This is a genomic window from Colwellia hornerae, from assembly GCF_007954355.1.
Classification (GTDB): Bacteria; Pseudomonadota; Gammaproteobacteria; order Enterobacterales; family Alteromonadaceae; genus Colwellia_A; species Colwellia_A hornerae.
On sequence record NZ_VOLR01000010.1, the window covers coordinates 1 to 57,671 of the forward strand.

A 57,671-nucleotide genomic window follows, 5' to 3' on the forward strand; every position below is an offset into this window, starting at 1 on the left:
GTGTTGTTCTTTATGATTATTATGGGATGGCAACTGCGTCAAACTTACAAAGTATACCGGCGAGATTAAAAGAATTAACGGACACGATTAAAGACTTTATTCTGCCAAAACAAAAACGGCCTAATTACCCTAGGGCAGTAAAAATGAGAATGGGCAAATTTCCAGTAAAACGTTCGCAAAAGCACAAAGAAAATCCTTAAGCGAACAGCATTGGAACTTGTTTCAGGATCTAGTCACTGAGATACTGAAATAAATTCAGCATGACGACCTTAGTGTCTGGTCACTGAGATACTGAAATAAATTCAGCATGACGACCTTAGGATCTGGTCACTGAGATACTGAAATAAATTCAGCATGACGAGCTTAATAGTCTAGTACTGCGTTTTGTAGATAACAAAAACTCCGTCATCCTGAACTCGTTTCAGGATCTGGTTACTGAGGTACTTAGATACTTAGATACTGAAACAAGTTCAGCATGACGACCTTGGGAACTGGTCACTTAGATGCTGTGATTCTGAGATACTGAGATACTGAAACAACAGGGCTTAACATAAAAAAACCCATTATTTTCATAATGGGCTTGGTCTCTTGTCACTGGGTTTAATCTAGTTACGTATTAAATATATTCGACTGAAACAATCTCATATTCAACAACGCCACCAGGTATGGTGATTTCAACTTCAGAATCAACTTCTTTACCAATTAAACCACGGGCAATCGGTGAGTTTAATGAAATACGGCCGGTTTTAAAGTCAGCTTCATCATCGCCAACAATTTTATAGGTTACTTCAACTTCAGTATCAATATTTAATAAGGTAACCGTTGTACCGAAAAGCACTTTGCCATGATTAGCTATTTTTGTGATATCAATAACTTGGGCGTTACATAGTCGACCTTCAATATCTTGAATTCGGCCTTCACAAAAGCCCTGTTCTTCTTTAGCCGCATGGTATTCTGCATTTTCTTTTAAATCACCATGTTCACGTGCAACAGCGATATCTTTAACAATACGTGGGCGTTTTTCTGTTTTTAAAACTCTAAGCTCTTCTTTCAGCTGTTCAGCACCAAGAAGTGTCATTGGATATTTAGTCATTTCTCTCTTCTTTTTAAATGATAAAGGTGGCTTACTTAAAAAGTATAACCACCTTTATATAACAATTTTTTATAAAGCATTTATTTAATAATAAATAAATGCCTTACATACTTCAATACTAATTACATTGCTTATGCAATTCTTGTATTGATGTTACCGTATTTCTATCATCAGCTGCATGAGATTGGCATGTTGCAAATGCGGCGTTCAAAGTAGTCGTGTATGCCACTTTATAGCGCAATGCTCCTCCGCGCAAGACTTTAGAATCTTCAATCGCTTTGCGACCTTCTGTGGTGTTAATAATATAGCTATATTCACCATTTTTGATTCTATCAAGAATATGCGGACGACCTTCTTGCACTTTATTAACTAGGCGACATGGAATATTAGCTTCACCTAAGATAATAGCTGTGCCATGAGTAGCATCAACGTCATATCCTAAAGCGACCAACTGTTTCGCTAAATCAACCACACGTACTTTGTCACTGTTACGAACAGAGATTAACGCACGACCTGATTTAGGCACAGAGACACCGGCACCTAAACAAGCTTTTGCGTATGCTTCTTCAAAGGTTTTGCCAACGCCCATTACTTCACCCGTAGAGCGCATTTCAGGACCAACTAAAGGATCACTACCATGAAACTTGTTAAACGGAATAACCACTTCTTTTACTGAAAAGTATGGAGGAATAATTTCTTTCGTTATCCCTTGTTCTCTTAGAGACTTGCCAGCCATAACACGTGCGCCAATTTTAGCTAGTGGCACAGATGTCGCTTTAGAAACAAACGGTATGGTACGTGCAGCACGAGGGTTTACTTCAATAATGTAAACTTCGTTATCTTTAACCGCCATTTGGGTATTCATTAGGCCAATAACACCTAATTCAAATGCTAAGTCGGTAACCTGCTTGCGCATAACATCTTGAACTTCTTGGCTTAAGCTATAAGCTGGCAATGAACATGCTGAGTCACCTGAGTGAACACCCGCTTGTTCGATATGTTGCATAATGCCGCCAACAACAACATCAGTACCATCACAAACAACGTCAATGTCAACTTCAATCGCATCATCAAGAAAATGGTCAAGCAAGACCGGTGAATCATTTGAAACACTAACCGCTTCGGTCATGTATCGACGCAAATCATCTAGGTCATAAACAATTTCCATCGCACGACCACCTAAAACATAAGATGGACGAACCACTAACGGGAAGCCAATACCTTCAGCTTTTGCCATAGCTTCTTCTAATGAAGTCACCGTAGCATTTTCTGGTTGTAATAAACCTAAGCGTTCAACCGCTTGTTGAAAACGCTCTCTGTCCTCTGCTCTATCGATTGCATCAGGAGAGGTACCAATAATGGGTACACCAGCGGCTTCTAAAGCACGTGCTAATTTAAGCGGTGTTTGACCACCATATTGCACAATAACGCCTTTAGGTTTTTCAATACGAACAATTTCAAGAACATCTTCAAAAGTGATGGATTCAAAATATAAACGGTCTGATGTGTCGTAATCAGTTGAAACAGTTTCAGGGTTACAATTGACCATGATAGTTTCATAACCGTCTTCACGTAATGCTAAGGCCGCATGTACACAACAGTAATCAAATTCAATACCTTGGCCAATACGGTTTGGACCGCCACCTAAGATCATAATTGATTCTTTATCGGTTGGGTTTGCTTCACACTCTTCATCATAGGTTGAATACATGTAAGCGGTATCTGAACTAAATTCAGCCGCACAAGTATCAACACGTTTGTATACTGGAAAAATATTAGCTTTATGACGCTTTTTACGCACTTCTGCTTCGGCGATACCAATTAAATCGGCAAGACGAGAATCAGCAAAACCTTTACGTTTGAGTTTACGTAAATAATCCGCTGTTAATATTTTTAAGCCGCCGGCAGCAACTTTAGCTTCTTCTAAAACGATATCTTCGATTTGGATAAGGAACCAACGGTCAACCATAGTTAAGCGATAAATATCATCAACCGACAAACCTAAACGAAACGCATCAGCAATATACCAAATACGATCGGCGCCAGCTTCTTGAAGCTCGTGCATAATTTTAGTTTTAGCACCTGGCTGAGTAACATCGACCATAGAGTCAAAACCATTGACGCCAACTTCTAAGCCGCGTAACGCTTTTTGTAATGATTCTTGTTGGTTACGGCCAATGGCCATTACTTCACCAACTGATTTCATTTGCGTGGTTAAACGGTCTTCACAGCCGGCAAATTTTTCAAAATTAAAACGTGGAATTTTAGTAACAACATAATCGATAGTCGGTTCAAATGACGCTGGCGTTGCGCCGCCCGTAATATCGTTAGTTAATTCGTCAAGCGTATAACCGACTGCTAATTTTGCAGCAATCTTTGCTATTGGGAAACCTGTTGCTTTTGAAGCAAGTGCTGATGAACGTGAAACACGTGGGTTCATCTCAATAATCACCATACGACCAGTTTCAGGACAAATACCAAACTGTACGTTTGACCCGCCTGTTTCTACGCCGATTTCACGTAAAACCGCAATAGAGGCATTACGCATGATCTGGTATTCTTTATCGGTTAACGTTTGCGCTGGAGCAACCGTAATAGAATCACCAGTATGAATGCCCATAGGGTCAAAGTTTTCAATCGAACAAATGATAATACAGTTATCATTTTTGTCGCGAACCACTTCCATTTCATATTCTTTCCAACCAATTAATGATTCATCAATCAATAATTCTGAGGTTGGCGAGAGATCTAATCCACGTGTACAAATTTCATGGAACTCTTCGCGGTTATAAGCGATACCGCCACCTGTACCACCCATGGTAAATGAAGGACGAATGATACAAGGAAAGCCTAAAATTTTACTGGCAGCATGCGCTTCTTCAATGGTATGTACAATTTCAGCATTTGGCGTATCTAAGCCAATCGCTTTCATGGCTTTATCGAAACGAGAGCGATCTTCAGCTTTATCAATCGCATCGGCTGTTGCGCCGATCATCTCAACATTAAATTCTTTTAATACGCCTTTTGCTTCAAGTTCTAAAGCACAGTTTAAAGCTGTTTGACCACCCATAGTCGGTAAAACCGCACAAGGACGTTCTTTTTCAATGATTTTACGCACAACTTCCCAATGAATAGGTTCAATGTAAGTTGCATCGGCCATTTCTGGGTCGGTCATGATAGTTGCTGGATTTGAGTTAACTAAAATAACTCGGTAGCCTTCTTCACGAAGTGCTTTACAGGCTTGTGCGCCTGAATAATCGAATTCACATGCTTGACCAATAACAATTGGGCCAGCGCCTAAGATCAAGATACTTTTTAAATCGGTACGTTTTGGCATTTTTCAGTTCTCTCTATATCTTGTTTAAGGGCTAAGCTTTGGCTTGGTTCATTAAGTCGATAAAATGATCAAATAGTGGTGCCGCATCTGCAGGACCAGGACTTGCTTCAGGATGACCTTGAAAACTAAATGCAGGTTTGTCGGTGCGATGCACGCCTTGAATTGATTGGTCAAATAACGACACATGCGTTACTTTCAAATTAGCGGGCATTTTGTTTTCATCAATAGCAAAACCATGGTTCTGCGCCGTTATCATCACCACATTACGTTCAAAGTCTTTCACGGGATGATTGCCACCATGATGGCCAAACTTCATTTTAATGGTTCCTGCGCCGCTGGCTAAACCAAGAAGCTGATGACCTAAACAAATACCAAAGATTGGCGTTTGTGTTTCTAAAAATGATTGAATGGCAGAAATCGCATAATCACAAGGTTCTGGATCGCCAGGGCCATTTGATAAGAATATACCGTCTGGATTCATCGCTAAAACATCAGCGGCTGGTGTTTGTGCTGGCACGACTGTTACCTTACAACCTCGGTCTACTAACATACGCAAAATATTGCGTTTGGCACCAAAATCGTAAGCAACCACATGAAACTTCGAGTTATCAGGCGTAATATGACCTTTTCCTAATTCCCAGCTGCCTTCTGTCCATTGATATTGTTCTTTGGTTGAAACAACTTTGGCTAAATCCATGCCTTTAAGACCTGGAAATGCTTTTGCTTGAGCTAAAGCGTCTGTTTCTGCAGCCTCAGACATTGTATCTAGGGTCATGATACAACCGTTTTGAGCGCCTTTTTCACGAAGAATACGTGTTAATTTACGCGTATCAATGTCGCTAATACCTAAAACATTACGTGCCTTTAGGTAGTCGCTTAAATTCTGTTCATTTCGAAAATTACTCGCTAATAGCGGTAAGTCACGAATAACTAAACCTTTTGCCCAAATAGTGTTTGATTCTTCATCTTCACTGTTGGTGCCTGTATTACCAATATGCGGGTAAGTTAGGGTGATAATTTGCTCTGCATATGATGGGTCGGTAAGAATTTCTTGGTAACCGGTCATTGAAGTATTGAACACTACTTCACCAACAGCCGCTCCGTCTGCACCAATAGCGGTGCCTTTAAATACAGTGCCGTCTTCAAGCACTAAAATGGCAGATTTAGTCAATTTAACCTCCGTAAAGAAGAAAGAAGCTTAACGATGCAACTAAAAAACATCATTAAGTACAAATTACGTGTCGGCTGTTTCCTATTGAAACACCCATAAAAAATGCCAAAAATTTCGTTATTACGAATAGAATCACTAAATTTTTGACAAAATCCACTTATTTTACGCTTGTATCACATATTCGTCTAGCGATAATTGTAAAAACTAAGCGTTTAATTGAATATTCAGTTAAAACAGCCAAAAGTAACTGTTTTCTTTAAAAATAAATTACTTTAAGCCTAAAACATCTTGCATATCATAAAAGCCATTATCCGCTTCGCTTAACCAGAATGCGGCTCTCATAGCACCTAATGCGAAAGTCATTCTTGAACTTGCGCGATGGGTGATTTCTAACCGTTCACCAATATCAGCAAAAAAAGCGGTGTGCTCTCCAACGATATCTCCTGCTCTTACTGTCGCAAAACCTATGGTTTCTTTATCACGTTCACCGGTGATACCTTCACGGCCATAAACCGCCACTTTATTCAAGTCTCTACCTAAAGTGTCTGCTATGACTTGCCCCATTTTTACAGCGGTACCCGATGGAGCATCTTTCTTAAATCTATGGTGCGCTTCAAATATTTCTATATCAGTATAGTCACCAATTGCTTTTGCGGTAACTTCTAGTAGTTTAAACATTAAATTAACACCGACACTGGTATTTGGCGCTAAAATCACCGGCATAAGTTCACCTGCTTTTTTGATAAGACTCACTTGCTCATCACTGAAGCCCGTGGTACCAATAACAAGTGCTTTATGATGTTGTTGACACCATTTTAGGTTCTCTAAAGTGGTTTCAATAGCGGTAAAATCAATAAAAACGTCAGCATTGAGTAAGTCGTTTAAGTTAGTTGCTGTTTTTTGGCCAATAGCGCCAATACCAGCGAGCTCGCCTAAGTCAAAATTAACAAACGATGAAGACGATCGAACCGTACCACCGACTAGTTCAATAGATTTATGCTCAACGGCTGCTTGAATTAAGTTACGCCCCATACGGCCGCTGCATCCTAAAATGGCTACTTTTACTTTCATTTTTAATCTCTATAAATTTATAGTTAGCTACTACATCACTTTAACGTGCTAGCGCTAACGGCAATGCTAATTCAATACTATTGGATAAATCGTGTGAAACCACGCTCATTATTTTGAACTGCTCGTCTATTTTAACCACATGAAAAAATGCGCTAAAGTCAGCAAAAACTTCATTTTTGTCATCAACAAAAGCCCAATCTACACATATATCGATAGAAGAATCATCTGCGTGATTATAACTTGCTGCAGTTGGTATTATTTTTTTGGTGTTTGCATGCGTTAAAACAGTAAAGATGTCTTTAAATTCTTGATTGAAACTTTCACTATTCGCTAAATAAGCAATTTTATCTGGGGTATGTAATGTACAAGGTAAATGATAACAAGCGCGTGCTGCCTTTAAATCACAATGTTCAAAGGCAATAATATAATTTTTAAATAATTTGATCAGTGCTTGCTCTAACATACATCCCTACTTACTTTGTTCTTTTCTTCGCCCATAAAAAAGCCCTCAACGGAGGGCTTTAAAACTCATTAGCTAACAATTGCTAATAATTCAACTTCAAACACTAACGTTGAATAAGGTGGTATAGCACCTTGTGAGCCTTGCTCACCGTATGCCAAATGGTAAGGAACGTATAAACGCCACTTAGAACCTTCGGTCATTAACTGTAATGCTTCAGTCCAACCTGGGATAACGCCACCAATTGGGAATTCAGCAGGTTGACCGCGATCTACAGAACTATCAAAAATGTCGCCATTGATGAAGGTACCATGATAATGCGTACGAACTGTGCTTGCTGCTGTTGGCTTCTCGCCATCACCTGTTGCTAATACTTCATATTGAAGACCAGATTCAGTAACAGTTACTTCATCACGCTTAGCATTGTCAGCTAAGAATTTTTCGCCTTCAGCTGACATTTCTTTAGCTGCGGCTTGTTCTAACTCTTGCATTTTTTTAGAAACAACAGAAAACGCGGCATTTAAATCTTCGTCTGATACTTGGCTTGCTGAATTAGCAATAGCATCAGCCAAACCTGCTTGTACAGCAGATACGTCGAATTCTTTAAAAGGGTTATTGCGTAATTGATCACCTAGTTGACGACCTACGCCGTAACTTACACGTTGCTCAATAGTTTCAAATGTATTCTCTGACATGATATTCCTTATGTTTTCGCCGACACAGTTATTGTGTAAAAATGGCAATTAGATAAAAATTCGCGATAGGATAACATAAACGGCTACTGGTCTGTAGCTTGAACTTAAGACATTTGGTTATTTTATATAATTTCCGGTTATGGCTATGCTTTCGTTATTATTTTGCTATCGATTTAGTTTACGATAGACTAGCGTTAACTTAATGTTAAAGATAAATTTTATGAATAAAGATGTAGTTATTTCTTCTCCGGAAAAACGTTTACTTAGCCTGTTACCTTTTGGGGTTTTTCTTGGTTTATTTCTTGGCACCGGTATTGTCCTTACCTTACAAGGCGTTGAGTTTGCTTTTTATCAACTACCCGCCAGCATAGCTATTATTCCTGCCATCTTAGTGGCTATATATTTAGGTAAAGACAGTATTAATGATCAAGTCAGCCAATTTATTTCTGGGGCTGGCCATGCAAACATTATTACTATGTGTGTTATTTATCTACTCGCAGGTGCTTTTGCAACAGTTGCCAAGACTACCGGAAGTGTTGATGCTAGCGTGCAGCTAGGTTTATCTTTTTTCCCTGATTACCTATTACTGCCAGGTTTATTTTTAGTTGCGGCTTTTATTGCTACCGCCATGGGCACTTCAATGGGCACCATTGCTGCAATTGCGCCGGTAGCATTAGGTTTTATAGAGTCTGCTGATTTAGATGCGTCGATTGTTGCCGGTTGTATTATTTCAGGTGCTATTTTTGGCGATAATTTATCAATAATATCGGACACCACCATAGCATCGACGCGTAGTCAGGGTGCTCAAATGAAAGATAAATTTAAAGTTAATTTTAAATTTGCTGTACCTGCGGCAATTTTATGTCTTATTATTTATGCTTCAATGGGAATTAGTATTCCGCATGAACAAGCCCAAGATATTAACGTACTTGGCTTATTACCCTATTTGGTCATACTAACGTTAGCGTTGATGGGGCTGAATGTCTTTGTGGTACTAATTGTCGGCATTATTCTCGCGGCTGCCATTGGTATGTACGATAACGGTTACCAATTATCGGCATGGGTTAGTGATATCAATGCCGGTTTTGCTAGTATGCAAGATATTTTCATTCTATCACTGTTTATTGGTGGTTTAAGCGAACTAATAAAACGCCAAGGGGGCTTAGCCGCGCTGACCCATGCCATTGAGCACTTTGCGCGTAAGCTCAATCCCAACAATAAAAAGCGTGCCGCCGGTTTAGGTATCGCTGCGTTAGCATTTACTTGTAATTTTTTTACCGCAAATAATACCGTATCAATTATTGTTACTGGTGAAACAGCGAAAAAATTAGCAGAAGATGGACAAGTCAGCCCAGCACACTCGGCAAGCTTATTAGATATTTACGCTTGCATTAACCAAGGATTATTGCCTTATGGCGCGCAAGCATTACTGCTAGGGGCAACCTTGAAAATATCACCTATTGAAGTGGTATCAAGTGCTTTTTATCCGATAATTTTACTCGTTGTCGCCAGCATTGCTTTTTGGCGCATCACTAAGTAGCTTACCGGTTTTTGGCTTTCGTTACTCTGCTCTCTATTGTTGCGAAAGTGACTCGTTTGCGCTATTAGTCTAAACAAGTACGAATAGCTTAAACAAGTACGAAATCACTTGTAGAAATTAAACTATAATCGGCTAAGGACATAAATTGAATGAAGGGATCAAAAATAATATTAGCTACTGCGCTAGTCTGCAGTTTGTTGACCGCAATAAAAACCACTGCCGTGCCAGCAAATATTCAATCATCGCTTCACGTTAAGCAAGTCACTGAAAAAATAGAGAGTATTATTGAAAAAGCGCATCAACTTATCGGCTTCAATGGCTCTGTGCTTATCGCTCAAGATGGCGAAGTCATTTATCAACAGGCTTTTGGCTATGCGGATCAAGACAAAAAAATCAAACTACGTGCAGATCATCTGTTAAGCACGGGATCTATTTCTAAAGAATTTACGACCATCGCGTTAATCATGCTCGAAGAACAAGGAAAAGTTCACTATCAAGATAAAATAAGCAAGTATCTAACTCACTTACCGGCATGGGGCAATCAAATCACCATTGAGCAATTGCTCTCCCATACCAGTGGCTTACCCAGAATCAATTGGCGCGACAACTTAAACACCCAAGATATTGAAGCACAGTTAATGGCAATAGACACTTTAGCGTTCACCCCAGGGTCTGACTATCTTTATGGAAATTTAAATGTCTTATTACGCGCTTTCATTATTGAAAAAATCACTCAACAAGCCTTTCCTGCTTATATAGAGCAGACGTTGTTCAAGCCAGCTAAAATGAAAAGCACTTTTAACAAAATTGAGCTTAACGATGTTCGCCCATCGGTAGTGGTTGGCGATTACCCAACAGCAATATTAGCTATCAGCTATTACACCACCCCTGCTGACCTATATCTTTGGGAAAAAGCCTTGCAGAGTCATCAGTTTATTAGCGCCACATCAATGAAAAAAGCGTTAACGCCTCATACCTTATCTGGTATGTCTTCACGCGCTTATTTTGATTTAGGAAACTTTATTAAAAATGATCAAGGCCAAATGACCTTATTATTGCACGATGGCAGTAATCCCGACCACCACGCAATTAAAGCAAATCATTTAGACAAAGCATTGATCATGATTTTAATGTCTAGCGATGGCCGTAAAGTGACACTGTTTGAGCTTAATGATTACATTGCCAATATCGAAAAATATAATAATAATGAAATGCCCGCCTCATGGTGGTTAACTAACGAAATTAACTCATCTAATTTTGATGATGCCTTTGAGAAATTCAAAACAGTCATTAAAAAGGGTCAATCGTTAATTGTCAGTGAAGATGCGTTAAACAAATTAGGTTACAGCTTTGCGCGCAATACTCAATTGGCTAACGCCATCGCTGTGATGAAACTAAATACCAAGCTTTATCCTGACTCTGCTAATACCTATGACAGTTATGCTGAATTATTAGTGCTGACTGAACAATACAAGCAAGCACTACCTGTTATTCAACAAGGACTTAAGTTAGCTGAGATGGATAAAAACGCTGAGCTAACCAAGCTGCTTTTTAGGCACTTAACCATCGTAAATAACAACCTATAATCGTGTTTTTTTAAGCTAGGCGGAGTAACACCTTGCTGGGGTATTTGAGCGTATAATAGATGTAGCATGAATAAAAAAACTTAAGTGTTAAATGCCATAATCGAACGACTAGCAGAGCCCACCATGGAAAGGTTTAGCCCAATATTAGCTTAAAATGATAAGTAGGCCTTGTTACAATGACTGAAAATAAAGTTAAGCTAATTACAAAACATTAATATTTTGTACTAAGATTAAGCTATTATTTTAACGTTCCTAGGCCAACATTTGCACTTTCATTTAAGAACGGGCTTGTCTAAACGTATAGTAGTGCTACTGCACTGTGCTGCACTGTTTATTATATTCAGTTATGGTCTTCATCATGTTATTAATGAAATAGAACTATTAGGCTATCTACTTTTAGCATCCTCTTGCCTGCTGTCTATTTCTCTTTATTGTGTTTATAAAAATAATTTTTCTGCGTTACTGTTAAAAATATTAACCTTGATGATCACCCTAGTCATTATTGTTGCTTGTTATTTTTTAGGTATCCGCGGCATCATATTTGTTTTTCCTTTAATGACGGCTTATTTTTATAGTTTCCCATATAAAGTGGCTGTTATTACAGCCATTATTGTGTCAGCCTGCGCCTTGCTCGCTTCGTTAAATATAGTAGAGCCTCAAACGGTGTTAAGGTTATCAATTGCGTTAGCGATGAATATACTTTTTATTACTTGTATTGCTCACTTAATTTACAAACAACAAATGGGCTTGGTAAAAGAAGCTCGAGAAGACCAATTAACCGGAATTGCTAATAGAAGATATTTTAATGAGTTACTAACACTAGCTCTAGTCGAGGCTAAAAAATCAGATACCCTCGTCGTCTTGCTTTACTTAGATTTAGATGACTTTAAAGCTGTCAATGATAGCTATGGTCACTGTATTGGCGATTGTGTTTTAAAAGAAGCCAGTACTAGGTTGCAGTCTTGTATTCGAGAAGCAGATGCCGTTTGTCAGCTTGACCAAATAGAGACTAAAGAGCATGTTGCTCGCTTAGGTGGTGATGAATTTGCCATTATATTAAAAGATGTTATTTGTATTAGTGAAATTGACGAGGTGACCGAACGTATTTTAGCTAAAATGAATGAACCCTATATTATTGATACATTAACTTTATACTGCCACGCGAGCATTGGAATGGCATGGAATAAAGATAAAAGTAGCTCACCGCAATTATTAATGCAACAAGCTGATTCGGCGATGTATCAAGCCAAAGAAAAAGGTAAGCAGAGTTGCCATACTTTTAATTATGCGACTAACTAACAATATTCACTATCTGCTAAGTTATCAGCTCTATAAGCAAGCGTTTCCCGTTATAGGACAATGACAGGACAATGACTCAAGTTAGCTGAGTATGATAAAAACACCGAGTTAACAATACGGCTCCCTCGGCACTTAACAACAGTAAATAAGTATTTATAATCTAATTGTCGATAAGAGAAGCACCAAAGTAGTGAGGTGCTTCATATAGCGCTAAAGCATTATTTATCTGCTTTTATTATCAACATGGAAAATCTGAAACTAACGTTTCAAATAAGACCACTTTTAGAGGTTTAGTCTCTAAGTCATCTATTTTCATCGATTTGGCTACTTTAGAAGCCACTCTTTTCCTATCGTCTTCAAGGGGGATACAAAACTCATAAACACCTTCATTTTCCATCAATGATTTCCTCGCCGTAACACGTGTTTTATATGCTCGTTTGACAAAGTCACTAACTTGCTCTCGAGGATTATCGATTAATGCCTCTGGTTTTACTACCGCACTTTCTGAAAGTAACGATGAGTCAATAAATCCGTCGATATAAAGTTTGCATGGATTAATTTCACTGCGGTCTATACCTTGTTGGTATGCCTTACACGATTTGATAATATCAGACTTAAAGTCTGCAAATGCTGAACCACTAGCCAATAAAAAACAGACAAAAATAAATTTAGCCATAAGATTTTTTGTGAACTTCATTTTTAAAATTCCTTAATTCAATTAATTTTACAGATAATCACCCGACTAACATTCCGCTACTAATAACAGAAACTAAAATAATAGTTAGCTCGGATACTTATATATCCTAACCTAAGCAGTTTTATCTTTCTAGGTATTTTATAGCCAAAAAGTAAAACAATAAAAGTCGATTGTTATTGCGTTATTATCAGAAAAAAGTTGACAAAAAACCCAAGGATCATTATTTTTAATGACCATAGGTAAATTCTCAAGAGAACATTATGGCAAAACTAAACTACCATCATTTACAGTATTTTAATGCAATAGCTAAACATGGCAGTATTGCCCAAGCATCAAAAATTATTCATATAACCCCACAAACATTGAGTGCTCAACTCAGTACTTTTGAAGAACAATTAGGCTATCTGTTGTTTGAACGAAAAGGAAAACGTTTGGTGTTAAATGAAATGGGACGCCTAACTTACAGCTATAGCCAAGAAATATTCAGTTTAGGGGACGAATTACTCTCTTCACTTAAAAATCATTCAGCAGATTTTGCTTCTCGCTTCTCAATAGGCGTCACCGATGTTATCGCGAAAGTATTTTCTTTTCATTTTCTTAAGCAAATTTATACCATGGATAGTTCGATAAAATTAATCTGTAAAGAAACTAGTTTAGAGGTATTGCTTGGAGAGTTGGCGATAAATAAATTAGACGCGATACTAACTGATACTCCCCTGCCTGCGAATTCACCGTTAAAGGCGTATAGCCATGCTATTGGAAAAAGTGGTTTTAGCTTTTTTGCTCACCAGCACTTGGCCAATAAATTACAAGCTAACTTTCCTCACTCGCTTGATGGACAGTCATTTTTCATTGCCGGTGAAGGTACAAATCAACGTTTAAGTATACTTTCTTGGTTTAATCAATTAAGTATCTCGCCATTAATTATTGGAGAATTTGATGATTCAATATTAACTAAATATTTTGGTCAGGCGGGTTATGGTGTATTTTGTGCACCGACAATCATTGAAGATCATGTTATGGAGCAGTTTAATGTCAGTATTATCGGCAAAACCAATGATATAACCGAACACTACTACCTAATATCTCCCGAACGTAAGGTTAAACATCCAGCTGTTCAGCATTTATTAACCGAAGGAAAAAAGCTATTTAAACAACCGATGGCATAAATTTGCCAAGCAGTTAGCACAAATAAAGCCCCAAGACGGCGATTGGCAACTATCTTTATTCTTGGAACTTTACCCTATGTTCGAGCGGTAACTCGTTTAGATATTTATCATTTAGAGACTTCTGGAAAGTTGAGGGTTAATTTAGCGCCATCGGTATATGTTTTATCTAGGGATAAATAACCTTGCTGTTTACGTGCAAAATCGCCACATAAACTTAAACCTAAACCGTAACCTGACTCACCTTGAGTGCCACAATGGCTAGCGACACAATCGCTAAATAGTTGGTCTTGTATTTCTTGTGGAACGCCCTTGCCTGTATCTGTTATCACCAGTTTAACCTGACCATCATTGGATTTAGCTTCAATGTGTATACTGCCATGCTCTGGCGTATACTTAATGGCATTTGACAATAAATTGCGAATAATAGTTTTTGTTAAATTAACATCCGCCATTACTGTGATATTTTCATTGGTATCGTGTTTAACCGTGATTTTTTTTAAATTGAAACTATCACCCATCAAGTCGATCGTTTCGGTTATCAGTGGTTTCAACGCTGTCGCTTTTAATTCAGCATGAACCGCGCCTAATTGATTACGTGACCATTGCAGGATTTCGTCTAATAGCTGATAAAAGGTCAATGATGACTCTAAAATACCATCGGACATTTCAGCAATAAGTTCAGGATCAAGCGTATCGGCATTTTCATGCAGAAGTTTTGATAACCCCAAGATACCATTAAAAGGAGAGCGTAAATCATGAGCCAAAATGGCAAATATTTTTTCCTGATCGGCTTGCATACGCTCTAACTGACGGTTACGTAGTCTCAGTTCTAACTGACTAACCACTTGTTTTGCTAGAGTGTTTAATGCTAACTGTTGTTTTTCATCCAGTTTATGAGGTGCCGTATCAATAACACATAAGGTGCCAATAGGCATACCATTTGAACTGACCAGTGGCGCGCCCGCATAAAAACGAATATCTGGAGAACCCGTTACTAACGGATTATCGACAAAGCGTTCATCCTCTAAGGTGTCTGGTACTTCAAAGACGTCATCTTGCAAAATGGCATGAGAACAAAAAGCCATATCCCTTGGCGTTTCATTGGCATTAAGACCTACACGAGATTTGAACCACTGGCGGTCTTTATCAACAAGGGAGATAAGAGAAATAGAAGTTCCACAAATGACGCTTGCCAACTGCGTAAGTTCATCCAGCACTTTTTCGTCTTCGGTATCTAATACTTCATATCTGAGTAGTTCATCAATACGTTGTAATTCTTCGGGGTGCAGCTCAGCACTTATCATAATACGCAAATCCTTAGGGTGCATTAACTACGTTTATAGGAAAAACAGGTAATTACACTGGTACCTTCAACTATATACTAGTGACTATAACGTATTTTACAATGTTAAGTTCTGATATTTAGCGGTATAAATAAAATTAATGATAATTTAAAATTATATTGCTTTAATCATGTAACTGTCAGTAAAAATAAATAGCATAATTTCCCACCCCCCTCAACTAAAGGGGCAGGAAAATCCATTGGTAATATATTTCAGCATAAAGATTTGTGATTAATACGTTTTAGATGTTCTTTGGTTTTTTACAACTAGGTGCATTACTGGCTTTATAATAAGCTTGGGACTTCGGTAAATGTTCAGTTAACTGATTAATACGAGTTTCATTTGATGGATGTGTTGACATAAATTCTGGTGGTGAACCATTTGAAAGTTTAGCCATGTTCTGCCACAAACTAATAGCTGCCGATGGTTCAAATCCTGATTTTGCCATTAAGTCTTGTCCAACAATATCAGCTTCACTTTCATGGGTACGTCCATAAGGCATTAATATACCGTATTGTAATCCTAAGCCTAAACCAGACATCCACAAGTTGCGGTTTTCAACATTTCCAACTGATAGGGCCGTATCAACAACAGCCATACCTGTTTGAGAAATTTTACTAGATGACATTCTTTCATTCGAGTGGCGTTCAATAACATGCCCTACTTCATGGCCAATAATTGCCCCGAGTTGGTTTTGATTTTCAGCAACTTTTAAAATACCCGTATAAACGCCAATTTTCCCGCCAGGTAAAGCGAATGCATTGACTTGTTCAGAGTCAAAAACAACGACTTCCCACTCTCCTTTATGAGCGGATTTAGGCACGTTTTTAGTGATTGCTTTCGCTACACATTGTACATAATTATTTATCGCAATATCGGTACTGATTTTTTCTTTTTCTTTCATTTGTTCAAACGAACTGGCACCCATTTTATTGAGATCTGAACTTGAGAAAAGCGTTATTTGATTACGTCCAGTCGAAGATTTTGCACAGCTTGCTAAAACGATAAGTGCAGCAAGTGTTAGTAAGAGGGGAGCCTTGTAATTCACGATATTTCCTTAGGTGAAGTTTTTAAATGAAATCCTGATAGGTATTCTAAGGAATGTTGGCAAACAATTCGACTGTTAAAATTCAATTTATAACGAAACTTTACCTAAATTAATAGAAAATGTTGTCCCTTCGCCTAATTTACTCGTTACCTTTATATCAGATTTTAATAATTCCAGTAGCTTTTTAGTGATAGCAAGTCCAAGTCCAGTATGCTTCTCCTTGTCTTGCACTGCATTACTTGCACGGTAGCGCGTATCAAAAATATAAGGAAGCTCATCTTCTTTAATGCCTGTGCCCGTATCAGTAATATTTAATTGACAGTAGTTTTTATCCACCTCAGTAATAGATAGGGTAATTTTTCCTAACTCAGCGGTATGGCGAATAGCATTTTCTAGTAAATTACTTAATACCCGCTCTAATTTTCCAATATCACTATGAACTTGGGTGTAAGAACACTCAGGAACAATATTAATTTCTATATTCTTAGCTGAGGTCTGCAAACTAAATTTAGCAACAACATCATACAAAAGTTCAGCTAAATTAAACGCTTCAAGATTTAAAGAAACTTGACCACTTTCAAGATGAGCTAGCTCAAATATTTGATCAATAAGTCCTTTCAATTGTTGAGCGTTTTTCAACGCTATTTCGATATATTTTTGTCGCTGCTCTTTAGTGACCTGATCACTTTTTAACTCAAGGGTTTCAATATAACCTTGCAGAGACGACAGTGGTGTTCGTAAATCATGAGAAATATCAGCCAACAGCTCTCGTCGATGATCATCATTTTTTTGTAACATGCCAAACTGTTGATTAATTTGTTTAACCATTTGCTCAAACGCTTCGCCAAGTTGGTGCACTTCATTGCGACTGTTAGGCATCCATTTAGCGAGATTGACTTTACTTTGATCAAAACCAACCGCTCTTAGTGCTTTAATATCTCTACTCAAACGCCTTAATGGACGAGTAAAATAAGCAAATATTCCTAACATCACTACAAAGAAGAACAGCATGGCACCAAACATTGCCAAAATAGAGAGCTCGGCTTGCCTGCTTGACTGTAATCGCTTAAAAGCAGATTCGTAACGTTCACCTGTAACAATGACATATAAGTAACCTTGCAAACTATTGCCATTAAAAACAGGCGCGGCAGAAAATATTTTTTTACGAGAAAGATGTTGCGGGTCATCGCCATAAATAGGTAACGCAGCTTGATTTTGTGTTAATTGAATGAGTGGAAGTAAATCAATTTTTGTACGTTTAATTAATGTTGGCGTAATCGAGTGAGTGATAATTTCACCTTTGGGGTCAACAAAATAAAATTCGAAGGCGGGTCCCATAACCATTAAGGTATGAAATAAGTTTTTCAATGCTTGATGATCATAAACACCTTGTTGTAATAATGGGTTGTCTCTGGCTAAATTGGCTGCTAAAGATAAGTGTAAATTTTGCTCTGATTCATATCTTGTTTTTTGCTCAAGTTGTTGTGCCCAAATATAAAACACACTAATAATTGCGATAAATACCACCAATAAAGAAAGAGATAAACGGTGATATAAAGACAGTTTCATGCGGCAACACCTTTTTTATTAAATTTATAACCCACCCCCCAAACTGTTTGTACAATTTCAGGTTTAGTGGTATTTCTTTCAACTTTGTTACGTAAGCGATTAATATGAGAGTTTACCGTGTGCTCATAACCGCTATGGTGGTATCCCCAGACATTACTGAGTAACTGTTCTCGAGAAAATACTTGTTCAGGATGAGAAGCCAAAAATAATAGTAAGTCGAATTCAGTCGAAGTTAGCTCGAGTTCTTTTCCAGCTAATAGCGTTCGATGAGTGGTATTATTAATTTGCAGTTCACCTATTGTTAAATGCTGCTCTGGTTGCTGTTGTTGTGTGTGTTGTTGCTCTCGCTGAGCCGCTAAATGTAAACGTCGCAGCTGACTTCTTACCCTAGCTTGTAATTCACGCACACTAAAAGGCTTACTCATATAATCGTCTGCACCCAATTCAAGCCCTAATACACGATCAATTTCACTATCACGAGAGGTTATCATTAAGATCACTTGTTCTGGTTTTTGTTCACGTAATTGTCGGCACACATCTAAACCTGAAATCCCTGGTAGCATCACATCCAGTAAAACCAGGGCATAGTTATTATCAACAAGTTTCTGCAACGCTAACTCTCCGGTTAAGCAGTGTTCAACCGTTAATGACAGTTCTTGTAAATTTAAAATCATTAAATCTGCAATATCTTGATCATCTTCAACCACTAAAATTGTGTCCATGCTTTGCTCCGTTTTATTCTATTTATTATTAAGAATTACAGCACAAAGAAAAAAACATTTTCAATTATTTATTGAATATACTTATTGGACAAATTTAATGCTCTCAATATTATTAGGTAGCCAAGCAGGAGTTATAAACTTCATCGACTCAAGTTAAGCTATTATTGAGCTCCCCCCCCATCGATACATCTAACACCTAAGTCAATACCAACAAAATTAATATGTTCTACATTATTTTTCTTTATGCCTGAGCATAAGAACTTACTCAGGCATAAATACTTTCGAAACATTTTTATTTTAGCTTGTATCAACTCTTTGACTTTACTATATATCACTAACAATTTAGAGATAGTGACGCCTTTAGCGACGTCTGCCAATTTATCGAGTTCGGGTTACTATGATACGTGCCGTTGGATTGTCCCAGCGATCCGCTTCTGTTAATACCGACGTACTTAAACCTTCCTTACTCTCATCATTAGCATTGGCATTAGTAACAACGCCTCTATGGAAATGAACTAAGTCAAAAAGATCATCACGTGCTGCATCAAAACCCGCACTTGCTCCACCGCCACCTGCAGCACCGGCTGCTGGACCAGGTATAGTACTTGCCGTCTCAGTATTAGCTTCTGTACCAGAATCCCACGTAGGTGCCATAAAGCTCATTGACTGTCCGACAGTCATATTACTTATGTCAGCCGCATTAAGACCGGTAAACGCATCATTAGTATCAACTAACATTGTTGTGAAGCTAAGTCTTAAATCATCAACGTCAAGTAAGGGGACAAGGAGTGTCGACATTGTACCAATAGACCGAGGTCCCGTTGCACCATCTGTAGCGGTAGCATCTAAATACTGGGTTGCAGCTAAAGCTTCAGCAAGAAGTTCAGTAGGGTCACCACCTTCAGCGAGCTGCTCTAAACCAAGACTGGCTGCTTCACCATCGATAAAGGCATGGTAGCCAGGTTCATGGAGAATAATTGCCGCAGGTGAAAATGGCTGGCTGTAGGTTAAATTAGTTAACTGAACAGTGAAAACAGCTAGGTTACCGTTAGTGCCATTCGTACCGTTAGTTCCATTAGTACCATCAGCACCGTTAGCACCATCAACACCCGCAGTACCGGCTTGACCCGCTGTACCATTACTTCCATCATCACCGCCACAACCCGTTGCTAATACAGCAATAAGAGGCAATAACACTAAACTTATTTTATTAATATTCATGTTCTATTCTCCCTAAATTAAGATGATGGGATAGTAATGGTTACTCGAGCAACAGGGTTCAACCAACGATGCTCTGTCGATTGTAAATCACTTGCTCCATCTGTAAGACTGGTATCGCCTAAAATATTTCGATGAATATGTACAGGACCATCTGTGCCATCAACCACTTCATTAGCACCAATTGCACTGCCATCTTCAGCAAAACCAACTTTTACTGCAACACCTGTTCCGCCAACACCTAATGGCACCGGAGAAGCACCTGCGCCAGCAACACCTGGTACACCGTAACCACCCAGTGCAGCACCACCTTGTTCAACAATATCAGTACGCATACTGTTTAACTCGTCATTTAATTCGGTACCTGCATCATATGCGTGTAACATATAAGTATAAGTACCTGGTGTAGTTGGAATTTTAATACTGTCTAAGCCAACAAATGCATCATTCGTTGGAATTAACATAGATAAAATTGAAAGGTAAGGCTTATCCATAGTATCAAAGGCATAGCTTAAAGACGTTGATGGTGCAACTAAACCACCAAAACGATGCCATGTATTCGTAGTGTTATCGGTATCTGTAGGGCCTAAAAGTGCTTCAAAATTTTGACCTGCTGATGCAGCATTTTGCGCATCATCAATGACACCCGCTTCTGCAAGCCAGGCCAATGCTGATGTAGCTTCAACACCGGGTTCAAAAGCATCAACAGAATTATCATGGGCTATAACTAAGCGTGGCGTAAAATGTTGTGCATGGGTGAGGTTAGTAATTTGAATATCAATGGTTTGTGCCATTAACGCAGAACTTGAACAAGCTAATGCGATAGCTGATGCGACTTTAAAAAATTTCATAACTTTCCTTTGATGACTAAATGATTTCGCATTCAGTATGTGGAGGAAATGTTACGGAGGTTTCACGAAGTTATCACGAATTCATCACAAGAATTAATTATAAAAGTAATGAAATTTTTTTAGATAAAAAGGGTCTGTAAGTTGGTAATATTTTTTAAATCTTGCAAGAACGGCATCAAGCGTGACAAAATTATTAATCATTATCATCTTTTAGAATTTATATGAAATATCGGTTAACGCCAGCACTATTTAATAACATTGCCATCACTTGCTCTTCATATCGCTGGAAATTACTGGCATGGAGCGGCTTCTCGTTTGCGCTATTTTTTATGTTGAGTAAACAAATTGAGCAAAGCACCCCTATTGTCTTGGTATGGTTCGCTATATTTATTTTATTTGCAGCTTTACAAACCTTAGTGGTAGCAAGTTTTATTTTCTTCTTTGTGACTTTGCAATCAACTAAACAAGAGAATAAACCGTGGCAAAAGTTTTATTCAACAATCGAATGGTGTGAGGCAATTGTTTTTAGCGTTATATTACCTTTACCTATGATGTTGTTTGTTTACGCGCTGATCATTATTTAACCCGCTATTCGTTAGTTAACCCGCAGAAATCAACAATAACCTTATTTATGTTTTGCAAGTAAGGTTACAAGCTCATCTTCGGTTAATATGTCTACCCCTAGGTCTTGCGCTTTCGTTAGCTTTGATCCGGCCTTTTCGCCAGCGACTAAAAAGTCAGTTTTTACAGAGATACTGCCTGATACTTTAGCGCCCAGTGCTTGTAATTCGGCTTTAGCTTCGTTGCGCCCCATTTGTGTCAAGGTGCCTGTTAAGACAAATATTTTATCTTTCAAGGGCTGCTGTTCTGCAGATTTTACTTTAATATCTGGCCACGACATTATGCTTTCAAGCTCGCTGACCACTTCAATGTTATGGTCTTGCTGAAAAAATTGGGTAATATTTTTAGCAACCACAGCACCAACATCAGGCACTTTTTGCAAATTTTCTTCATTCGCCACTTTGATTGCAGAGAAGTTAAGAAAATAATTGGCTAAATTGGCCGCAGTGGTTTCACCTACTTCGCGAATACCAAGTGCATAAATAAATTTAGGCAATGTAGTACTTCTTGCTTTTATTAGACCTGAAATTAAATTATCTGCCGATTTTTTACCCATACGAGCCATGGTACTCACGTCTAATTCTGTTAACTTAAATAAGTCAGCAGGGGTTTTAATCAAGTTTTCGTCAACTAATTGCTCAACTAATTTATCCCCTAAGCCATCAATGTCGAGCGCTTTTCGTGACGAAAAGTGTTTAATGGCTTCTTTACGTTGTGCTCCGCAATATAAGCCTCCCGTACAACGTAACACGGCTTCGCCTACAGCCTTAACCACAGCAGAATCACATACTGGACACGTTATCGGAAAAACGATGTCACGAGAGATTTCAGGACGCTTTTGTAATTGAACACTGACAATTTGTGGAATGACATCGCCCGCTCTTCTAATGGTAACAAAATCATTAATTTTGATACCTAAGCGCTCAATCTCATCCTGGTTATGTAAGGTCGCATTACTGACGGTTACACCACCAACAAAAATAGGATTTAAACGCGCAACAGGTGTAATAGCACCCGTTCGCCCTACTTGAAAGTCAACATCAAGTAATTGCGTGGTCTCTTCCTGTGCCGGAAACTTATAGGCAGTTGCCCAGCGCGGTGCTCGAGCAACAAAGCCTAATTTTTTTTGCAGGGCTATATCATCTACTTTAAAAACGGTGCCATCTATTTCATAGCTTAAGTTGTCACGTTCTTGCATGATATATTGATAAAAACTGGCGACTTCTGACGCATCACTCAGTAATTTAACTTCTGGGCACATAGGTAAACCCAATAGTTTTAACTGACAAAGACGTTGGTAGTGTGAATTTTCTAACCACTGCTCGCCTAATGTTTGACTCGACGCCTGTTCAACATAACCAATACCATAGACATAAAAAGCTAAGTTGCGTTTAGCGGCTACTTTAGAATCAAGTTGGCGTAAACTACCTGCTGCTGCATTTCTCGGGTTAGCGAAAGTCTTTTCTCCTTTTTTTAGTGCACTAGCATTTAAGGCATTAAAACTGGCTTTGGGCATAAAAACTTCGCCGCGAACCTCTAATATATCAGGGTAGTTATCACCCGTTAATTTTAAAGGTATTGATTTGATGGTTCGTACATTTACCGTGATATTTTCACCAACAGCGCCATCACCACGCGTAGCTGCTTGTACTAAAAAACCATTTTCATAGCGTAAACTTACCGCTAAGCCATCAAGTTTTGGTTCAGCACAATATTTAATCGTGCTTTTTGAAAGCAAGCGGTCCTTTACACGCTTAGCAAAAGCTTGCCATTCATCGGCAGAGAATACGTTATCAAGCGATAACATCGGTACCTGGTGAGTCACTTGGCTAAAAGATTTTAACGCTTGTCCACCGACTTTCTGACTCGGTGAATCAAGTAATCTCAACGCAGGTTCGGCTGTTTCAATTGAAATAAGTTCTCGCATTAAACGATCATATTCTGCATCAGGAACACTGGGTTCATCTAAGTCGTAATATTGATGATTCAGTTGATTAATGAGTTGATGAAGCGCTTGTACACGAGTCGCATTAGCAGATGATGACATAAGAATTAATTACTTTTGAGAGAGTTTAAATTACAGGTTAATGGTTAAATTAACCTGTCGGCAGTTTGATTGACTTTATGATGAAGCGATTAAATTTCTTCGCTCAAATTCACGAATTTTACCCGCATAATGTTGTTCTGTTTGTTTGGTCATAACATTACGTTTGTCATCTAATAATTGGCCATTAAATTCTAAAGCGAGTTGCTTTGCTGCATTGAGCATTTGTTCAAAGACGACTGAAGCATCACCCGCATTAGGTAACATCATAAAGAGGCTAATACCTTGGGTAGTAAAGCTTTCCATATTGTCGAGGTCGAATGTTCCTGGCTTCATAATATTTGCTAAACTAAAGGTTACTTTGCCGTTACCGGCATTATCTTCATGGCGATGAAAGATATTCATCTCGCCGTATTTCATACCCAAGGTTAACAATGTCGGTAAAAGTGCCGCGCCTGACATTTGCTGTTTTTCTGGCATAACCACCGAAATAACCAGTACTTCAGGTTCAACTTTCACTTTTTTATGCTGAGGAATTATCGATTCTTTTTTAGCAGCGCTTTTGCTTTCCTTATTTTCACTGCCGAAGTTGATCTCTATTTGATCTCGCTTAATAGGCGCTTTTGCAGTAAAACGCGCAGACGTTTTTAATGGCTGTTTAGCTGATGTTATCGGTGTTTGATAGACAGGTGTCTCAATTCTTTCAATAACAGCCGCTTCTTTCGCGGTAACCGAGCCAAACAATGATGCATCGTGATCGCGTAAATCAACACTAGTATTATCTTTTTTATCGGTAATATTATCAAAAGAAGACATATCCCCCAAACTTGGTTCATCATCTTCAGCACTAAATTCTCGATATGATGTGGCTTGTTCTTCATAATCAGCAGTGGTTGGCATCGGCATCTCTTGCCCATATGCTTCATCGCCAAGTGAATTATCGACCACTCTTGGTTTACTAACACCATCTTGATCAAAACCTGAACCGTCAAAACCTCGATTATTAGGTGCAATTTTTTCAGCTTTTGCTTTGAGCTTATACGGGTTTTTATTTTTTCTTATGGTCCAAAAACCATGAACAAATATTGCCGTGATCACCACAGCACTGATAATAATCAATGCAGTTCTGAAATTATATTCCATCGGATAGCCTTTTATTATTCTATTTTCAGCTTGGTTTAGCTTTACTTAATTTTGTACTTATTCTAATTCAGCCATAGCGATTGCTTCATCAATATCTACAGCTACCATTTTTGATACGCCCGGTTCAAACATAGTAACACCGGTTAACTGACTCGCCATTTCCATCGCTATTTTGTTATGACTGATATAAATAAACTGCACAGTTTGCGACATCTCTCGTACCAAGTTACAAAAACGGCTAACGTTAGCATCATCAAGTGGCGCATCGACTTCATCAAGCATACAAAATGGTGCAGGATTTAACCTAAAGATCGCGAACACTAATGATAATGCGGTCAGCGCTTTTTCGCCACCAGATAATAAGTGAATCGTACTATTTTTTTTACCTGGCGGTCTTGCCATAATAGTAACACCCGTTTCAAGCATATCATCATCTGTTAAGGCTAAATAAGCACTACCACCACCAAAAACCTTAGGAAATAATGCTTTAAGATCACTATTAATCTTTTCAAAGGTATTCTTAAATTTGTGGCGGCTTTCTTTATCTATCTTAGCAATAGCTAATTCTAACGTATTAATGGCTTGGGTTAAATCTTCATCTTGTTGATCAAGATAGGTCTTTCGTTCGAATTGTATTTGATACTCATTAATAGCGGCAAGGTTTATTGCGCCTAAACGATTAATATCTTTACCTAAATTGACAATATGAGCTTGCCATAAAGGCTCTTTTGCCTGTTCTGGCATCGCAGATTGTACGGCCAACAAGTTCTGTTGCATTTCATTAAGTTGTTCGAGTGCCGCATCAGCACGCAGGCGATAACTTTCTGCCGTCAAATGAACGGCATTAATTTGCTCTTTCTTACTGTTAATATTCCTAGTTAGTTGCTGAACTTTTGATTCTGCGTCATTAATCAATGTTTTAGAGTCTGTTGTATCATGTTGGATTTTTGCTATTCTTCCATCAAGTTCCGCAACATCTATTAACCATGCTTGTAACTTTTGCTCATCAACTTGTAATGGAGAAGCACAATCTTCAACAATTTTTTGATGCATGCGTTGTTGTTTGGTAAGTTGTTGAATGCTTTCTTGCGCGCGAACCAATGATAATTGGCCTTGTGCTTGCTCATAGTTCAACTTTTCAATCATCAACGCTTGCTGATGTTTTTGTTGATGAAACCTTTGGCTACTTTCTTGGCTGTCTTGAATTTTTCTTTGTAAACTCTCTTGTGCACTACTGATATTCATAAGCTGATCGGCATCATGTTTTGGTAATTTTGTAAGCCCAGCTTCTTGCAGTGATAATAATTTTTTGTTTTGAATAAGTAAACTTTCTAGCGTTGTTAGTTCTTGCTGATAAAGGCTACTTTGTTTATCACGTTGCTCTGCTGCTTGTTTAGCCAAAGCAATTTTTTGCTGTAAAGCCTGAGCTTGATGAGTCGATTGTTCGATTGTTGTTTTAAGTATCTTAGCGTCACTAACAAATTGTTCTTTGCCTTTAATTAGCTGACTTTCTTTAACGTGGTCATCGTCAATACTGACTTGCAACTCGGTGATTTTTTCTGAGGTATGGCTAATATTATCAGTTAACTGCAGCAAGGCATTAAAATTTTCAGCACTACCTTTTCGCAAGAAATACTGGCTTAGCCAAGTACCATCTTTACAAATAACAGACTGGTACTCAGTAAGCGTTAACATCAGCTGTTGTGCTTGTTGATAATCATCGGCAATCAAAATATTATTTAGAAAGGCCGTTATAGCGGGTAAACCTTTAACTTTTTCAGCTAAGGTACCTGTTTTTTCTTGCACTGAACGAGTCACGCTACTGTTGTTTCTTTGCTGTTCAAGTACTAAGAATAGCGGTTCAATAGTGACTTCTGTTGGAAAGTGTTCAACCAATTCGCCTTGTAACCAATGATCTAAGACTAGCTCGACACTTGCCTGCCAAGCAGTTTCCACGGTTAAAAATTGATAAACTGCACCAAGTACCTTTTGCCCGCGCGCACTTAACCACTCTTTTTGCTTAATACGCCAATCTGCTTGTTGATTTTGCTGTATCTGTAATTGTTTTAAATAAAGCTTTAATGCTGCTATTTCACCGCTGTGCTGTGCTTGCTGCTGCGAGAAAATGCTAATTTTTGCAGTAAGTGCTAGTTGGTTTGATTCATTATCGTTATATTGCTTTAGCAAAGTCTGCTGTTGTTTCTCTTGCTTGACTAGCTTAATTTGCAGGTCTGCAGTACTCTCGACATTTTCAGTTAAGCTTTCGTCCGTTAAACTCGCTAATAAATGCGTTAACGACTGCTGTCGTTGCTGCTGATGACTTATCTGCTCGCTTAACTGAGATATTTTCTGGTTAACTCTCAGGTGATCATCACTTGTATCTTGGTGTTGGCGTTGCAAGATTTGCCATTGTTGATGTTCATTGCGTTGCTGTTCAATATAGCCCTCTAACTGAACTTGGCTTTCAAGTAATTGCTGCTCTATTAGTTCAAGTTCAGGTACGTGCTCGGTAATTTTTAAGGTACTATTTTGGAGCTGTTTTTGCTCAGCTAGCACCAGTTGTTGGGCATTAATCAACTGTTGCTGGGTAACACTGTTATCGTGCTGGGCTTTCTGTTTTTGTTGCTTTAAATGTTTAATGTTTTGCTCTGCGCGAGCGATATCATTACTTAATAATAATTTTTTCTGATGTAGCTCACCGCTAGACTCACCGCCTATGGTCACTTTTTGTTTAGCATCAAACAACTGAATGTCGATTTTTTTCTGTTCGACAATCAAGGCTTCAATTTCAGTTTGGAATTGGCTTACTTGTTGTTTTTGTTCGTTAGCTTGTTGGTCAAATTTTTGCCATTTTAAAACAGTCAACTCAGCTCTATATTTACGCTCTCTAGTTTTTAAGGTTTTAAAACGTTTAGCGGCTTCTGCTTGCTGGTGTAATTTGTCGATTTGCAAACCAAGCTCTACACGAATATCGTTTAAGCGTTCAAGGTTTTCACGGGTGTGTCTAATTCTATTTTCAGTGTCTCTGCGGCGTTCTTTATATTTAGAAATACCCGCGGCTTCTTCAATAAAAACACGTAACTCTTGCGGCTTAGATTCAATAAGTTTTGAGATCGTACCTTGTTCAATAATCGCATAACTGCGAGGACCAAGACCGGTACCAAGGAAAATATCAGTGATATCTCGACGGCGGCATTTACTGCCGTTTAAATAATAAGTATTTTGACTATCGCGATTAATAACACGTCGAATGGAGACTTGGTTACGATCGGCCATATTACCTTGAATACGACCATCAATATTATCAAATAACAATTCAACTGATGCTTGTCCAACGGGTTTTCGTGTTGCAGCGCCATTAAAAATAACGTCTGTCATGGCATCGCCACGCAAGTTCTTCGCTGAACTTTCACCAAGTACCCAACGAACAGCGTCAATAATATTAGATTTTCCACAACCGTTTGGCCCAACAATAGCTGTCATTCTTTGTTCGAATGGCACTTTGGTCGGGTCAACAAACGATTTAAAACCAGCAAGTTTTATATGCTTTAAACGCATAAAACACAGAAACCTTTTATTGTTATACTTTTATAATGCTCAACAATAAAATTTTAGCAGAGTTATCTATATTTTGTAACATGAAACATCTGTTCAATTTATCAATTTATTTTATAATCACAGTTAAAACAGCATGTAAGGATAAAAATCAATCAATGAATACAATTATTAATCAACCGTTAGCTAACAGTGGTGCTGGGTATTTTATTAAAGGCTTTGAATTAATCAGAGAAAAAGGTATTCGTCGCTTTGTATTTATACCACTACTGGTTAATTTAGTGTTATTTAGCGTTGCCTTTTATGCGCTATTTTTAGAACTTGATACCTATATGACTATGCTCGATAACTGGCTTCCTGATTGGCTGTCTTGGTTAAGTACTTTTTTATGGCCGGTCGCTTTACTGTTTTTGCTAGTGATGTTCTCTTTTATATTTAGCTCGGTCGCCAACTGGATTGCTGCGCCTTTTAATGGTTTGTTAGCAGAAAAAATGGAATTGTTGCTCTGTGGTAAAACAATACCAGACACATCGACCCTCGATATTATAAAAGATGTACCAAGGACATTATCAAGAGAATGGTGTAAATTACGTTATTATCTACCACGGGCTATTGGTTTTTTTATCCTTTATTGGATACTGCCGATTATAGGACAAATATTGTGGTTTTTATTTTTAGCTTGGATGATGGCTGTTCAATATAAAGACTATCCGTTTGACAATCATAAAATTGACTTTAATGAAATGCGTTACGCGTTGAAAAAAAAGCAAGGGTTAAGTTATAGCTTTGGTATCACCACAGCAATATTTTCAATGATCCCAATTGTTAATCTAGTGGTGATGCCCGTCGCGATATGTGGTGCAACGGCTTTATGGGTTGATCATTACAGAGATGACTTTGTCGACAGCTAAGTCATTACTAAGACGATTTTGTTGACCGTTCATGTTAATTAATTATTAATCAGCTAGTTAGCGTTATTTATACGATTAGATGCTTATTACCGCTATTATAATTTGTTATTTAAACAATACTTTATATAACGTAAATTGTTAGATTATTAACAATATTCTTGAAAATCACCTTACAACACACTAGATTTAGCTAAGTCAGTTAAAGGATCAAATATTATGCTTAACCTACGTACCGTAAATTTATCAAGTCAATTAGCTTGTTCATTGAAAACACTATTGGTCGCTTTTACATTAGTAAACATTAATCTCGCCATGGCAGAAGAAAACGCTATGGTAACCATAGCGACCATGAGTGATGCGCGAGTTTTTGCCGAATTTACCCATGAAACACCTGCAGTTATAAACTACTTTACAAAAAGCAGCGAAGCAGAAGTGATCAATTTTTATCAAAAAGAATATGGACAACCGCTAAACCAAGAGAGAAAACGTGGCCGTTTAACGATAACATTTAACCAAGAGCTGCATAGTATTCGGGTCGTTATTTCACAGCAAAATCGCTTGCGACAAGTCGATGTGATTGTAGAAGAAAACAACAGTAAATAATGTAAACGCAATTAAGTTACTTAAAGAAAACGCCACGTTAATTAATGTTAACGTGGCGTTTTTATTTTATCATTTTATCTGAAATTATTTAGCTTTTAAGACTCCATCAATAGTCCCTTGCGCTAAACCATGATAGCCAGGCCGGGCTTTTTCATAGACATCAAGTGCCCAAGCTTTACCTGCTGGCGTTTCAGCTAACGCTTTATATAGTGGTACAATTAACTTACGACGACCAATTGAAATCAGATATTTAGACATCGCAGGATAAACCGTATCGTAACCTGTTCTTAATGCTAATAAGTACCATGCATGGGCAATTTCAGCATTAGTACTAGCGGTTAAGTTAAACGCTTTATCGAGTGCGCTCATCCGCTCCGTTGGAAGTGTTACCGGTAAGTTATTAATAAAGTGCAACCACTCATGCAATGTCCATGCTTTGGTTGGCAATTGCGCTAAAGTTATTTTATCACCTAACAGACTATTAATTTGACCATCGATAGTGGTAAATGCACTTGATGTAGGCTGCGGTGCATAGCTAGGTAGCCCTTGTTCATAAATCCATTCATTGACTTCTTTATCACTAACAATATTTGGATATTTATCGGTAAGATGCGTTTTCAAATAAATAACAAAATTAGCAGTACCTAAGCTTTCAAAGGCATGGCTGTTAAAGTAATCTAAAATAAAAGTGTCAAACTTATCGCGACCAAATTTAGCTTCTAAAAACATTAAAAATAGCTGACCTTTTACATAAGGAACACCTGAGAAGGCGTCATCAGGATCACGCCCTTTAAGGTCGATATAAAGTTGAGTATCACCTGGTGCTAATTCAGCAATTTCGTAATTTAAACTTTGTGCGCCAAGCGCTTGCTCCATAACCGCTCGGTCTTCACCAAATACTGCTTCCATAATGCGATTTTCAACATAACTGGTAAAACCTTCGTTTAACCATAAGTCGCGCCAGCTTTCATTGGTCACTAAATTACCCGACCAAGAATGAGCGAGTTCATGAGCAATTAAATTGACTAAACTTTTATCACCGGCAATAACTGTTGGGGTAATAAAAGACAAACGTGGATTTTCCATGCCACCAAAGGGAAAGCTAGGCGGTAATATAAGTAAGTCATAACGACCCCAACGATAAGGACCAAAGATTTTTTCTGACTCGTCAATCATCGCTTGTGTATCATCAAATTCGCTAACCGCTGCATCTAAAATGCTCGCTTCAGCATAAATGCCGGTTTGCTTGCTCATCGCTTTAAATTCTAGATCGCCAACACTAATTGCAATCAAATACGGAGGGATAGCCTGCGGCATACTAAAAAAGTAATCGCCATCACGAGCGGTATCAGGTTCGTTATTCGCGCTCATGACCGCTAATAAATTATCAGGTGTGGTAATACGAGCGGTATAGGTTACGCGAACACTGGGTGTGTCTTGCACTGGTATCCATGAACGTGCGTGAATCGCTTGATTTTGACTGAATAAGAAAGGATGCTTTTTACCTGCAGTTTGTTCAGCTGACAACCATTGCAAACCTGATGCTTGTTCGGTGGATTGATAATAAACACGAATTTTTTGTGCTTTAAAAGTATTATTAATGGTGAGTTTAGAACCTAAAACGTTATCACGATTAGCAAGTGAGAAACTTACCCCACGCCATTGTCCTGCTTCAGTTTGAGCCATAACACGGTCGATGATTAAATCTCGGGTATCGAGAATAATCGGCTGCGAAGTTTTACTTAACCACTCTAACGATAATTCTGCAAAACCAACGAGTGATTTTTCATCAAAATTAACCGCTAGATCTAAATAAATGTGGGTTGTTTTTACTTGGTCGTAATTAGCATAGGTGTAAGCATCATTGGTTTTTGCCAAACTTGTAAAGCTCGATAAAACCAATAGTGCAAATAAAGACTTAAACAATGGTCGCATTATGGAAGATCCAATAAAAAAATAGGCTGATAGATTAAAATAACCTACCAGCCTATTCAACTGATTCTTTATAAAATAATTTTTTTACAGTACATTCGTCTTTACGGTTGTTCCATTCTAATAACAACACGTCTGTTTTGTGCACGACCAATAACGGTATTGTTAGCAGCAATATGACGCTTTTCGCCATAACCTTTTGCTTCAATTCGACTAGGATCAATACCACTTTTAACAAAATGCTCGCGAATCGTGTTTGCTCGGCGGTTCGATATTTTCAAATTATCGTTTCTGCCACCATAACTGTCGGTATAACCATCAATAAGCACCAACGCTAAATTTTGATCTAAGGTAAGGTACTCTGCGATCATCGTTAAACGCTTTTTAGATGATTTAGTTAAACTGTCACCACCAAATTGATAATTTAATACCGTGTAAGAAATATCATCAAAATTGTAATTAAGTAAGTTACCGACACAACCAATGAATTCTTGATAAGCACGGTTAAACTTAGCGGTTGAAATACCAACAGAAATAAGATCGTTATCACTGTACCAGTCGTTATAGTAAAAAGTGGGGTTCATGCCCTGCTCTAATTCATTGAGCATATTCCAAGCAACCTTTTTCGGTAGGCTTGGAGCAAACTGCTTATGCAGTTTCATATTGGCAATAGTTCGACCATTTTTCCCTGGACGCCAATTAGGCGCAACCGAGCGAACTTCAGCTAATGAATAAGTATCGGGTAGCCTCATCATATCGAGTTCAAATTCCATATTCATTTTACGGCTTGCTGTACTATAGAATTTTGCTTCACCATAATTAGGTATTTGGTGCGATAAGGTGCACTCTAACCTAGAGTTATTAGTTAACTGCCAATTAGCATGTTCTAAGTCAGCACCATACTGACGAATACCAGCATTGGCTTGACTAACAAATACGCATAATAATAATGTAATGATAGTTTTTTTCATAAAATATTTATCTTTTATCCTGCCACGTATCTATTATCGACCCAATATTTTATAACTTTAGCAGTAATCAGCAATATTTTCATAACTTTCAAGCTTCATCATAGGGTTCGCATAGAGTTTCCATTTTTTTTCTGCGATAATTTACTCCTTGAAATTGAATGCTAACTAATAAAAGATGTAAACATGAGTATAAACCCTGAGACTAAAAATAAGAGTTCTGCTGATAAAAATACTAAAAGTGCTTTTGCACAGCGCTTCAGAGGTTACTTTCCAGTGGTCATCGATGTTGAAACAGCAGGTTTTAATGCGCAAACTGATGCTTTATTGGAAATAGCAGCAACGACTTTATCACTAGATGAAAGCACCGGGCAATTTTCACTTGATGAAACTATTCACTTTAACGTTGAACCTTTTGAAGGCGCTAACTTAGAGCAAGCGGCGTTAGAGTTTACCGGTATAGACCCAACAAACCCATTACGTGGCGCTGTCGACGAAAACAAAGCATTAACAGAGATCTTTAAATTAATTCGAAAAAAAATGAAGCTTGCTGGCTGCCAACGTGCGGTGATGGTCGCTCATAATGCTGCTTTTGATTTAGGTTTTGTTAATGCTGCTGTAGAGCGATGTTCAATAAAACGCTCACCTTTTCATCCTTTTGTTAGCTTTGATACCACGACATTATCGGGTTTAGCGCTTGGACAAACCGTACTGGCAAAAGCCTGTTTAGCGGCAGGCTTAGACTTTAATAATAGTGAAGCACATTCAGCACTTTACGATACAGAAAAAACCGCTGAACTTTTTTGTTTTATTGTCAACAAATGGCAAAAAATGGGTGGTTGGCCGCTAGCAATAGCCGATGAAGAACAACAAGATAATGATTCACCGGCAAGCGATTAAAATAATTTAGCGGAACTATTACGGTTATTGTGACGGCATAATAAATTTCTTAGCGCTAAAACAATCAAAGTAAACGCACAAAATTGAAAAAGTGAGTTTTTTGTGATCACCAAGGTAAAAACCCCGATAGCACCATAAATAAAGGGTAAGTATTCATAGAGCAGCTCAGGTAATTTATTTGTTATGCCGAGCTGTTTTTGTTTATCTAATCTTCGATTAGCTGAACGCGTGACTAACGTAACGCAACCGGCACTATAAAATAGTCCCGCTGAAATAAGCATAGGCCATGTCATATTAAAGGTAAGTAAATAACCACTAACAATAAAATACCCGAACGGTAAGTTCTCATAAAGCGCCTTAGGTACAAACAAAACAATTCCAAAAACCAAGAAGATGATGAATTAAGTGTAGATTGCTTTTCAATTTTTGATTAACTTAATTTTAAACGCCATCACTTTATATTCTTTAGCCTCTTCAATAAAGACTCCGTGATACTGAATAAAGTTTGGAATAACACGCTGTTATCCTGAATTCTTTTAGGATCCAGTGGTTTAGATACTGAAATGAATTCAACATGACGGGATAAAATCTTGAACATCGTCACTCTTTGCTATCCATGACAACGTGACATACTGTTCTTCCTGAACATCGTCACTCTTTGCCATCCATGGCAACGTGACATACTGTTCTTCCTGAACATCGTCACTCTTTGCCATCCATGGCAACGTGACATACTGTTCTTCCTGAACATCGTCACTCTTTGCCATCCATGGCAACGTGACATACTGTTCTTCCTGAACATCGTCACTCTTTGCCATCCATGGCAACGTGACATACTGTTCTTCCTGAACATCGTCACTCTTTGCCATCCATGGCAACGTGACATACTGTTCTTCCTGAACATCGTCACTCTTTGCTATCCATGACAACGTGACATACTGTTCTTCCTGAACATCGTCACTCTTTGCCATCCATGGCAACGTGACATACTGTTCTTCCTGAACATAAAAAAACCGCAATTAAGCGGTTTTTTGATTACTTTCAAAAACGACTATAGACTAACTAAAGCCTAAATCATTATCTTAAAGTTTGTCTGCATTATCAGCTAAGTAAGATGCAACACCTTCTGGAGAAGCTGTCATACCTTTATCACCTTTGTTCCAGCCAGCAGGACAAACTTCGCCGTGCTCTTGGTGGAATTGTAATGCGTCAACCATGCGGATCATTTCGTCAACGTCACGACCTAATGGTAAATCGTTAATCACTTGATGACGTACATTGCCTTCTTCATCAATTAAGAAAGAACCACGAAATGCAACACCTGCTTCAGGATGTTCAACATCGTATGCTTTACAAATTTCATGTTTTGTATCAGCAACTAAAGTATATTGTACTGGACCAATACCACCTTCGTTTACTGGAGTGTTACGCCATGCGTTATGTGAAAACTGTGAATCGATAGAAACACCAATAACTTCAACACCACGGTTTTTGAATTCTTCCATACGGTGATCAAAAGCTAATAACTCAGACGGACAAACAAAAGTAAAATCTAGAGGGTAGAAAAATACTACCGCTTTTTTACCTTTGATTGCTGTCGATAACGTAAAGCTATCAACAATTTCGCCACTACCTAAAACTGCTGCTGCAGTAAAATCTGGTGCTGCACGACCAACTAATACACTCATTCTTTTCTCCGATATATTTATTAAATTGATTTAAATCATAAAACTGACGTACACCTATTATTGAGACGATAAGGTGATTTTCAACTTATTTTCATCTCTTTTGATAAGAAAGATAAGTAACGTCAATTTCTAAAATGTTATTAAGCTTTTTCTTCAGAATTATTTTTTTCTGCAGCTTCTTTGATTAAGGTTTGTAATTCACCTTGTTGGAACATTTCCATAATAATGTCACAACCACCGACTAATTCACCGTCAACCCATAATTGTGGAAATGTCGGCCAATCAGCATATTTAGGTAATTCAGCACGAATATCTGGGTTTTGTAAAATATCAACATAAGCAAATTTTTCACCACACTGCATTAGTGCTTGTGATGCTTGTGAAGAAAAGCCACAGCTAGGCAATTTAGGAGAACCTTTCATATAAAGCAAAATAGTGTTTTCAGAAAGTTGTTCTTTGATACGTTCAATAGTTTCCATGGGATACCTCTAATTAAGACCGATAAAACCTCGATCTTTACAATATAAAATTTAATGTTTATTACTTTGATTAATGGAGTCTGCCACTAAAATAATCAAGGTAATAAAGACTAAAAAGCACTTATTTAGTCGAATAAACAATAACAGGCTTGATATTTACACTGGCAAAACCTATATAAATGGGTACACTAGTCAAGCTTTAATAATACTTGACTAGTTTACTAGGTTTTAACTCGTTTTTAAATAAAAGCACACAACTTCTTTATTTTTGCGCAAAAATAAATTTGTATAACCCATTTCTGGAGAAACTAATGGCTATTGAATTACCCGCATTACCTTATGCACAAGATGCACTTGTACCACATATTTCAGCTGAAACACTTGAGTTTCACTACGGTAAGCATCACAACACTTATGTTGTAAAGCTTAATGGATTAATTGAAGGTACTGATTTTGAAGGTAAGTCTTTAGAAGACATCGTAAAAACTTCATCAGCAGGCATTTTCAATAATGCAGCACAAATTTGGAATCACACGTTCTACTGGAACAGCTTAAGCCCTAACGGCGGCGGCGAACCAACAGGCGCTTTAGCTGATGCAATCAATGCAAGCTTTGGTTCTTTCGCTGAATTTAAAACGAAATTTACTGAAAGTGCAATCAACAACTTTGGTTCAAGCTGGACATGGTTAGTGAAAAAAGCAGATGGTAGCCTTGCTATCGTAAACACTTCAAATGCTGCAACACCATTAACTGATGATAGCGTTACACCGTTATTAACAGTAGATTTATGGGAACATGCTTACTACATTGATTACCGTAATCTTCGTCCAAGCTACATGGCTGGCTTTTGGGCATTAGCTAACTGGGATTTTGCTGCGGCAAATTTCGCTTAACTTTTACTCATTAATAAATAATTATTAATGTATCTTTAAAAACCAGAGTTTAGACTCTGGTTTTTTTATACTTAAAATTTGAATGCTTTTTCTTTAATTATCAGTAATAAAGATTTTTTTCCCAATAGTTTTTCGTAACTAGTACCTTAATTAACCCCTCCCTTAAAAAATAACGTCTAAACTTAACAATAGACGTACTCGTTTCAAGTTAAAGTTGAACGTTTTATTGGAACGAATATCGATAGTTTCTCGGTCTTATTTGTATGAGTTAAACAATATCGACTTTTTACTACGGTAAGTTTTACTCATCTGCAATTTTTTTTCCTTATGGAGGCAGTTATGAGTATTTTTCAGCATTATCAATTACGTTACGATGAAGCTAAAGAAGAAAACTTTAGTATTCAAGAATTTCTCAGTATTTGTCAAAATGACAAGCTTGCTTACGCTAGTGCTGCTGAACGATTATTACTTGCCATCGGCGAGCCCGAAATGATCGACACCTCAAACGAACCCACTTTAAGCCGTATTTTTTCTAATCGTGTTATAGCACGCTATCCAGCTTTTAAAGAATTTTATGGTATGGAGGAAGCAATAGAACAAATTGTTGCCTACCTAAAGCATGCCTCTCAAGGGCTAGAAGAACAAAAACAAATTCTCTATTTATTGGGCCCCGTCGGTGGCGGTAAATCATCATTAGCTGAAAAATTAAAAGCCTTAATGCAGCAAGAGCCTATTTATGTGCTTAGTGCCAACGGGGTGAGAAGCCCGGTAAACGACCATCCTTTTTGTTTGTTTGATGCCGACGCTGATGGAAAAATATTAAAGAAAGAGTATAAAATTCCAGAGCGGTTCTTAAATACCATCATGTCACCTTGGGTGGTTAAAAGACTGCATGAATATCAAGGCGACATTGCCAAGTTTGAAGTGGTTAAGTTATATCCTTCAATTCTCGATCAAATAGCCATTGCAAAAACAGAGCCCGGTGACGATAACAATCAAGATATTTCAGCTTTAGTGGGTAAAGTTGATATTAGACAATTAGAACATTTTGCCCAAAATGACCCTGATGCCTATAGTTATTCAGGAGCATTGTGTCGCGCAAATCAAGGCATGATGGAATTTGTCGAAATGTTTAAAGCCCCCATTAAAGTATTGCATCCTTTATTAACAGCGACGCAAGAAGGTAATTATAATCCAACAGAAGGTTTATCAGCCCTGCCTTTTAAAGGTATTTTACTGGCACATTCTAATGAGTCCGAATGGCAAACCTTTAGGAATAACAAAAACAACGAAGCCTTTTTAGACCGAGTTTATATTGTTAAGGTTCCTTACTGCATGCGGGTCTCAGAAGAGGTCAAAATTTATCAAAAGTTACTTGAAAATAGTGAGTTGAAAAATGCTCATTGTGCGCCTGATACCCTAGAAACCTTAGCGCAATTTTCGGTACTATCACGTTTAAAAGATCCGGAGAATTCAAGTATTTATTCTAAAATGCGTGTTTACGACGGCGAAAGCTTAAAAGATACCGATCCAAAAGCAAAATCGTATCAAGAATATCGTGACTATGCCGGTGTAGATGAAGGTATGTCAGGGCTTTCAACACGTTTTGCTTTTAAAATATTATCACGCGTTTTTAATTTCGATCATCTAGAAGTTGCCGCAAATCCTGTCCATCTATTTTATGTGCTTGAACAACAAATTGAACGTGAACAATTACCTAAAGAAACCGCCGAACGTTATGTAGAGTTCATCAAGGGTTATTTATCTGCTCAATATATAGAATTTATTGGAAAGGAAATTCAAACAGCTTATCTAGAGTCTTATTCCGAATATGGACAAAACATTTTTGATCGCTATGTTACTTATGCCGATTTTTGGATACAAGACCAAGAATATCGTGATGCAGAAACAGGGCAACTATTTGATCGAGAGGCCTTAAATAATGAATTAGAAAAAATTGAAAAACCCGCTGGTATTAGCAACCCTAAAGATTTTCGAAATGAAATTGTCAATTTTGTGCTGCGAGCTAAAGCAAATAACAATGGCAAAAACCCAAACTGGACAAGTTACGAAAAACTACGCACGGTAATTGAGAAAAAAATGTTCTCTAACACTGAAGATTTATTGCCTGTTATTTCATTTAATACTAAAACCTCGAATGACGACCAACAAAAACATGATGACTTTATCGAGCGTATGATGAGTAAAGGCTATACAAAAAAACAAGTGCGGTTATTATCTGAGTGGTATTTACGGGTGAGAAAATCTTCTTAAGTTGTACTTTATTGTTTATATATAACCATGCCAATGAAGTAAGGAGGAAACCATGACAAATTTTATTGATCGACGTTTAAACAGCAAAAACAAAAGCACGGTTAATCGTCAACGTTTTATTCGACGTTACAAGCGGCAAATAAAAAAATCAGTTGAGCAAGCTATTAATAGACGTGGTGTTACTGATGTTGAACGCGGCGAGAATATTACCATCACTAAAAAAGATTTATCTGAGCCTGTTTTTCATCAAGGTAAAGGTGGCATTAAAGACAGAGTTCATCCAGGAAACGATCAATTTTCCACCGGCGACCGTATAAAACGTCCGCCACAGCAGCAAGGTCAAGGCGGTGGGCAAGGTAATGCCAGTGACTCTGGCGAGGGAGATGACGATTTTGTATTTTCGATTTCTAAAGATGAATATTTAAATTTACTCTTTGAAGATCTTGAGTTGCCCAATTTAGAAAAAAATCAATTAGATAAATTAATTGATTATAAGACAGTGCGCTCAGGTTATTGTGCTGAAGGTGTCGCTTCTAATATAGACATTGTAAAGTCTTTACAGGGCTCAATCGCTAGGCGTATTGCCATGACGTCAAGCAAACGTAAAAAGTTAACAATACTTGAGCTCGAATTAGCGGCGTTAATAGCCGATAAGTACGACCATATTCAAGAAATTAAAAAATTAACTGCTGAAATTGATATTCTTAAAAGTAAAATAAGTAAAGTCCCTTTCATTGATACCTTTGATTTGCGCTTTAGAAACTATACAAAACAAGCTATTCCAACATCAAAGGCGGTGATGTTTTGCTTAATGGATGTTTCAGGCTCGATGGATCAAGCCACGAAAGATATTGCCAAACGTTTTTATATATTATTGTATTTGTTTCTTACTCGTACTTATAAAACTATCGACGTGGTCTATATACGACATCACACGCAAGCAAAAGAAGTTGATGAGGAAGAATTTTTCTATTCGCAAGAAACTGGCGGCACCATAGCTTCAAGCGCATTAGATTTGATGGTTAATATAATGAATGAACGCTACCAAGCTAGCGGATGGAATATTTACGCTGCACAGGCCTCCGACGGTGATAACTGGGCCGATGACTCTCCTCGTTGTAAGCAGTTATTAACTGAAAGTATTTTGCCCAGAGCACGCTACTTTAGCTATATCGAAATAACACAACGACCACATCAAACGCTCTGGCAGCAGTATCAAGAAATTGCCGCTTATACTGAACACTTCGCCATTCAACATATTAAAACTGTTGAAGATATCTACCCTGTTTTCAGAGAACTTTTCAAAAAAAATAATAATAAAGCAGCGTAAATAAGTAACAGAAAAGGAGGAGGACAATGGCTAAATGTAAACCGTTAAGCGATCAAGGTGACTGGAACTTTGATTTACTTAATCAATATCAAACTGAAATTGCTCGGGTGGCAAAACATTATCGATTAGCAACTTACCCCAATCAAATAGAAGTGATAACCGCTGAACAAATGATGGACGCCTATGCCAGTGTCGGTATGCCTATTGGTTATAACCATTGGACTTTTGGCAAAAAATTTATTCAAACCGAACAAAACTATAAACGTGGTCAAATGGGATTAGCTTATGAAATAGTGATCAATTCTGATCCTTGTATTTCATATTTAATGGAGGAAAATTCAATGACCATGCAGGCATTAGTTATGGCACATGCTTGTTACGGGCATAATTCTTTTTTCAAAGGTAATTACTTATTCAAATCTTGGACAGATGCTAGCTCAATTATTGACTATTTATTGTTTGCTAAAAATTATATTAGCGAATGTGAACAAAAATTTGGTATTAGTGACGTTGAATCTTGCTTAGATGCTTGCCATGCCTTAATGAACCATGGTGTAGATCGTTATAAACGACCACAAAAAATATCATTAGAAGAAGAGTTACAACGTCAAAAAGATCGTGAAGAATACCTGCAATCACAGGTCAACACTTTGTGGCGAACAGTACCTAAAAACAATGATAAAACTAACCAAACAAAAGCAACTTTTCCAAGTGAGCCTCAAGAAAATATTTTATATTTTATTGAAAAAAATGCTCCTTTACTGAAACCATGGCAAAGAGAGATAGTGCGTATCGTGCGTAAAGTTTCGCAATACTTCTATCCGCAAAAGCAAACCCAGGTAATGAACGAAGGTTGGGCATGTTTTTGGCATTATACCATTTTGAACCATTTATATGATGAGGGTTTAGTCACTGATAAATTCATGATGGAGTTTTTACATAACCACACCAACGTTGTCGCTCAGCCCGATTACAACAGTCGTTATTATTCTGGCATTAACCCCTATGCTTTAGGGTTTACTATGTTTATAGATATTAGAAGGATATGTGAACAGCCAACGGAAGAAGACAAACTATGGTTTCCAGAAATAGCCGGCAGTAACTGGTTGGATACTTTACATTTTGCTATGGAAAACTTTAAGGATGAAAGCTTCATTAGTCAGTATTTGTCACCTAAGTTAATGCGTGACTTCAAATTATTTTATTTACATGATGACGAAAAAGAAAGTTATATTGAAGTAGCGGCTATTCATAATGAAAGTGGTTATAAAAAAATAAGGGCGGCGTTATCTGAGCAGTATAACCTCAGTAATCTCGAGGTAAACATTCAAGTAACCAATGCTGACATTGACGGTGATCGGTCGTTAACGCTGAAATATACACCACACCAAAAAGTCCCACTCGCTGATTCAAAAGATGAAGTGATCAAACATCTTTTTACGTTATGGCAATTTGACGTGCGCTTAGTAAAAGATAATGAAAATGGTCAAGAAGAAGTTATTGCCCAGTATCCAGAACCCAATAGTCCTTTAGAGAATGAATAGGCAAGTTAACCCTTGCCTATAATAAGGAATATCAGCTTATTCAGATAACTCTTTTAGTACATCGTCTTTAAGTTCTAGCCAAAGCTTACCTGACTCAATACCATATTTACGTACTGCAAATATAGATTCATCAAATTTATTTTCACTTGCTAATTCAATGAGTTTCTTATAATAGACTCGAGAAATTTCACGACCTTTAGGATGAGAAAAATATAAAGTACCTAGACGAGAATATAAGCCTCTAAAGCCATTTAAGATTAATAAGTAGATAGAATTTCCAGAAGCAACGACCAACTCTTTATTTAATCGGTAATCGAATTCGGCAAAGGCTTCTCCGTTATCTTCCACATCTTCATAAGCTTTAATGAGCTCAATCACTTTTTCAGCATTGTTTTTAATGGCGCCACGAATATAAATGGCACTGATATTTGTCCGAGCTGACATTAAATTGTCAACCAGATCAGGTATGCCTTCTTGATCGAGTTGAGCAAGTGTTTCTAGAATATTTAAACTAGAAGTTTCCCAAAAGTTATTCACTTTGGTGGGTTTACCGTGCTTAATGGTCAACCAACCATCACGTGCTAATCGCTGTAAAACTTCACGTAATGTTGTACGCGTAACGCCAATGAGTTCAGATAACTCTCGTTCAGCCGGAAGTATAGAACCGGGTGGAAAACCACCGTTCCAAATTGACTCAACAATATATTGCTCTGCAAACCCTGCTGGGCTATGTGCTTTGATAACCATACTGCTCCACACAATATCTTAATCTTAAAATTTTAACTGATTGTACCAGAACATCTATTTGGTACAAGTGGATAAATTCGACGTTATTATGTGATCACTGCAACTTAAGTTGAGATTATGTGGCAAGCTGAGATTTTATCTATACTTAAAATAATAATGTCTCGGGTAAAACCACAACGTCCAATCCCTTATATAACAATGGTTATCAACGAAATTTTGGCTACCAGCACCATAAATATGTGTTAAATCTCACTGTTTAATATTTATCTAAACGCTAAAAATAAATTAAACTTTTACGAAAATTAATGCAAACAAACAACTGTAATTATTAAAACACTATAAAATGACTAGTATTTGATTCTGAAACCTACCACTATTTCTTGGAAGACATGATACGAACAATACACATAGATATTTTTAGCATTTTTTTGTTCATCTTATGAATCTAAAAGTCATTTTTTAGTCTGTATACTCTAAGGTACTTTCGCCCCCATTGCGACATGGAAAGATTATTCTAGTATTATCTAAAGACACCATTTTAATTAAAAAAGAGGGGGTTAATTAGTACAATTAAGCCTTTGATAGTTAATGTACTTCTTGCCGAAACCTCCTAGAAAATGCTTTAAAATATAGCATCCAAAAAACACCTATAATAATGGTAATTCAATCGACAGAAAATCATTTAACTATTAATGTTAGCAATAGTGCCAGTGTGTTATCCGCAGATATTCCCAAGATGACCACGCGTTTTTGGCGCAAAGGAACGACAGAAGGTGCCGGACTTGGCCTGTCTATTGTAGATACAATAGCTCAAATCTATAAAGGTTCAATTACACTCAAAAATGATAAAAATACTTTCGTCGCTGAGTTTACGATACCTGTAAGGATAATTACATCCCCCTCAATTTAAAATAATTACAGTGCTATGATTATATTTATCAGGATTGTTATTTATAACGTTTATCCGAAGAGTAAATTATCCGTTCATTATATTCGTTATCTGATGACACTTTGATCAAAACATTGTTTGTATATCTTCGTTTAGATTAACCGTTAAGTAACGTCTTTATACATTACTCTCTACCCACTGTTGTTGTATTACTTAATCTAAATAATGAATACAGTAACATGCACAAGTTACCATTTTGGTTTTAAGTCAAAATATTCACTAACACACCTGAACAAGCGGATATTGTAATTGAAAAATAGATTATAATTTGAATATAGGGGATAACCTCTCCCCTTATTTGATTTAAAACTTCGCTTCAGAATTAACTTTTAATACTTCGCCTGACATTGTCATCAGAAAATAAATTGTTTTATTTTCTGATTTATTGTTAGCGCTGACAATATAACGGTTAGCTTCTGCTGCATGGAGTTTGAAATCTTCTGAGGTCAATTTATTCCAGCTTTCGCTTAATTTTCCAACTTTGAAACCAAAGTCTTTAAAAGTCAGTTTTTGGGTAGCTTTAGCTGCAATTTGTGTTGCTACTTTAGGGCTTATTTTTCCATGGTCAGTATGCGCGAATGCTGAACTAGTGCTAAATATCAAGCTAATAAATAAGGCTGCTATTAACGTTTTCATATTGGTACTCCAGTTGTTTTAATTAAATTCAAAGTGTGTGTATTTTCTATTATTTGAGGTGATTATTTAAGGCCATGCTTGGTGTATTCACCTTTTACAATAAGTTGAACAGTGACTGGAGAGTCAGAGGTGTTTTTCCAATACCAACCATGAGAACCAGTAAATGGTACAGTAAAACTCCCTTTCATTTCATCCAATGTTGCTATTGCATAACTTTCAAAATAGCCCGTTGTGTCGCCTTCTGGTTCGCCATGTAAATCAAAATACAATGCTGAACTATCTGTTATCCATTCGTATTCAAGCTTTTGGTATTGCGCCATGATAAATTTGTATTCAACACCGCGACCAGCAGGAACAATGACTTCAATTGTTTCTGTTGCACCTGTTGATTCTTCTGATGTTTCCTGTGAAGAGAGTGGAGTAGACGTTTCTGCCTTTATGTTGTGAAAAACGGTTAGCCCAAGTTTATGTCCTAACCCTGTTGGATCAATGTTGTACTCCGCAGGTAATATAATTGTAAATAGGGTCACGGCTGCGAATACTAAGCTGAACAGCGTGTATTTGATCAGTGCAGCATTCGTTAACGTGATAGCTTCTGGCATATTTTTTGGATTGCTTTGTTGCATCGTTTTATCTCTTAAAATAGGTAAAGGTTTATTAAGTAAAATTGATTAAGTTAGCTATTTAGTTAATGAAATAACCTGTTAGTTGAAAGCCTACCAACATAAATCCTGCACTCATTAACAAACAATTCGTGTTTGTCGCAAATCGATTGAAGCTGCTGTGTTTACGCCAAAAATTAATCACTAAAAGAATAAAGGCCAAGGCGGTAAACTGTCCTAACTCAACCCCAACATTAAAGGCAATTAAATTAGTAATTAAGCCGTCATCAGGAAGTTGAAACTCTTGTAACTTGGTTGCTAAGCCAAAACCATGAAACAGACCAAAAATTAATACAGCAAGCTTTGCATTGGGTGATTTACCAAAGAGTCGATTAAAGCCACCTAAATTATCAAAACCCTTATAAACCACTGATAGCCCAATAATGGCATCGATTAAATAAGCATTAACTTGTATGTCACTGATCACGCCAAACAATAAGGTTACGCTGTGTCCTAGGGTAAACATACTGACATACAATAAAACATCACGACTTCTATACAAAAAGAACAACACGCCCACTAAGAACAGTAAATGATCGTAGCCCGTCACCATATGTTTAGCGCCAATATACAAAAATGGGATAATCTGTACGCCAGTGTTTTTTAATAAAAATGCTCGCGTACTTTCATCGACACCGTGAGCAAAGACCTCAATAGGTAACCATATGGCAAGTAAAGCAATAACACTCAACAAGCCATATCGCTGCAAAATATTAGACATTAACGGTTTCCTTTGGGTGAGTTGTTTTAGTGAAAGTTTTTTTGCTATTGTGTAGTAAACGATACAAAGCAGGTAAAACAAACAATGTTAAAATGGTAGATGAAATAACCCCTCCGATCACCACAGTTGCTAGTGGACGTTGAACCTCAGAGCCAATACCTGTATTAAGCGCCATAGGCACAAAACCTAATGAAGCAACAAGCGCGGTTGTTAGCACAGGTCGAAGTCTTGTCAATGCACCTTCAATAATAGCCGTATCTAACGCAGCGCCTTCTCGCCTAAGTTCTCGTATAAATGAGACCATAACCAAGCCATTTAAAATTGCGATGCCTGATAAGGCGATAAAACCAACAGCGGCTGATATTGAAAAAGGAATATCTCTCAACAATAAAGCAAAAATGCCCCCGGTTAAGGCTAATGGTACACCCGTGAAAATAATCATAGAATCTTTAAATGAGCCTAAAGCCAAGAAGAGCAAACCAATAATCATCACTAACGTAATAGGAACCACGATAGCTAGGCGCTCTGATGCGGATTGTAACTTTTGGTAGGTGCCGCCATATTCAATCCAGTAACCCGCAGGTATTTCAACAGACTCATCAATTGACGCTTGAATATCCTGAACAAATGAGCCTAAATCTCTGCCTCGAACGTTAGCGGTAACAACCACTCTACGTTTGCCATTTTCTCTATTGACTTGGTTTGCGCCCTCAACTAATACCAATTCAGCTACCTCCTGTAACGGAACATAACTGTTATCGATCATCTGTATGGGTAAGTAAGCTAAGGCATCAACATCGCTTCTTAGCGCTTCTGGAAGACGTACTACTATGTCGGCACGTTGATCGCCTTGATAGAACTTGCCGGCAATGGTGCCACCTAATGCTGTGGAAAGTTGATCTTGTAGTTGTTTCACGCTTATTCCATATTTTGCTAGCTGGGCAAGTTTTGGATTAATCGTCATTAGAGGTAAACCTGTCGTTCTCTCTACTTGAATATCAGCAATTCCCTCAACATTAATAATAGCTGTGTTTATGCTCTTTCCTAACGCACCTAATGTCTCAAAGTCATCGCCAAACACTTTGATAGCCAACTCTGCACGAACCCCTGATAACAACTCATTAAAGCGCATTTGTATTGGTTGTAAGAATTCATATCGATTACCCGGTATAGGCTCTACTACAGCTGCTAATTCTTCTACAAATTGCGCTTTAGGTTTGTTAGGATTTGGCCATTCGCTACGAGGTTTTAAGATAATAAAATTATCGGCAACACTGGGTGGTACGGCATCTGTTGCAACATCGGCTGTACCAATTTTTGCAAAGACACGTTCAACCTCTGGCATTTGATTGATTTTTTCTTCTAAGACTTTTTGTAACGCGACAGCTTGCGATAATGACGTGCCAGGAATACGCAAGGCATGCATGGCGATATCACCTTCATCAAGGTTTGGCACAAATTCGCTACCGAGTTTATTGGCAGAAAATCCAGCTAAGCCGACAAGTCCAACAGCGAAAACCACAACAAACCAGCGAACTTTAAGCGCAAACGTTAAAGAAGGACGATAAAGCGCTAAAGATGATTTTATAATGATATTTTCTTTTTCTTTTACAGGCCCTTTGAACAAAATAGCAATAGCTGCCGGAACAAAAGTTACTGATAAGAACATTGCACAACATAGCGCTATAACAACGGTTATTGCCATAGGGTGAAACATTTTCCCTTCGACACCCGTTAGTGCAAAAATAGGTAAATATACGGCAGTTATAATAAATACGCCAAATAATGCTGGACGGATGACTTCTTTGGTCGCTTCATATACCAGTGCTAATCGTTCATTAACAGGCATAGTGCGACCATTGAGCGATGCCGAACTGAGCTTTCTTAGACAATTCTCAACGATGATAATGGCACCATCAACGAGTAGTCCAAAATCTAACGCCCCTAAACTCATCAGGTTGGCACTTACGCCTACTTGTACCATGCCCGTTACGGTCATTAACATCGCAAATGGGATAACCGCGGCAGTAAGTAATGCCGCTCTCATATTGCCTAACAATAAAAACAACACGACAATAACTAATAACGCCCCTTCAAAGAGGTTCATCTTTACTGTATCGAGTGTCTTTTCAACTAAGGTAGTGCGGTCATACACAGCGGTAACGGTAATACCGATGGGTAAACTCGCTTTAACTTCGTCTAACTTTATACCAACCGCTTTAGCAACATTTCGACTGTTTTCACCAATAAGCATGAAAACGGTACTCATCACAACTTCTCTACCATTTTGGGTTGCAGCACCTGTTCTTAATTCTTTTCCTTCTTGTACTTTAGCGACATCAGAAATTCGAATTACACTACCTTCAGTGGTCCTAACAGGAATATTAGCGATAGCCTCTAAACTTTCTACCTGTCCGGGAATACGTAATAACCATTGAGCGCCATTTTTTTCTATAAACCCAGCACCTTTATTGTCATTATTATTTTCGATTGCTTGAATAATGTCTTGCTGATTAAGACCAAATTCCAGTAGCTTTTTAGGCTCAAAGGCAACAAGAATTTCACGTTTAAAACCACCAATAGGGTTAACTTCAACCACACCTTCCACTTGCATTAATTGAGGGCGAATAATCCAATCATGAACCGTTCTTAAATCTGTCGCTGTTATTAACTTCCCTTCATCATTACGGGCATTAGGCTCTGCATCCACGGTAAACATGAATATTTCACCTAACCCCGTAGCGATTGGTCCAAGCTCTGGCTCTAATCCAAAAGGTAAATCTGACTTTGCTGAGACTAAGCGTTCATTCACTAATTGTCTGGCAAAGTAAATATCAGTATCATCACTAAAAATGGCGGTGACTTGCGATAAACCATAACGTGAAACAGAGCGTGTACTGACTAAATTTGGTAGCCCTGCCAATGCAGTTTCTAATGGGTAAGTAACCCGTTGTTCTACTTCAAGCGGCGTATACCCTGCCGCTTCGGTGTTGATCATTACCTGAATGTTGGTGATATCAGGGACGGCATCAATCGGCAACTTGGTAAAATTCCAAAGACCCAATCCAGCGAAGGCGAGTACCGCCAACATAATAATTGAGTTCCTACGAATAGAAAATCTGAGTAAATATTCGAGCATTATCTTTCCTTTAAGGAGTAAACCTTTTTACTAACCATTATAATTAAAAGGGAAACCCTTAGTGATCGTGTGATGCGCCAGATTTTTCAACATCTGCTTTGAGGATATAGCTATTCTCAGTGACATATTCAGTGCCTACAGATATACCGCCTAACACTTCAATTTCATCACCCACTATGCGGCCTAATTCAAGCATTCTTACTTCATATTCATTGCCAACCTTGGCATAAACTACGGTAAAATCACGAAAGCTCTGCAATCCGTTACGCTTTACCGCCATCCCTACGTCAAATGAGCCAATTTCAATCTTTGCCGTCACAAAAGAGCCTTCAGATAATAAGGAATCACTATTGTTTACTAAGACACGAAATAGCTTCGCCTGATCATTCCTAACTTTTAATACTCGGCTATCAATTCTAGTTGTGTACTGTTCTTCAACACCATTAATGTTAAGCGTTGTTTTTGCGCCAATAGCTACTTTAGCTAAATCCAAAGGAAAAACGGCTAGCTCAGCAACTAAGGTTTCATCATTAGTCACCGCAAGTAATATTCGGCCTTTAGATTGCTCACCAGAAGTCACGTTAACCGCACTGACAATACCTTTTTGAGCTGATTTTACCTGATAAGATTGCAAACTTTCATTACTTTCCAGCGTGAGTAACAATTGACCTTTCTTAATTACATCACCTAGCTTGACGTGAACTTTTTTAACCAAGCCATCGAATCGAGCATAAACATTACTGGTAGCATCGGCTGGTAACGTTAACTTTCCAAACACTTCAATGCTTTCATGGAATGTTGATGGCCCGACAACTTCAGTACTAATTTCCATTGCCTGTGCAATTTTCTCATCAATACTTGTTCGACCTTCAAAATTGTCATATTGCCAACTGTAAGTTTTGCCCTGATATTTAGCCGTTAGAGAGACAATAAATGAGTGAGGTTCGTAGATAACCATATCACCACGAAGATACTGGCCTTCTTGAAAAAAATTGATGTCATCGATACCATCGCCTAGTCGGGTCAATTTTACATTTAGCTCTACTTTCGCAGGGTCGATAGCTTTTCCACCCTCAGTTGCCCACACACGAAACTCAGGCGGCACTCCTGTTTCAAAAATAGAGAGTTCAATGGCAAAGTTATCTTTTTTCAACATACGCCCACGATTCGGCCCTTTCTCTGGCTCGGCTTCTTCTACCTTTTGCTCTGAAACAGCAAAGCTAGAGAAACTTGTACTTAAGCTAACAAAGCACAGTGTGCTTATTAATGTTAATATTTTAAATGTTGATTTCATGATTATTTCTCGTTATTTTTTTCAATAGAATGCGCGTTAAAAGGTGCATTAGCGTTTTTATTAATGGCAAATAGGGATGCACCCGTTAATCGCTCTATTTCAATATTGTTTAAATGGGCATTTTGATAAGCAGCAATCAAGTCTGACTGTGCATCTAATAATTCTTGTTGAGTATTGGTCCACTCGGTATAGCTATATCGGCCAATCTTGTAAGCTTTTTCAGCCTCAACAAAAGCTTGTTCAAGCACAGGTATCAGGTTTTTAGTCATAGCATCAATGACATGTTGGCTGTGTTTCATTTGTTCAATAAGCACATACAACTGTGTATTCAATTGATGAACAAGTGCTTGTGACGCTGTTTCTAGTTCGCTTTGGGAAGCACGTAGCGCATTTATTTTCCCTTGATTTTGATTGTTATCACCAAAAGGTATTGAAATTCCAGCGACTAAACCAAAATCATCGGTTGTTTCGTAACGTCTTAATCCCGTTGTAAATTTCCATAGGGGTTTAGTTTCAATACGAGCAAGTTCAATTTCAGACTGAGCAATTCGCTGTTTTGTAGCGAAAAGACTGACCGAAGGCAGTTGTTTTAGATGAGTAAATAATGAATCAACATCGGAGCTATTGGTTAAAGGTAAGTGGGGTAACGATAATAATGAGCCAATGATGTTAGTTTCTTTATGTTGCTCGCTTTGCCCTTGTCCTTGCCACTGCGCTAATAACTGATATTTACTGGCATCTACTTCATGAGTTAAGTCTTCAACAACTAATTCTCGTTTAGCGACTTCAGCTTGTGATTTTAGTTTATCAACTAAAGAAGACTTTCCTGCATTTACACGTTTAGTTACTGCTTCAAATGATTTAACCGCTTGCTTTAAGCTCATTTTTGACAGTTTTAGTCGCTCTTCATTGACCAATACTTGGATAAAATATTTTGCTGTTTGTGCGGCTAAATCTAGCGCCTTGATTTCTCGCGCGAATGCAACGGTTGCCCCTTGAATCTTAGCATTTGAAACTCTATTTTTTACTAGCGAGTTATCTAAAACCCATGAGATCGATAGTGTAGATTGAGCACTTTTAAAGCCACTATGATCACCCGTCCCCATTGCATCCTCAATGGTAAGTCCAATTTCTGGTCTAACCTGAATACCTGCTTGTTGTGCATATCCCTTATAAATATCAGCTTGATTAGCAAATATTTTTAGCTCTGGGTGCATATTCATTGTTTGAGATATTGCCGTAGCTAAGTCAACTGATTTCAGGGGGCTGTCTTCTGAGTGTGCATAACCTGAGAGGGTTGCAGTGATCATCAGCACAGCAGCGCTAAACTTAAAGCTAAACTTTAAATGACACCTTGATAAAAACCGATTGGCGGTCGGTTTTTTATTTGTAAATGATTGAGTAAATAGTTTCATTATTATTACCTTGGAGTAAGCCTTAAATTATTATTTTAATGATGCTTTAATGATCGAAAAGCGTTTCAATAGCGTGATGGAGGCTATCTACTGATGTCATTGATATGACGGCTAATAGTATTATTGTCAGTAAAACCAATTTCATTGGAAAAGCTTTGAGTTGAGTCTCATTGAGCAACTCTACTACTCTTTGTTCAATGGATTGGCGACAAAAGTGAACGAGTAATTCACTTTTGAACTGTTCATGTATGGAATATTTAGCCGCTAACTTAGTAAATCTCACTAACGTACTAGCAACATTGTGCGCCTGTTGTTGAGTTTTTACGAAGAAAGAATCAGCCGCTTGCTCCATGGTAATTGCCATCATCGATTTCAATATTTGTTTAACATTAGGTGAAAAATAAGAAGACAATAATGAAAATACCCACTTTTTCAGCGGGTCAGCATAGTGTAAATGAGCAAGTTCATGTTGAATAATTATTTCAATGTCATCTGAATCTAGTTGCTCCATCAAGCCTGTAGATATAAAACACGATGGTTTAATTAATCCACCTGTAAATGCTGTCGGGATTGATGAATCTATTATAAAGACGTTCTCACTCTTCTTTGTCGCTAAAGTGCGTAACAAAATTATTTGATAGTGATTTTTGTAAGCGACAACTAGGCTTCGAACAGCAATAGTAAGACTGAAGCCGATGAAGAGAAGTAAACTAATACTATGCCAGCTTAAAAAATAATAAATATTAGGATGATGCCAGTGAGCTAATTCAGTTAGCCATACAAACATTGCCCCTGATTGAAAAAGAGGGCTAAATAACAGCGTTACAGATAGCGCAATAATCCAAGGTGAAAGCACACATAACCAGAGTAACGATTTACGGGTAGACACAGTGTAACGTTGAATTTTATTTTTTACCGACCAAAAAGCAAGCGAAACAAGACTATTGGCAACGATAAAAGCTAATACGGCAATCGTGAGTAAATTAAATGCTAACGCCCAATGACCAAAAATCATTTTTCAGCCTTTGTTTGTAATTTTTTTCGTTGTTGTTCAATCATAGCTTCCAGTTTATCTAACTGGTCTTCATCGAGATCAGATGAAATAGAAGAAAAAGCCGCGACAACGCTATTTTCATCTTCAACAACAAAATCATGAGTAACACTTTTAATTAATTGGCCGATCAATTCATGGCGAGCAACTTTAGGGAAATATTGATATGCGTGGCCGTTCTTTACCCGACTTAACAGGTCTTTTTTAAATAAGCGCTCTAACGTGCTTTGAATAGTATTAAGAGAGCCGCCTCGATTTTTTTCGAAATAGCTATGTACCTGCTTAGCATCAGCAGGCTTTGCCTTCCAAAGGTATTCCAATACTTGTTTTTCTAGTTCACCGAGTTGCATAGTCTTTTCACTACCCTATTTAAGTATTGTGATATTGTCACATTAAAAACCGAGAGGCAATCGGTTTTTAAATTTATGTCACTAAATTTTCTACTTTAGGTAGCTTTTAAGGATGGAAATAACATCTTCTACTTCTTCTAGTCGTTCATCTTTTGTCATATCTTCACCACCTAAATGCTCTCTCAAATGAGCTTCTAATACCTCCTTCATTAGCCCATTAACCGCACCTTTAATCGCAGCTACTTGTTGTAAAACCGCCATACAATTTGGTTCTCCTTCTAAAGCTGTCTCTAAAGCAATTGATTGACCTTTTATTCGTCTAACACGACTAAGAAGCTTTTTTTTCCCTGCTATGGTGTGTGACATAAATTTCCCTTACTTGAAATGTAGTATACTAGGGTATAGTATATAACAAAGCTTTTTAAAGTGCTATTTCTAAACAAAATCAGCAATAACTTAGGATAACTAATGAAAAACGATAGTGGAATTGAATGGGAACATTCTCATGATTTTGGCGTAGACAGTAAGCTCCATGAAAACAAAGTGAAAATAGTTTTTTGGTTAACTACTGTTATTATGGTGCTTGAAATTGCTGCTGGCACTTGGTCAGGCTCTATGGCACTTCTGGCTGACGGTTGGCATATGGGCACTCACTCTGCCGCATTTCTCATTGCACTATTTGCTTACTCTTATGCTAAGAAGCACGCGAACAATAAAGACTTCAGCTTTGGCACAGGCAAAGTAAATTCTTTAGGTGGTTTTGCTAGTGCTATTGCATTAGCAATAGTCGCATTAATGATGATAATAGAATCTGTTCTCCGATTAGTTGAGCCACAATCTATTCATTTCAACGAAGCAATTATTGTTGCGATTATAGGTTTAATCGTCAATATAGCTTCTGTTTTTATCCTTCATGATGATCATCATCACCATCATGGAGAGCACCACCACCATGATCACGACCATAATATGAAGGCAGCCTATTTTCACGTACTGGCTGATTCGCTGACTTCTTTATTAGCGATTGTTGCTTTACTCGTAGGAAAATATATTGGTTTACTCTGGATGGACCCATTAATGGGGATTGTCGGTGCCGTAGTTATTTTACGTTGGTCTTATGGGTTAATTAAGGAATCAAGTGAAGTACTTCTTGATAAGTCGATAAAAACATCAACGATGGATAAAATTTCAGATGCCTTAAGTAAACAAAATACGGTAATTAACGATATTCATGTATGGAAAATTGCGGCCTCTCATCAAGCTGCAATTCTTAAAGTAACCTCTATTGAGCCACTAAACTCAGACGAATATAAAGGTATTTTAAAGAGTTTATTGCCACAGCTCTCACATGTATCTATTGAAATACAGCTTGGTTAGTTCTCATTGCGTTAACTTGTGTGGCTATTTGAATACCCAGAAAGCTTTAATGGGACTTATGGGTAAACATTATTTTCTAAAATATAGCATTAAATGCAGTTTGTAAGATGTTCGAAGTAGTAATTCTCGCATTAGCGTTAAGTATCGATGCATTTGCTGTATCGATAGGTTTAGGGGCAGAGCGCACGAAGTTGCCATCAAATCTATGGTGCTTTTTGCCCCACAGCGAGTTAGAGCTACACACAAATAAAAATACGAATACAAAATATAGTTAATAATGAATAAAATATTTCACTGTTAATCACTTCGTTTAAATAAACTTAGGTGCCTGTGGTTGGTCATGTCGACGTGTAATATAAAGGATGCAGTCTTCTTTACCTTTTTGCGTGAAACTACGAGTTGACCCAATAGGTGTAGTAAAGGTATCACCTTTACCTAATATAACCTTTTCGCCATCTACATGAATATTAACCTCACCTTGATGAACAAATATAACTTCTTCTTCATAGCGTATATGATCATTAACTTTTGCTTTTTCTGATAATTTCAAGCCACGAACAACAAATTTATGAGACCAATTTAATTTACTCGCGGGTAAATCTTCTGCAACACTTTCAGCGCCCACTAAAGCGACTTCTTCTACGCCTTCAAATTGTGCTAAACAATTATTCTTTGACCATTCGAACGTATCTGTTCGTTGTACAATAGATTCTAACTCCTTACTATTTACCACACGATGCTCAGCTATTTGTTCATCGGATGTAACCGGCATTGCATTTTTACCTTCAGGAATATTTTCACCTAATGTTGTATCAACCAAGCTACCATCTTCTAATAAAACTAAGCCATATTCTTTCGCAAGATCGAAAACCGCAGGGGCCCATAAAACTCGACCTGGATCGTCACCACCAAGCACTGCATGTAAATAACCTATATCTTCACCTACATTTTCAAAACCACGAAAAATATCCATAGGTATAGAGATAATATCCCCTTCGGTTAAAATCACTCTGCCATCGTCAGCGTTAGCACCACTCGTAAATGCCCACGTACCTTGATGCACAACAAAAAATTCTTCAGTAAGGTGACTATGTTTTGAATTTAAGCATCCCGCTGGTTGACGTGCTCCGCCGATATTAAATCCATGAGGAATTGAAATATGAATGTGCTGATCTGGATTTTCAGCAACACCGGGGCCAATTAAAGTAAAGTTCTCTTTTTTATCACTTCCTGGACTGCGAGTATCAATAAAAGCATTGGTACATGGTTTTAAATCTGCATATTTAATTAATCTATTACTAAGTGTCATTGTGTTCTGCCTTATTATTTAAAGGGTATAATATTTATAAAATGTCTGCCTATTAATTATCGGGCAGTCCATCCACCATCTACTTTAATGCTTGTACCTGTGATCATTGAGGCTAAATCACTGAGCAGAAACGTACAGCTGTTAGCTATATCTTCTACTTTTCCTAAACGTCCAAGTGGGATCATGTCGTATACAAACTTTTTAAAATCTTCATCTTCGAACATGGGTTTTGTCATCGGCGTTAATACAAATGTTGGTGCAACCGTATTAACACGAATATCATGTTCAGCTAATTCAACGGCCATCGCTTTCGTTACTCCTTCTACAGCATGTTTACTCATGCAATAAAGGGTGCGATTTGGTGAGCCAACAAAACCCATTTGTGATGACATATTAACGATAGCAGCACAATCTGCTCTTTTCATCGGTGCTATAGCTGCTTGAGATATTTTGTACAAGGTACGTATATTCAAGTCGATAACAGCATCTATATTTTCGTTAGGTTGCTCTTCCATTGGCCCTATTCGGTTAAGGCCTGCGTTATTAACTAAACCATGTAAAACAGGTAATGACTTAACACGGGCAAAAAACTCCTCACTAGTTACATCCATTACCCAACTCGTAATATTATCTGGGTACTGCTTTGCTAGTGCATCAAGGTCTGCCTTTGTTCTTGCCACAGCAATAACATTTCCACCATGAGCCGCAGCCATTTGTGCACATGCCAAACCAATACCTTTACCTGCACCCGCAACAAGTATTGTTCTATTAACAAACAATTCACGATTAAAACCTGTCATAAAATATCTCTAATTTAATATTTGCATTCGAAGTCATTATTACGTAAGATTTATTCATATTCAAGTAATTCATCAAAATAAAACTTGATCAAAGACAAATAAACAGGAGATTAGAAAGTGATAAGCTATTTAAAGAAAGGCAAGCAAGAAGGTGATAAAAAAGAGTTCTTACAACAAGTTAAATCTACAGTTGAGACTATCATTGAAGACATTGAATCTAATGGTGACAAAGCCATAGCAAAATATTCTGAGAAGTTCGACAAATGGAATCCGAAGTCATTTAGATTAAGTGAAGATGACATTGCTAAATGTTATACGCAAGTTCCAGATAGCGTCATTGAAGATATTAAATGGGCACAAACGCAAGTAAGAAACTTTGCACAAATTCAACGTGACTCAATGAAAGATGTTGAAGTAGAAACCATACCTGGAGTCATTTTAGGCCACAAACATATTCCGATGGAAAGTGTTGGCTGTTATGTTCCTGGTGGAAAATACCCTTTAGTTGCTTCAGCTCATATGAGTGTAGTTACCGCTAAAGTCGCTGGAGTAAAACGTGTTATTGCAGCCGCTCCTCCTTTTAATGGTACACCTTCCCCGGCCATAGTCGTTGCAATGGATTTAGCTGGAGCAGACGAAATTTATTGCTTTGGTGGCGTTCAAGCAATTGCGGCAATGGCCATCGGAACAGAAACTATTGCACCAGTTGACATGATTGTTGGCCCAGGTAATGCTTTTGTAGCCGAAGCGAAACGTCAGTTATTTGGTCGTGTGGGTATCGATTTATTTGCGGGTCCAACAGAAACACTTGTTATTGCGGATGAAACTGTTGATGGAGAGTTATGTGCTGCTGATTTATTGGGTCAAGCAGAACACGGTCCAACATCACCAGCCATCTTATTAACAAACAGTGAAAAATTAGCGAAGGATACGATTAAAGAAATTGAACGTCAGTTAACCATTTTACCAACAGCAGAAGTTGCCGGAGAAGCATGGCGCGTCTATGGTGAAGTGATTGTTTGTGATACTTATGAAGAAATGGTTGAAGTTGCAAACGACCTAGCATTTGAACATGTGCAAATAATGACGAAGAATGTTCCATATTTTAAAGAACACATGCGTAATTTTGGTGCTTTGTTCCTCGGTCCAGAAACCAATGTCTCTTATGGTGATAAATGTATTGGTACTAATCATACACTTCCAACTCGTAAAGCAGCACGCTATACTGGTGGTCTATGGGTAGGTAAATTTATTAAAACATGTACTTTTCAAAGTGCAACGGAAGCAGCATCTATTGTTGTTGGCGAATACTGTTCAAGGCTTTGTGCTGTTGAAGGGTTTGCCGGACATAAGGAGCAAGCAGATATCCGTTTGAGAAGATATAAAGGGTAAACATTGGCTAAAAATAAAAAAGTAACTTCTTATGACGTAGCGCGTGAAGCAGGTGTTTCTCAATCAGCGGTATCA

49 protein-coding genes and 2 pseudogenes (1 of these 51 running past the window's edge) are annotated in these 57,671 nt (G+C 37.8%); 17 read left to right on the top strand and 34 right to left on the bottom strand.

Annotation, left to right across the window (positions count from 1 at the left end; genetic code table 11):
* Window positions 1–200 (top strand): annotated as a pseudogene (locus ESZ26_RS19210) (hypothetical protein); the annotation flags it as partial.
* A 416-nt stretch (window positions 201–616) separates the two neighbouring features.
* Here ESZ26_RS19210 and greA read toward each other — a convergent pair.
* The 6 genes from greA to bamJ form a co-directional block, all read right to left on the bottom strand.
* A complete protein-coding gene (gene greA, locus ESZ26_RS08410) occupies window positions 617–1,093 on the bottom strand; it encodes a transcription elongation factor GreA (protein WP_146799303.1) in 477 nt (158 codons plus the stop codon).
* Between the two features lie 118 nt (window positions 1,094–1,211).
* The gene (gene carB / locus ESZ26_RS08415) at window positions 1,212–4,430 is read right to left on the bottom strand and encodes a carbamoyl-phosphate synthase large subunit (RefSeq protein WP_146799304.1); all 3,219 of its coding nucleotides are present in this window, start codon (window positions 4,428–4,430) and stop codon (window positions 1,212–1,214) included.
* A 31-nt stretch (window positions 4,431–4,461) separates the two neighbouring features.
* Window positions 4,462–5,601, bottom strand: a complete 1,140-nt coding sequence (gene carA, locus ESZ26_RS08420; RefSeq protein ID WP_146799305.1) for a glutamine-hydrolyzing carbamoyl-phosphate synthase small subunit — start codon at window positions 5,599–5,601, stop codon at window positions 4,462–4,464.
* Between the two features lie 267 nt (window positions 5,602–5,868).
* Window positions 5,869–6,672, bottom strand: a complete 804-nt coding sequence (gene dapB, locus ESZ26_RS08425) for a 4-hydroxy-tetrahydrodipicolinate reductase (protein WP_146799306.1) — start codon at window positions 6,670–6,672, stop codon at window positions 5,869–5,871.
* 40 nt (window positions 6,673–6,712) lie between these two features.
* The gene (locus tag ESZ26_RS08430; RefSeq protein WP_146799307.1) at window positions 6,713–7,135 is read right to left on the bottom strand and encodes a hypothetical protein; all 423 of its coding nucleotides are present in this window, start codon (window positions 7,133–7,135) and stop codon (window positions 6,713–6,715) included.
* Window positions 7,136–7,203: 68 nt separating this feature from the next.
* On the bottom strand, window positions 7,204–7,827 hold the full coding sequence (gene bamJ / locus ESZ26_RS08435; protein ID WP_146799308.1) for a BamJ family beta-barrel-assembly machinery protein: 624 nt from the start codon (window positions 7,825–7,827) through the stop codon (window positions 7,204–7,206).
* 220 nt (window positions 7,828–8,047) lie between these two features.
* Between bamJ and ESZ26_RS08440 the strand changes: the two genes are divergently transcribed.
* The 3 genes from ESZ26_RS08440 to ESZ26_RS08450 all read left to right on the top strand — a co-directional run bounded on the left by ESZ26_RS08440 (window position 8,048) and on the right by ESZ26_RS08450 (window position 12,252).
* The gene (locus ESZ26_RS08440; protein ID WP_146799309.1) at window positions 8,048–9,367 is read left to right on the top strand and encodes a Na+/H+ antiporter NhaC family protein; all 1,320 of its coding nucleotides are present in this window, start codon (window positions 8,048–8,050) and stop codon (window positions 9,365–9,367) included.
* Between the two features lie 149 nt (window positions 9,368–9,516).
* A complete protein-coding gene (locus ESZ26_RS08445; protein ID WP_146799310.1) occupies window positions 9,517–10,953 on the top strand; it encodes a serine hydrolase domain-containing protein in 1,437 nt (478 codons plus the stop codon).
* A gap of 288 nt (window positions 10,954–11,241) precedes the next feature.
* Window positions 11,242–12,252: a GGDEF domain-containing protein gene (locus ESZ26_RS08450; protein ID WP_146799311.1), complete on the top strand. Its 1,011-nt coding sequence runs from the start codon at window positions 11,242–11,244 to the stop codon at window positions 12,250–12,252.
* Window positions 12,253–12,490: 238 nt separating this feature from the next.
* On the opposite strand, the gene ESZ26_RS08455 is transcribed toward ESZ26_RS08450, so the two are convergent.
* Window positions 12,491–12,949 carry a hypothetical protein gene (locus ESZ26_RS08455; protein WP_146799312.1) on the bottom strand — a complete coding sequence of 153 codons (459 nt, stop codon included), beginning with the start codon at window positions 12,947–12,949 and terminating at the stop codon, window positions 12,491–12,493.
* Between the two features lie 260 nt (window positions 12,950–13,209).
* Here ESZ26_RS08455 and nhaR point away from each other — a divergent pair, with 260 nt between their 5' ends.
* On the top strand, window positions 13,210–14,118 hold the full coding sequence (gene nhaR / locus ESZ26_RS08460) for a transcriptional activator NhaR (protein WP_146799313.1): 909 nt from the start codon (window positions 13,210–13,212) through the stop codon (window positions 14,116–14,118).
* A gap of 107 nt (window positions 14,119–14,225) precedes the next feature.
* Here nhaR and ESZ26_RS08465 read toward each other — a convergent pair whose 3' ends face one another.
* The 6 genes from ESZ26_RS08465 to ESZ26_RS08490 all read right to left on the bottom strand — a co-directional run bounded on the left by ESZ26_RS08465 (window position 14,226) and on the right by ESZ26_RS08490 (window position 20,869).
* Window positions 14,226–15,422, bottom strand: a complete 1,197-nt coding sequence (locus ESZ26_RS08465; protein ID WP_146799314.1) for a GAF domain-containing sensor histidine kinase — start codon at window positions 15,420–15,422, stop codon at window positions 14,226–14,228.
* A gap of 280 nt (window positions 15,423–15,702) precedes the next feature.
* The gene (locus ESZ26_RS08470; RefSeq protein ID WP_146799315.1) at window positions 15,703–16,509 is read right to left on the bottom strand and encodes a M48 family metallopeptidase; all 807 of its coding nucleotides are present in this window, start codon (window positions 16,507–16,509) and stop codon (window positions 15,703–15,705) included.
* 87 nt (window positions 16,510–16,596) lie between these two features.
* Window positions 16,597–18,078: a sensor histidine kinase gene (locus ESZ26_RS08475; protein ID WP_146799316.1), complete on the bottom strand. Its 1,482-nt coding sequence runs from the start codon at window positions 18,076–18,078 to the stop codon at window positions 16,597–16,599.
* The gene (locus ESZ26_RS08480; RefSeq protein WP_146799317.1) at window positions 18,075–18,800 is read right to left on the bottom strand and encodes a response regulator transcription factor; all 726 of its coding nucleotides are present in this window, start codon (window positions 18,798–18,800) and stop codon (window positions 18,075–18,077) included. Before ESZ26_RS08480 ends, ESZ26_RS08475 begins: the two co-directional genes overlap by 4 nt.
* A gap of 378 nt (window positions 18,801–19,178) precedes the next feature.
* The gene (locus tag ESZ26_RS08485; protein ID WP_146799318.1) at window positions 19,179–20,021 is read right to left on the bottom strand and encodes a spondin domain-containing protein; all 843 of its coding nucleotides are present in this window, start codon (window positions 20,019–20,021) and stop codon (window positions 19,179–19,181) included.
* Window positions 20,022–20,038: 17 nt separating this feature from the next.
* The gene (locus ESZ26_RS08490) at window positions 20,039–20,869 is read right to left on the bottom strand and encodes a spondin domain-containing protein (RefSeq protein WP_146799319.1); all 831 of its coding nucleotides are present in this window, start codon (window positions 20,867–20,869) and stop codon (window positions 20,039–20,041) included.
* A 221-nt stretch (window positions 20,870–21,090) separates the two neighbouring features.
* Here ESZ26_RS08490 and ESZ26_RS08495 point away from each other — a divergent pair, with 221 nt between their 5' ends.
* Window positions 21,091–21,453, top strand: coding sequence for a hypothetical protein (locus ESZ26_RS08495; RefSeq protein ID WP_146799320.1), 363 nt, complete (start codon window positions 21,091–21,093; stop codon window positions 21,451–21,453).
* Window positions 21,454–21,494: 41 nt separating this feature from the next.
* Here ESZ26_RS08495 and ligA read toward each other — a convergent pair whose 3' ends face one another.
* From ligA to smc, 3 genes are all read right to left on the bottom strand, one after another.
* Window positions 21,495–23,537, bottom strand: a complete 2,043-nt coding sequence (gene ligA, locus ESZ26_RS08500; protein ID WP_146799321.1) for an NAD-dependent DNA ligase LigA — start codon at window positions 23,535–23,537, stop codon at window positions 21,495–21,497.
* Window positions 23,538–23,612: 75 nt separating this feature from the next.
* Entirely contained in the window at window positions 23,613–24,677 is a 1,065-nt protein-coding gene (gene zipA / locus ESZ26_RS08505; RefSeq protein WP_146799322.1) for a cell division protein ZipA, read from the bottom strand.
* A gap of 57 nt (window positions 24,678–24,734) precedes the next feature.
* The gene (gene smc / locus ESZ26_RS08510) at window positions 24,735–28,235 is read right to left on the bottom strand and encodes a chromosome segregation protein SMC (protein ID WP_146799323.1); all 3,501 of its coding nucleotides are present in this window, start codon (window positions 28,233–28,235) and stop codon (window positions 24,735–24,737) included.
* A gap of 155 nt (window positions 28,236–28,390) precedes the next feature.
* Between smc and cysZ the strand changes: the two genes are divergently transcribed.
* Window positions 28,391–29,143 (top strand): sulfate transporter CysZ, encoded by a 753-nt coding sequence (cysZ, locus tag ESZ26_RS08515; protein WP_146799324.1) that lies wholly within the window; start codon window positions 28,391–28,393, stop codon window positions 29,141–29,143.
* Window positions 29,144–29,359: 216 nt separating this feature from the next.
* Entirely contained in the window at window positions 29,360–29,746 is a 387-nt protein-coding gene (locus ESZ26_RS08520) for a hypothetical protein (RefSeq protein ID WP_146799325.1), read from the top strand.
* 84 nt (window positions 29,747–29,830) lie between these two features.
* Here the strand turns inward: ESZ26_RS08520 and ESZ26_RS08525 are convergent, their stop codons facing one another.
* The gene (locus ESZ26_RS08525) at window positions 29,831–31,681 is read right to left on the bottom strand and encodes a M1 family metallopeptidase (protein WP_146799326.1); all 1,851 of its coding nucleotides are present in this window, start codon (window positions 31,679–31,681) and stop codon (window positions 29,831–29,833) included.
* Between the two features lie 101 nt (window positions 31,682–31,782).
* A complete protein-coding gene (locus tag ESZ26_RS08530; protein ID WP_146799327.1) occupies window positions 31,783–32,649 on the bottom strand; it encodes a flagellar protein MotY in 867 nt (288 codons plus the stop codon).
* Window positions 32,650–32,832: 183 nt separating this feature from the next.
* On the opposite strand from ESZ26_RS08530, the gene rnt reads away from it, so the two are divergent.
* A complete protein-coding gene (rnt, locus tag ESZ26_RS08535) occupies window positions 32,833–33,546 on the top strand; it encodes a ribonuclease T (RefSeq protein WP_146799328.1) in 714 nt (237 codons plus the stop codon).
* Here the strand turns inward: rnt and ESZ26_RS08540 are convergent.
* The 4 genes from ESZ26_RS08540 to ESZ26_RS08555 all read right to left on the bottom strand — a co-directional run bounded on the left by ESZ26_RS08540 (window position 33,543) and on the right by ESZ26_RS08555 (window position 35,713).
* Entirely contained in the window at window positions 33,543–33,917 is a 375-nt protein-coding gene (locus ESZ26_RS08540; RefSeq protein ID WP_146799329.1) for a hypothetical protein, read from the bottom strand. The genes rnt and ESZ26_RS08540 overlap by 4 nt on opposite strands.
* Window positions 33,918–34,115: 198 nt before the next feature.
* Window positions 34,116–34,517 carry a hypothetical protein gene (locus tag ESZ26_RS08545; RefSeq protein WP_146799330.1) on the bottom strand — a complete coding sequence of 134 codons (402 nt, stop codon included), beginning with the start codon at window positions 34,515–34,517 and terminating at the stop codon, window positions 34,116–34,118.
* 111 nt (window positions 34,518–34,628) lie between these two features.
* The gene (locus ESZ26_RS08550) at window positions 34,629–35,234 is read right to left on the bottom strand and encodes a peroxiredoxin (RefSeq protein ID WP_146799331.1); all 606 of its coding nucleotides are present in this window, start codon (window positions 35,232–35,234) and stop codon (window positions 34,629–34,631) included.
* 140 nt (window positions 35,235–35,374) lie between these two features.
* Entirely contained in the window at window positions 35,375–35,713 is a 339-nt protein-coding gene (locus tag ESZ26_RS08555; RefSeq protein WP_070376459.1) for a Grx4 family monothiol glutaredoxin, read from the bottom strand.
* Window positions 35,714–36,024: 311 nt separating this feature from the next.
* Here ESZ26_RS08555 and sodB point away from each other — a divergent pair, with 311 nt between their 5' ends.
* From sodB to ESZ26_RS08575, 4 genes are all read left to right on the top strand, one after another.
* Window positions 36,025–36,606, top strand: coding sequence for a superoxide dismutase [Fe] (gene sodB / locus ESZ26_RS08560; RefSeq protein ID WP_146799332.1), 582 nt, complete (start codon window positions 36,025–36,027; stop codon window positions 36,604–36,606).
* A 339-nt stretch (window positions 36,607–36,945) separates the two neighbouring features.
* The gene (locus tag ESZ26_RS08565; protein ID WP_146799333.1) at window positions 36,946–38,880 is read left to right on the top strand and encodes a PrkA family serine protein kinase; all 1,935 of its coding nucleotides are present in this window, start codon (window positions 36,946–36,948) and stop codon (window positions 38,878–38,880) included.
* 52 nt (window positions 38,881–38,932) lie between these two features.
* Window positions 38,933–40,210: a YeaH/YhbH family protein gene (locus tag ESZ26_RS08570; RefSeq protein WP_146799334.1), complete on the top strand. Its 1,278-nt coding sequence runs from the start codon at window positions 38,933–38,935 to the stop codon at window positions 40,208–40,210.
* Between the two features lie 26 nt (window positions 40,211–40,236).
* Window positions 40,237–41,754 (top strand): SpoVR family protein, encoded by a 1,518-nt coding sequence (locus ESZ26_RS08575; RefSeq protein WP_146799335.1) that lies wholly within the window; start codon window positions 40,237–40,239, stop codon window positions 41,752–41,754.
* A 36-nt stretch (window positions 41,755–41,790) separates the two neighbouring features.
* Here ESZ26_RS08575 and fadR read toward each other — a convergent pair whose 3' ends face one another.
* A complete protein-coding gene (gene fadR, locus ESZ26_RS08580) occupies window positions 41,791–42,501 on the bottom strand; it encodes a fatty acid metabolism transcriptional regulator FadR (RefSeq protein WP_146799336.1) in 711 nt (236 codons plus the stop codon).
* Between the two features lie 601 nt (window positions 42,502–43,102).
* Between fadR and ESZ26_RS19635 the strand changes: the two are divergent.
* Window positions 43,103–43,411 (top strand): annotated as a pseudogene (locus ESZ26_RS19635) (sensor histidine kinase); the annotation flags it as partial.
* 342 nt (window positions 43,412–43,753) lie between these two features.
* Here the strand turns inward: ESZ26_RS19635 and ESZ26_RS08590 are convergent.
* The 9 genes from ESZ26_RS08590 to ESZ26_RS08630 form a co-directional block, all read right to left on the bottom strand.
* Entirely contained in the window at window positions 43,754–44,086 is a 333-nt protein-coding gene (locus ESZ26_RS08590; RefSeq protein WP_146799337.1) for a DUF6488 family protein, read from the bottom strand.
* A 62-nt stretch (window positions 44,087–44,148) separates the two neighbouring features.
* The gene (locus ESZ26_RS08595) at window positions 44,149–44,712 is read right to left on the bottom strand and encodes a hypothetical protein (protein WP_146799338.1); all 564 of its coding nucleotides are present in this window, start codon (window positions 44,710–44,712) and stop codon (window positions 44,149–44,151) included.
* A gap of 58 nt (window positions 44,713–44,770) precedes the next feature.
* A complete protein-coding gene (locus tag ESZ26_RS08600) occupies window positions 44,771–45,469 on the bottom strand; it encodes a HupE/UreJ family protein (protein WP_146799339.1) in 699 nt (232 codons plus the stop codon).
* Entirely contained in the window at window positions 45,462–48,608 is a 3,147-nt protein-coding gene (locus ESZ26_RS08605) for an efflux RND transporter permease subunit (RefSeq protein WP_146799340.1), read from the bottom strand. Before ESZ26_RS08605 ends, ESZ26_RS08600 begins: the two co-directional genes overlap by 8 nt.
* 58 nt (window positions 48,609–48,666) lie before the next feature.
* Window positions 48,667–49,902 carry an efflux RND transporter periplasmic adaptor subunit gene (locus ESZ26_RS08610; protein ID WP_146799341.1) on the bottom strand — a complete coding sequence of 412 codons (1,236 nt, stop codon included), beginning with the start codon at window positions 49,900–49,902 and terminating at the stop codon, window positions 48,667–48,669.
* 2 nt (window positions 49,903–49,904) lie between these two features.
* Entirely contained in the window at window positions 49,905–51,317 is a 1,413-nt protein-coding gene (locus ESZ26_RS08615) for a TolC family protein (RefSeq protein ID WP_223271606.1), read from the bottom strand.
* 46 nt (window positions 51,318–51,363) lie between these two features.
* Window positions 51,364–52,332 (bottom strand): M56 family metallopeptidase, encoded by a 969-nt coding sequence (locus ESZ26_RS08620; RefSeq protein ID WP_146799342.1) that lies wholly within the window; start codon window positions 52,330–52,332, stop codon window positions 51,364–51,366.
* Window positions 52,329–52,718 carry a BlaI/MecI/CopY family transcriptional regulator gene (locus ESZ26_RS08625; protein ID WP_146799343.1) on the bottom strand — a complete coding sequence of 130 codons (390 nt, stop codon included), beginning with the start codon at window positions 52,716–52,718 and terminating at the stop codon, window positions 52,329–52,331. The genes ESZ26_RS08620 and ESZ26_RS08625 overlap by 4 nt, the downstream gene beginning before the upstream one ends.
* A 90-nt stretch (window positions 52,719–52,808) precedes the next feature.
* Complete coding sequence (locus ESZ26_RS08630; protein WP_146799344.1) at window positions 52,809–53,084, bottom strand: metal/formaldehyde-sensitive transcriptional repressor; 276 nt, start codon at window positions 53,082–53,084, stop codon at window positions 52,809–52,811.
* A gap of 102 nt (window positions 53,085–53,186) precedes the next feature.
* Between ESZ26_RS08630 and dmeF the strand changes: the two genes are divergently transcribed.
* Window positions 53,187–54,095 carry a CDF family Co(II)/Ni(II) efflux transporter DmeF gene (gene dmeF / locus ESZ26_RS08635; protein ID WP_146799345.1) on the top strand — a complete coding sequence of 303 codons (909 nt, stop codon included), beginning with the start codon at window positions 53,187–53,189 and terminating at the stop codon, window positions 54,093–54,095.
* A 310-nt stretch (window positions 54,096–54,405) separates the two neighbouring features.
* Here dmeF and ESZ26_RS08645 read toward each other — a convergent pair whose 3' ends face one another.
* Both ESZ26_RS08645 and ESZ26_RS08650 read right to left on the bottom strand, forming a co-directional pair.
* Window positions 54,406–55,404 (bottom strand): cupin domain-containing protein, encoded by a 999-nt coding sequence (locus tag ESZ26_RS08645; RefSeq protein ID WP_146799346.1) that lies wholly within the window; start codon window positions 55,402–55,404, stop codon window positions 54,406–54,408.
* A 56-nt stretch (window positions 55,405–55,460) separates the two neighbouring features.
* A complete protein-coding gene (locus tag ESZ26_RS08650) occupies window positions 55,461–56,204 on the bottom strand; it encodes an SDR family NAD(P)-dependent oxidoreductase (protein ID WP_146799347.1) in 744 nt (247 codons plus the stop codon).
* A gap of 117 nt (window positions 56,205–56,321) precedes the next feature.
* Here ESZ26_RS08650 and hisD point away from each other — a divergent pair, with 117 nt between their 5' ends.
* Entirely contained in the window at window positions 56,322–57,596 is a 1,275-nt protein-coding gene (hisD, locus tag ESZ26_RS08655) for a histidinol dehydrogenase (RefSeq protein WP_146799348.1), read from the top strand.
* 3 nt (window positions 57,597–57,599) lie between these two features.
* Window positions 57,600–57,671: the 5' portion of a LacI family DNA-binding transcriptional regulator gene (locus ESZ26_RS08660; RefSeq protein ID WP_146799349.1), read on the top strand. Its footprint extends 936 nt past the window's final position; the window shows 72 of its 1,008 coding nt (coding positions 1–72); it begins with the start codon at window positions 57,600–57,602; its stop codon lies off the right edge, out of view.

Excerpts from the sequence above, each read along its gene's own strand:
- ESZ26_RS08615 (WP_223271606.1), bottom strand. The coding sequence starts at position 51,317 with ATGAAACTATTTACTCAATCATTTACAAATAAAAAACCGACCGCCAAT.
- dmeF (WP_146799345.1), top strand. The coding sequence starts at position 53,187 with ATGAAAAACGATAGTGGAATTGAATGGGAACATTCTCATGATTTTGGC.
- ESZ26_RS08530 (WP_146799327.1), bottom strand. The coding sequence starts at position 32,649 with ATGAAAAAAACTATCATTACATTATTATTATGCGTATTTGTTAGTCAA.
- ESZ26_RS08620 (WP_146799342.1), bottom strand. The coding sequence starts at position 52,332 with ATGATTTTTGGTCATTGGGCGTTAGCATTTAATTTACTCACGATTGCC.
- ESZ26_RS08545 (WP_146799330.1), bottom strand. The coding sequence starts at position 34,517 with ATGGCAAAGAGTGACGATGTTCAGGAAGAACAGTATGTCACGTTGTCA.
- ESZ26_RS08625 (WP_146799343.1), bottom strand. The coding sequence starts at position 52,718 with ATGCAACTCGGTGAACTAGAAAAACAAGTATTGGAATACCTTTGGAAG.
- ESZ26_RS08495 (WP_146799320.1), top strand. The coding sequence starts at position 21,091 with ATGAAATATCGGTTAACGCCAGCACTATTTAATAACATTGCCATCACT.
- ESZ26_RS08550 (WP_146799331.1), bottom strand. The coding sequence starts at position 35,234 with ATGAGTGTATTAGTTGGTCGTGCAGCACCAGATTTTACTGCAGCAGCA.
- ESZ26_RS08630 (WP_146799344.1), bottom strand. The coding sequence starts at position 53,084 with ATGTCACACACCATAGCAGGGAAAAAAAAGCTTCTTAGTCGTGTTAGA.
- greA (WP_146799303.1), bottom strand. The coding sequence starts at position 1,093 with ATGACTAAATATCCAATGACACTTCTTGGTGCTGAACAGCTGAAAGAA.
- ESZ26_RS08595 (WP_146799338.1), bottom strand. The coding sequence starts at position 44,712 with ATGCAACAAAGCAATCCAAAAAATATGCCAGAAGCTATCACGTTAACG.
- ESZ26_RS08475 (WP_146799316.1), bottom strand. The coding sequence starts at position 18,078 with ATGAAACTGTCTTTATATCACCGTTTATCTCTTTCTTTATTGGTGGTA.
- ESZ26_RS08570 (WP_146799334.1), top strand. The coding sequence starts at position 38,933 with ATGACAAATTTTATTGATCGACGTTTAAACAGCAAAAACAAAAGCACG.
- zipA (WP_146799322.1), bottom strand. The coding sequence starts at position 24,677 with ATGGAATATAATTTCAGAACTGCATTGATTATTATCAGTGCTGTGGTG.
- nhaR (WP_146799313.1), top strand. The coding sequence starts at position 13,210 with ATGGCAAAACTAAACTACCATCATTTACAGTATTTTAATGCAATAGCT.
- carB (WP_146799304.1), bottom strand. The coding sequence starts at position 4,430 with ATGCCAAAACGTACCGATTTAAAAAGTATCTTGATCTTAGGCGCTGGC.
- ESZ26_RS08650 (WP_146799347.1), bottom strand. The coding sequence starts at position 56,204 with ATGACAGGTTTTAATCGTGAATTGTTTGTTAATAGAACAATACTTGTT.
- ESZ26_RS08520 (WP_146799325.1), top strand. The coding sequence starts at position 29,360 with ATGCTTAACCTACGTACCGTAAATTTATCAAGTCAATTAGCTTGTTCA.
- ESZ26_RS08565 (WP_146799333.1), top strand. The coding sequence starts at position 36,946 with ATGAGTATTTTTCAGCATTATCAATTACGTTACGATGAAGCTAAAGAA.
- cysZ (WP_146799324.1), top strand. The coding sequence starts at position 28,391 with ATGAATACAATTATTAATCAACCGTTAGCTAACAGTGGTGCTGGGTAT.
- ESZ26_RS08455 (WP_146799312.1), bottom strand. The coding sequence starts at position 12,949 with ATGAAGTTCACAAAAAATCTTATGGCTAAATTTATTTTTGTCTGTTTT.
- sodB (WP_146799332.1), top strand. The coding sequence starts at position 36,025 with ATGGCTATTGAATTACCCGCATTACCTTATGCACAAGATGCACTTGTA.
- ESZ26_RS08525 (WP_146799326.1), bottom strand. The coding sequence starts at position 31,681 with ATGCGACCATTGTTTAAGTCTTTATTTGCACTATTGGTTTTATCGAGC.
- fadR (WP_146799336.1), bottom strand. The coding sequence starts at position 42,501 with ATGGTTATCAAAGCACATAGCCCAGCAGGGTTTGCAGAGCAATATATT.
- ESZ26_RS08590 (WP_146799337.1), bottom strand. The coding sequence starts at position 44,086 with ATGAAAACGTTAATAGCAGCCTTATTTATTAGCTTGATATTTAGCACT.
- ESZ26_RS08490 (WP_146799319.1), bottom strand. The coding sequence starts at position 20,869 with ATGAAATTTTTTAAAGTCGCATCAGCTATCGCATTAGCTTGTTCAAGT.
- ESZ26_RS08480 (WP_146799317.1), bottom strand. The coding sequence starts at position 18,800 with ATGGACACAATTTTAGTGGTTGAAGATGATCAAGATATTGCAGATTTA.
- ESZ26_RS08485 (WP_146799318.1), bottom strand. The coding sequence starts at position 20,021 with ATGAATATTAATAAAATAAGTTTAGTGTTATTGCCTCTTATTGCTGTA.
- ESZ26_RS08610 (WP_146799341.1), bottom strand. The coding sequence starts at position 49,902 with ATGAAATCAACATTTAAAATATTAACATTAATAAGCACACTGTGCTTT.
- ligA (WP_146799321.1), bottom strand. The coding sequence starts at position 23,537 with ATGTCATCATCTGCTAATGCGACTCGTGTACAAGCGCTTCATCAACTC.
- ESZ26_RS08600 (WP_146799339.1), bottom strand. The coding sequence starts at position 45,469 with ATGTCTAATATTTTGCAGCGATATGGCTTGTTGAGTGTTATTGCTTTA.
- ESZ26_RS08465 (WP_146799314.1), bottom strand. The coding sequence starts at position 15,422 with ATGATAAGTGCTGAGCTGCACCCCGAAGAATTACAACGTATTGATGAA.
- ESZ26_RS08575 (WP_146799335.1), top strand. The coding sequence starts at position 40,237 with ATGGCTAAATGTAAACCGTTAAGCGATCAAGGTGACTGGAACTTTGAT.
- dapB (WP_146799306.1), bottom strand. The coding sequence starts at position 6,672 with ATGAAAGTAAAAGTAGCCATTTTAGGATGCAGCGGCCGTATGGGGCGT.
- ESZ26_RS08555 (WP_070376459.1), bottom strand. The coding sequence starts at position 35,713 with ATGGAAACTATTGAACGTATCAAAGAACAACTTTCTGAAAACACTATT.
- ESZ26_RS08430 (WP_146799307.1), bottom strand. The coding sequence starts at position 7,135 with ATGTTAGAGCAAGCACTGATCAAATTATTTAAAAATTATATTATTGCC.
- ESZ26_RS08645 (WP_146799346.1), bottom strand. The coding sequence starts at position 55,404 with ATGACACTTAGTAATAGATTAATTAAATATGCAGATTTAAAACCATGT.
- ESZ26_RS08440 (WP_146799309.1), top strand. The coding sequence starts at position 8,048 with ATGAATAAAGATGTAGTTATTTCTTCTCCGGAAAAACGTTTACTTAGC.
- ESZ26_RS08445 (WP_146799310.1), top strand. The coding sequence starts at position 9,517 with ATGAAGGGATCAAAAATAATATTAGCTACTGCGCTAGTCTGCAGTTTG.
- rnt (WP_146799328.1), top strand. The coding sequence starts at position 32,833 with ATGAGTATAAACCCTGAGACTAAAAATAAGAGTTCTGCTGATAAAAAT.
- ESZ26_RS08605 (WP_146799340.1), bottom strand. The coding sequence starts at position 48,608 with ATGCTCGAATATTTACTCAGATTTTCTATTCGTAGGAACTCAATTATT.
- bamJ (WP_146799308.1), bottom strand. The coding sequence starts at position 7,827 with ATGTCAGAGAATACATTTGAAACTATTGAGCAACGTGTAAGTTACGGC.
- smc (WP_146799323.1), bottom strand. The coding sequence starts at position 28,235 with ATGCGTTTAAAGCATATAAAACTTGCTGGTTTTAAATCGTTTGTTGAC.